A 40,789-nucleotide genomic window follows, 5' to 3' on the forward strand; every position below is an offset into this window, starting at 1 on the left:
GTCGAGGATGGCGAGCGAGGGCCGGAGGAGGGCCATCTGCAGCACCTCGTTTCGCTTTTTCTCGCCGCCGGAGAAGCCGACATTGACGCCGCGCTTCAGCATGTCCTCCGACATCTGCAGCTCCTTCAACCGGGCGCGTGCCAGCTTCAGGAACTGCATCGCATCCAGCTCCGACTCGCCCTTGCCACGGCGGATGGCGTTGAGCGCGGTACGGAGGAAATTGGCATTGCCGACGCCGGGCAGTTCCACGGGATACTGGAAGGCGAGGAAGACGCCCGCCGCCGCCCGCTCCTCCGGCTCCATGCCGAGCAGGTCGACGCCGTTCAGCGTCGCGCTGCCGCCCGTCACCTCATAGCCCTCGCGCCCGGCGAGGACATAGGAGAGGGTCGACTTGCCCGAGCCGTTCGGGCCCATGATGGCGTGCACCTCGCCGGCGGGCACTTCCAGGTCGATCCCCTTGAGGATCGGCTTGCCCTCGACCTCGGCGGTCAGTCCTTCGATACGCAGCATTTAACCAACGCTCCCTTCGAGCGAAATCTGGAGAAGCTTCTGGGCCTCGACGGCGAACTCCATCGGCAGCTCCTTCAGCACCTCACGGCAGAAGCCGTTGACGATGAGGCCGACAGCATCCTCTTCGGACAGGCCACGCTGGCGGCAATAGAACAACTGGTCCTCGGCGATGCGGCTGGTGGTCGCCTCGTGCTCCACCTTGGCCGACATGTTGCGGTTCTCGATGTAGGGCACGGTGTGCGCCCCGCACTGGTCGCCGATCAGCAGGCTGTCGCACTGGGTGAAGTTGCGCGCGCCGGAAGCCGTCGGCGCCACCCGCACGAGGCCGCGATAGGTGTTCTGCCCCTTGCCGGCCGAGATGCCCTTGGAGACGATGGTCGATGTCGTGCGCTTGCCGACATGGATCATCTTCGTCCCTGTATCGGCCTGCTGGTGGTTGTTGGTGATGGCCACCGAGTAGAACTCGCCGACGCTGTCATCGCCAAGCAGCACGCAGGACGGGTACTTCCAGGTGATGGCCGAGCCGGTCTCCACCTGGGTCCAGCTCACCTTGCTGCGCTTGCCGCGGCACTGCGCGCGCTTGGTGACGAAGTTGTAGATACCGCCCCGGCCCTCGGCATCGCCGGGGTACCAGTTCTGCACCGTGCTGTACTTGATCTGCGCGTCGTCGAGCGCGACCAGCTCCACCACCGCGGCGTGCAGCTGGTTCTCGTCCCGCATCGGTGCCGTGCAGCCCTCGAGATAGGAGACGATCGCGCCCTCGTCGGCGATGATCAGCGTCCGCTCGAATTGGCCGGTGCTCTTCGCATTGATGCGGAAATAGGTGGAGAGCTCCATCGGGCAGCGCACGCCCTTGGGGATGTAGACGAAGCTGCCATCCGTGAAGACCGCGCTGTTCAACGCCGCGTAGAAGTTATCGCCCGGCGGCACCACGGTGCCGAGATACTGCTTCACCAGCTCCGGGTGCTCCTGCACCGCCTCGGAGATGGCGCAGAAGATGATGCCGTCCTTCGCCAGCCGCTCCTTGTAGGAGGTGGCGACGGAGACACTATCGAACACCGCATCGACGGCGATCGGCATGCGCCCGCCCTCGGAGGGGCTGTCGCCCGCGCCCTCGACGCCGGCGAGGATCGCCTGCTCCTTCAGCGGGATGCCGAGCTTGGCATAGGTCTTCAGCAACTCGGGATCGACCTCGTCGAGCGACTTCGGGCCGTCCTTCTTCTTCGGCGCCGCATAGTAGTAGGCGTCCTGATAGTCGATCGGCGGGTACTTCACCGCCGGCCAGCGCGGCTCCTGCATCTTCTGCCAGGTGGCGAAGGCCTTCAGCCGCCACTCGAGCAGCCACTCGGGCTCCTTCTTCTCGGCGGAGATGAAGCGGACGGTATCCTCGTTCAGCCCTTTCGGGGCGAAGTCCATCTCGATCTCGGTCTCGAAGCCCCACTTGTAGGTGCCTTCGGTGACGGACTGGACGGTGTCGAGGGTCTCGGCGACTGCGGGCATATCGGGTTCCTACTCGGCGACGAGCTGAGTGAAGGTGGTCGCGGGGGCGCAGCGTGTGGGGCCGGCCAGATCGGCGAGGGTGATGTCGGACAACGCCCGGCGGATAGCGTCGTTGACCGGATCCCAGCGGCCGCGCACGGCGCAGATGCCCTGCGCCTCGCACTGCCCCTGCCCGCCATCGACGCAGGCGGTAAGGGCGATCGGGCCGTCGATGGCGACGATCACCTCGGATAGCGGCACCGCGGCGAGCGGCCGGGCCAGCCGGTACCCGCCACGGGCGCCGCGCAGCCCTTCCACCAACCCGGCCTGGCTCAATATCTTGAGCACCTTGGCGACGGTCGGCTCGGCGATGCCGGTGGCCAGGGCAAGGCCCGGCGCGGTCTGCACCCGGCCTTCCGGCAGGGCGCCGTCGCGCGCGAGCCGGGCCATGACGACCACGGCATAATCGGTTAGTTTCGATAGCCTCAACACGGCGCATCCCTCATGCGACTTAAATAGGACCTAGTGGGTCCTCTTTGAAGCCCCCCTCTCGCCCAAAACCGCCGGCCGTGCCTAGGCTACAGCCCGCCACGGGGGAGCCATCGATGCCGACCATCACCACCGATGACGGGGTTGAGTTGCACTACGAGGAGGCCGGCAGCGGCACGCCGCTGGTCTTCGTCCACGAATTCGCCGGCGATGCGCGGAGCTGGGAGCCACAGATGCGCTTCTTCGCCCGCCGCTACCGCTGCATCGCCTTCAACGCCCGCGGCTACCCGCCCTCCGCCGTACCGCATGACCCGGCCGCCTATTCCCAGGACCGCGCCACGGACGACATCGCCCAGGTCGTGGAGCGGCTCGGCCTCGCCCCGGCCCATGTCGTCGGCCTCTCGATGGGCGCCTTCGCCACCCTGCATCTCGGCCTGCGCTACCCGCATCTCGCCCGCAGCCTGACCGCCGCCGGCGTCGGCTACGGCGCCGCCCCCGGCAAGCGCGACCAGTTCCGCACCGAGGTGGACGCCACCGCCGACCGCATCGCCGGGGAGGGCATGTGGAAGATGGCGCGGACCTATGGCCGCGGGCCGACCCGCCTCGTTTTCGAGGAGAAGGACCCGCGCGGCTACGCCGAGTTCATGTCGCAGCTCGCCGAGCACGATACCGACGGCGCGGTGCTGACCATGCGCGGCGTCCAGCGCGAGCGCCCCAGCCTCTTCGATCTGGAGGCCGAATTCCGGCGAATGAAGCTTCCCACCCTCATCGTCTGCGGCGACGAGGACGACCCGACGCTGGAGCCTGGCCTCTTCCTCAAACGCGCCATATCGACCAGCGCCCTCATGGTGATGCCCCGCTGCGGCCATACCATGAACATCGAGGACCCGGACGCCTTCAACCGCGGCGTGCTCGACTTCATCACCTGGGTCGATGCCGGCCGCTGGTGGGAGCGCAACCCGGCAACGCTGGCCGGCGGGATCATTGCGGGAACGGCGAAGGACTAGTTTTCCCTCGCCGGCCCGGCCTCATGCGCTAGGCTTCCCGGAAAACCCAGGGAGGCTAAGCCATGAACGTCGTCGCCCGCGTCCCGTCCGACCTCTCGCATCTCGACCCGAGCGACCCAGCACTCTATCGGGATGAGACCTGGGGCCCGCTCTTCGCCCGGCTGCGGCGGGAGGAGCCGGTGCATTTCTGCGCCGACAGCCGCTTCGGCCCCTATTGGTCGCTCACCCGCTACAAGGACATCATGGCGGCGGAGGTGGACCATGCCACCTTCTCCTCCGAGGCCGGCGGCATCCAGCTCATCGACCAACCGAAGGACATGGCGCGGCCGAGCTTCATCCGCATGGACCCGCCGAAGCATGACGAGCAGCGGAAGGTCGTCCAGCCCATCGTCGCCCCCGGCAACCTCGCCAATATGGAGGTGCTGATCCGCGAGCGCACCCAGCGCGTGCTGGACGGGCTGCCGCGCAACGAGACCTTCGACTGGGTCGAGCGCGTCTCCATCGAGCTGACGACCATGATGCTGGCGACGCTCTTCGACTTCCCCTTCGAGCAACGCCAGAAGCTGACCTACTGGTCCGATGTGGCGATCTGCGACGTCAACGCTCCCGACCCGCTGGTCCCGACCGAAGAGGCGCGCTTCGCCGAGCTGAAGGTGATGGCGGAGACCATGGCCGCCCTCTTCAACGCCCGGCGCGACGCCCCGCCGCGCTTCGACCTGCTCTCCATGCTGGCCCACGACCCAGCGACGCGCGACATGCCGCTGCGCGAATTCATGGGCAACCTTGCCCTGCTCATCGTGGGCGGCAACGACACGACCCGCAACTCGATGACCGGCGGCTTGCTCGCACTGCACCAGAACCCGGCTGAATACCGGAAGCTCCGCGACGATCCCAGCCTGATCCCCAACATGGTGTCCGAGATCATCCGCTGGGCGACGCCCGTGATTCACATGCGCCGGACCGCGACCCGCGACGTGGAGGTCGGCGGCCGCACCATCCGTGCCGGGGACAAGGTCGCGATGTGGTACGTCTCCGGCAACCGCGACGAGGCGGCGATCGAGCAGCCGGACCGCTTTATTATCGACCGGCCGCGGGCACGCCAACACCTCTCCTTCGGCTTCGGCGTCCATCGCTGCGTCGGCAACCGCCTGGCCGAGTTGCAGCTCCGCATCCTGTGGGAGGAAATCCTGGCCCGTTTCCCGGTGATCGAGGTGCTTGGGCCGCCACGGCGGATCTACTCCAATTTTATCCACGGCATCGCGGCCCTGCCCGTGCGCATTCCCGCCTGACCCCGGCTTCACGGAGCGACCGGACGGGTCTAGGAATAGATAGCCACCTACGGAGAGGGAACGCCAATGGGCATGCTGGATGGTAAGGTCGCCGTCGTCACCGGGTCGGGCGGCGGCGTCGGCCGGGAGATCGCCCTGCACATGGCGCAGGCCGGTGCCAAGGTCATCATCAACGATATCGGCGCCAGCCTGACCGGCGAGGGCCAGTCCGCCACGCCGGCGCAGCAGACCAAGCAAATCATCGAGCAGCGCGGCGGCCAGGCTGAGATCAACACCGACAGCGTCGCCTCCTGGGAGAGCGCTGGCAAGATCGCCCAGTCGGCGCTCGATCATTTCGGACGCATCGACATCGTCGTGAACAATGCCGGCATCCTGCGCGACCAGATCTTTCACCGGATGACGCCCGAGGAGTGGAACGCCGTCATCGACGTCCACCTCAATGGCTCCTTCTACATGTCGCGCCATGCGGCGACGCACTTCCGCAAGCAGGAGAGCGGCGCCTTCGTCCACATCACCTCGACCTCGGGGCTTATCGGCAATTTCGGCCAGGCGAACTACTCGGCGGCGAAGCTCGGCATCGTGGCGCTGTCGAAGTCGATCGCGCTCGACATGAAGCGCTACAACGTGCGCTCCAACTGCCTCGCGCCCTTCGCCTGGAGCCGCATGACCAGCTCCATCCCCGCCGAGACGCCTGAGCAGAAGGCGCGGGTCGAGAAGATCATGCGCATGGGCCCGGAAAAGAATGCCCCGCTCGCCGTCTTCCTCGCCTCTGACGCGGCGAAGGAGGTCAACGGCCAGGTCTTCGCCCCGCGCATGAACGAGCTCTTCCTGTTCAGCCAGAACCGGCCAATCCGCGGCATCCACAGCAGCGAGGGCTGGACGCCGGAGAGCCTGGCCGAGCATGCCCTGCCGGCGCTGAAGAGCTTCTTCGTCCCGCTCGAGCGCTCGGGCGAAGTGTTCAGCTGGGATCCGCTGTAAGCGTCCCTGGATGCACGACACCTTCCGCGGCTCATGTCGCGGAAGGCTACCCTTGGGGATGAGGGAGAGGCCGTGACGCCTGAAAGCCTGATCCGCGGCCGCTACGGCCTCAAGCCCGAGGCGCCGTTGCCCTTCGCCCCGCCGGCGGAAGTAGCGCCCGCGCTCGCCGCCCTGCTCGACCGCCGCGTCACCCGGCGCTACGCCGCCGAGCCGGTGCCGGAGGCACTGCTGCACACCATCCTCGCCGCCGCCCAGTCTGCGCCCAGCAAGTCCGACCTCCAGCAATACTCCATCATCCTGATCCAGAGCCCGGACAAAATCGCCCGCATCGCCGACTGGATCGGCAGTATGGACTGGATCAAGCAAGCCCCCGTCTTCCTGCTCTTTTGCGGCGATATCCGCCGCGGCCGCCGCGTCGCCGCACTGCATGGCCGCCGCTACGCCAACGACAATGTCGATACCTTCCTCAACGCCGCGGCCGATGCGGCGCTCGCCCTCGGCTTCACGGTGATGGCGGCGGAGGCGGCGGGGCTCGGCACCTGCCCCATCTCCTATGTCCGCAACCATGTCGAGAAGATCGGGCCAATGTGTGCCCTGCCCGAGGGCGTCTTCCCCGTCGCTGGCCTGACGCTCGGCTGGCCCCAAGGGCCGCGCAACTGGCTGTCGCCCCGACTGCCGCAGGCGCTGGTCGTCCACCGCGAGACCTATGACGACAGCGGGCTGGAGGCCGCCTTGCCGGCCTATGACGCCGCCCGCCCGCCGGCGAAGCCGCGCTATCCGGAGATTCACGGCCCGAGGCCCGAAGGCTGCGGCTGGAGCGAGAATGCGGCCCGCCAGCTTTCCGTGCCGGAGCGCTTCGGCCTCCGCGCCTGGCTGAAGCTGCAAGGCCTCTCGCTTGACTGAAGCCCCGACCGCCGACAATCCGGGCGGCGCCGAGGAGGCGAAGCGTGCTGCCCGCTCCGTCACCCCTCGCCACGCCGCGAGCCTCATCCTATGGCGCAATGGCGCGGCGGGGCCGGAGGTGCTGATGGGCCTTCGCCACGCATCGCACCGCTTCATGCCGAATGTGCTGGTCTTTCCCGGCGGCCGGGTCGACCGCGCCGATCATCGTGCCCCGGCGCTCGGCGAGCTGCCGCCCTTCACCCGCGCCTGCCTGGAGCGCCAGGCGCCACCGTCGCTGGCGCGGGCCATCGCCATCGCCGCCGCCCGCGAGCTTGAGGAGGAAACCGGCCTCGTCCTCGGCCGGAAGGAAGGGCAGCGCCTGTTGCCCGACCTCGCCACGCTCGACTATCTCTGCCGCGCCGTGACACCGCCCAACCGCTTCCGCCGCTTCAACGCCCGCTTCCTCATCGCGCCCGCCGAGGCCACCCATGGCGCGCTCCGCGGCAGCGGCGAGCTGCAGGAGTTGCGCTTCTTCGGCATTGAGGAAGCCTTCGGGCACAAAATCGCCAGCATCACGAGCAAGGTATTACGGGAGTTCGTCGGCTGGCTCGCCCTCACCCCCACAGAACGCGAAGCGCGGGAGTTGATCTGCTTCCGTGGAATGGATCACAGGTTGCCGGAGCGCTGACGCAGCGTCCTGTCGCAATCGTCAAGGCTGATCTGGATGCGATTGATCGGCCAGGACATGGCCGCTGCCTCTCACGCCCTGCGGCGGAGTGACCTCCTTTTCAATGGCTGTCACCACGATGAACTGCGCCCGCCGCGCGAGGACGCGCACGTCCTCGAACATGGTAGTAAACTGGTAAGCTAGCATGATCAGCGCGATGCCGAAGACAGTCGCATGCCGACGCTCTGCCCGCTCCGTGACGCGGATGGCAGCGTCCGTCAGGCCACGCCACCGGCCCACCAGTATGGTTGCAACTATGCCGATCGCGGCACCCGCCAGCAGGTCGCTCATGTAATGGAGTCCGGTATAGAGCCGCGGGAAGCAGACAATGACGGCCGACCAGGCGAAGGCAGCCACACCGAGACGTCGGTCGGCCCGCCACAACGCGAAGGACAGCGCGAAGGATAGTGCCGCCGTGTCGCTGGGGAAGGAGCTCCAGTCCCGGAGGACATCGGCGGGCCGACCGATCGGCACGACGAAGTCGCTGATGGCATACAGTGGCCGGGGCCTGTTGGGACCGAGATTTTGGATCAGCCGGGACGCGACCAGCCCTGCGAAGCCGCCGAAGATGCCCTGAAGGAACAGGCGCCGTCCCTGCCCCGACCTTTGCGCTCCCAACCAGAGAGCGAAGAACGCCGCCACGATTGGCAGCATTTTGACCGAGTTGTAGAAGCAGATCTGGCCGATGAACTTATCGAGGATAACGGATTGACCGGCATATACATTGACAGACTTCGTCACCAGCAGATCAAATCGTTCCATCATCGGCACAGCACCTGGCGATCATAGTTGTTGCTGCCGCGGAAAATGACATAACGGTTAGATTAAGTTGACACACGTTATTCATATTTTGGTAACTTTGCCGGGACCCAAAGGCTGCTTTGGTGCCCTGACTCGCCGTCAATCGATGAAGCCTGGCCTTGGTGGATGGAGCCTGGGCTAGACCGCCGTCCATTGCTCCCCGTCTCGCGCTGCTCGGCCCTCGCCTTCCAGCTTGAGGAGGTGGCTGAGCAGGCTGCGTCCCGCCGGTCCGACCAGCCGTGCATCGAGCGGCCCGTAGACCGGCGGCACCAGCTCCGCCGGCGTCGCCCGCCGGGCGGTCCGGAGCGCGGCCAGCACCTTCGCCTCCCGTTCCTCCCGATGAGCCTTGAGCGCGGCGAGGAAGGGCTTCGGGTCAGTGAGCGGCGCGCCATGGCCCGGCAGCAGCAGCCGGTCGTCCCGCGCCATCACCCGGTCGAGGCTGCGCATGTAGTCCGCCATGTCGCCATCCGGCGGGCTGACCACGCTGGTGGACCAGCTCATCACATGGTCGGCGCTGAAGAGGATGCCGTTTCCCTCCAACGCGAAGCAGAGGTGGTTGGCGCAATGCCCCGGCGTGTGCAGCGCCCGGAGCCGCCAGCCCTCGCCCTCCAGCACCTCGTCATCGGCCAGCCGCACATCCGGGTGGAAGCCATGGTCGCCTCCCTCCCCGCCCGCCTCGGGCGGCGTCACATGGGGGCCGAAGCCATAGGTCATCGCCCCGGTCTGGGCGACCAGCGGCCGTGCCCCCGGCGAATGGTCGCGATGGGTATGGGTGACGATCACCCGGGTGATCCGCTCCCCCTCCGTCGCCCGCAGGATCGCCGCCAGATGCGCCTCGTCCTCCGGCCCGGGGTCCATCACCGCCACCTCCCCCTCGCCGATCAGGTAGGTATTGGTCCCGCGGAAGGTGAAGGCGCTGGGGTTGTTGCAGACCAGCCGCCGCACCCCCGGCGCGATGCGCTCCACCGCGCCATGGGCCAGCTCGTCCCGGGTCAGGAAGGGAATGCTCATGCTTGTCGCTCCTCCGGGACGGGGGCCGCCCTGCGGCGCACCAGCTCCCGATGGAGGATGTACAAGCCGGCGGCGACGATCAACACGCTCCCCGCCAGCATCGCCGGCCCGGGCAGGTCGCCGAAGGCGAGGAGGCCGAAGAGCATCGACCAGAGCAGCGCCGAGTAGGAGTAGGGCGCGAGCGCGGAGACCTGCGCGCTGGCCCAGGCCTCGGTCAGCAGCCACTGCGCCGCGCCGCCGACCAGCCCCATCAGGATGAGCAGCCCGAGTTCGAGCGGCGTCGGCGTCACCCAGAAAAAGGGCAGCAGGACGAGAGCGAAGCTGCCCATCAGCAGCGACTGCCAGAGAGTGATGGTGGTGGAGCTCTCCGTCGCCGAGAGCTGCCGCACCAGCAGCGTGGTCAGCGCCGAGAACATCCCCTGCGCAACCGCGGTGGCGATGCCCATCACCGGCGCCCCCGCGACACCGCCTAGGGCGCCCTGCCCCGCCGCGATCACCAGCACGCCGCAGAAGCCGATCCCCACCGCGGACCAACGATGGATGCCGACCTTCTCGCCAAGGAAGGGTATCGCCAGCATGGTGACGAAAAGCGGTTGGGTATAGCCGAGCGCCGTCTGCTCCGCGAGCGGTAGGAGGGTCAGCGCGAAGAAGCCGCAAGATTGGGCCGCGATGCCGCTCCCCGCCCGCATCGCATGCCCACCGAAGCGCCGCGTCCGCAGGGAGCCGAGGCCGGCGCCGGAGCGCATCAAGATCACCATCAGCACTGGCAGGGCGAAGACGCTGCGGAAGACCATCAGCTCCACCACCGGGATGCGCCCACCCAGCTCCTTTACCAAAACATTCATGGCCGTGAAGAGCGCATGCGAGGCGAGCATGCAGAGGGCGCCCCGCCGGATATCGTGCCGAAAGGCCATCAGCCGCGCCCCGCAGCGCGTTCGGCCGCCCGCCGCACCCGCTCGCGGTGGACGTTGTAGAGCCCCGCGCCGATCACCACCGCCGCGCCGCCGAGCGTCGTCCAGGCCGGCACCTCGCCCCAGATCAGGAAGCCGAGGCCGATGCCCCAGATCAGCGGCGTATACTCGAAAGGCGCGATGGCCTGGATCGGCGCCAGGGCGAAGCCGCGCGCGAAGAGCATCTGTGCCACCGCATTGGCGATGCCGAAGGCGACCAGTGCCGCTATGCCGAACAGGCTCGGCACAAGAGGCGGCGGCCCGCCCGCCGGCCAGAGGAAGGGAAAAAGAAGCCCCAGCAGCCCCACCGGCACATGCGCCAGCAGCAGCCAGAAGGCGATGGCATGCGGCCCGTCCGTCCGCGTCAGCACCCGGGTCCAGATCCGCGTCAGCGCCATCACCGCCGTCGCCACCAGCAGAATGAGCGATTCGATCCGCCACAGCTCGCCCCCCGGCTGCAGCATGAAGAGCACGCCGCCGAAGCCGACCATGGTGCTGGTCCAGCGCCGCCAGCCGACCTTCTCGCCGAGCAGCGGGATCGCCAGTAGGGTCATCAGCAGCGGCGAGGCGCTGGCCACCGCATAGCTGTCGGCCAGGGAGACACCTGCGGCCCAGCAATAGTACCAAGTGATCGATACGCAGCAGTGCAGCAGGCTCCGCACCGCGAGCAGCCGCCGGTTGACCGGGATGAGCCCCCGCCCGCGTGCCAGAAGGAAGACCAGCAGCGCCCCGATCAGCCCGCGCCAGACCAGCGCCGCCGCCGGCCCGGTCTCCGGCATCACCCATTTCACCGTCGCATCGGCCAGCGAGACCACCCCGTAGCCGAGGCCGACCAGGACGAGGCCGCGCATCGCCTCCTCGCCGGTGGGCGCGGCGCGGAAGCTGGCCGCGAGCGGCAGGGACGCGGCGCGCATCAGCCCGGCCTCCTGGGTCCGGAGGGAAGCGGGCAACAGGCAGGCTCCGACACGGCAACTCCTTGCCGCCCCCGCGCAGGGCTGGGGCGGACGATCAGCGGAAGGACAAGCGGCGCCTTATCCCTCGTGGAATAACCGAAGATGCATGCTTCGCAAGACAGAACGGAATGCCGCCACGGCCGCGCCTTGTTTTCGCCGCGCCGAACCGTCAGAAGCGCGGCGTGGAACCCGCCGAATACGATCTGATGGATGCCGCCGAGCAGGACATGTGGTGGTACCGCGCCCTGCATGCCCATGCCATCGCCGCGCTGCATCCGGTGCCGGTCGGCGCTGGCGGCCTGCTGGATGCCGGCTGTGGTACCGGCGGTTTCCTGGCCCGGCTGCGCGCCGCCCGGCCTGGCCTCAAGGCCACCGGCCTCGAATACTTCGCCCCCGCCGCCGCCCGCGCCCGCGCCAAGGCCCGTGTCCCCGTCGCCATCGGCTCGGTGAACGCCATGCCCTTTGCCTCCGGCCGCTTCGGCGCCGTGGTGAGCCTCGACGTGCTCTGCCACGCCGCGGTGGAGCCCGGGCAGGCCTTGGCCGAAATGACGCGTATCCTGGCCCCCGGCGGCGTCCTCCTGCTGAACCTCCCCGCCTTCGACTGGCTGCGTTCCGCCCATGACCTCCGCGTGCGGAACGTCCGCCGCTTCACCGCCGCGGGGGTGCGGCACCTGCTGACGGCCGCCGGCTTCACCGCCATCCGCACCCGCTACTGGAATGCGCTGCTGCTCCCGGTGATGGTCGCGCAGCGCAAGCTGCTGGCCCGCGCGCCCCACCATGGCTCCGATGTTGCCCCGTTTCCGCCTTGGCTCGACCGTAGCTTGCACGCGGCGACGGTGCTGGAGCGCCAGCTGATGCGGCTCGGCATCCCCTTTCCCGCCGGCGGCTCCATTCTGGCCACCGCCATCCGCGCATGAGGTTTCCCATTATGGGTTTCGAGGACCTGAAACTCTCCCAGGCATTGCCGGAGGCCGCCGGCCATCCGGTCGGCCTCTCGATCGTCGTCCCGGTCTATCGCGGGGCAGCCACGGTCGGCCGCCTGGTCGAAGCCCTCTCCGCCCTCCGTCCGGAGGGCGGGCTCGAGGTGGTGCTGGTGAACGACGGCAGCCCGGACAATTCCGGTGAGGTCTGCCGGGCGCTGGCGGCGACCGCCACCATCCCGCTCACCTATGTCGAGCATGCCCGCAACTTCGGCGAGCACAACGCCGTCATGACCGGCCTCCGCCATGCCCGCGGCGCCTACGTCATCACCATGGACGACGACCTGCAGAACCCGCCGGAGGAGGTGCTGAAGCTCTACGACCACGCCCGCCTCGGCGGCTGGGACGTGGTCTACACCCGCTATGCCGAGAAGAAGCACGAGGGCTGGCGCAACCTTGGCAGCCGCTTCGCCAACGGCGTCGCCGACATGCTGCTCGACAAGCCGAAAGGTCTTTACCTCTCTTCCTTCCGCTGCATGAGCGCGTTGGTGGTGGCCGAGGTCGCCCGCTACCGCGGCCCCTACCCCTATGTGGACGGGCTCATCATGCAGGTGACGCAGCGCATCGACAGCATCGAAGTCATGCACCTGGTCCGCGCCGAGGGCCGTTCCAACTACACGCTGAAGCGCCTGGTTCTGCTCTGGCTGAACCTCGCCACCAACTTTTCCATCCTGCCGCTTCGCCTCGCCATCCTGGCCGGGGTGGCGATGGGCATCCTCGGCCTGCTCGGCGCGATCGCCGTGGTGGTGGAGGCGCTGACCGGGAGCGGCACGCCCTCCGGCTGGGCCTCCTCCATGACGACGACGCTGCTGCTGGCCGGCGTGCAGTTCCTCATCCTAGGCGTGATGGGCGAATACGTCGGCCGCGCCTTCCTCTCGGCCAACGGCAAGCCGCAGGGCGTAGTCCGTGAGGTCCTGCCCCCCCGCCTCCCGGAGGACCGCGCGCAGTGAGCGCCTATTGGGCCGCGCTCGGCCTCGCCATCGCCACCTCCCTTGCCGGCCAGGTCATGCTGAAGGCGGGGGCGGTGGCAGAGGGGCATTTCCTTGCCCAGCTCTTCCGCCTGACGACGATCATCGGCCTCGTCACCTATGGCGGCGCGGCGCTGCTCTACATCGTGGCGCTCCGCCGCATCCCGATGAGCGTCGCCCTGCCCTGCACCGCGGCCAGCTACGTGGCGGTCGCCGTGATCGGCCATCTGATGTTCGGCGAAAGCCTCGGGGCGCAGAAGCTGGCGGCCATCGGACTGATCTGCGGCGGCGTGCTGCTGCTGGCCAGCGCCCCCGGTTGACCGGCCGGCGCGGCGGGGAAACAGTGCGGCCGCCTCGCACCAGGAGCCCCGCATGACCGAACTCTGGCGGCTGACCGCCACCGACCTCGCTGCCCGCATCCGTCGGCGCGAGGCCTCGGCCCGCGAGGCCACCGCTTCGGCCCTGGCCAGGCTCGATGCGGTGAATCCGAGGATCAATGCCGTCATCGCCCATGACCCGGCCGAGGCCCTGGCCGCCGCCGATGCGGTGGATGCGGCGCTGGCCCGCGGCGAGGATCCCGGACCGCTCGCTGGCATCCCGGTCACGGTGAAGGTCAATATCGACCAGGAAGGTTGGCCCACTACCAACGGCCTCCGCCTGCAGGAAACGCTGGTCGCCAAGCAGGACAGCCCCGTCGTCGCAAACCTGAAGCGGGCCGGTGCCGTCATCCTGGGCCGCACCAATACCCCGGCCTTCTCGCTCCGTTGGTTCACCCGCAACTCGCTGCACGGCGCGACGCGCAACCCGCGCGACCCGTCGCTGACCCCGGGCGGCTCCTCCGGCGGCGCCGCGGCGGCCACCGCCGCCGGAATCGGCGCCATTGGCCATGGCACGGATATCGGCGGGTCCATCCGCTACCCAGCCTATGCCTGCGGCATCCATGGCCTGCGCCCGACCATCGGCCGCATCCCCGCCTGGAACGCCTCCGCGGCCGACCGCTTCATCGGCGGCCAGCTGATGGCCGTCTCCGGCCCGCTCGCTCGCAGCATTGCAGACCTCCGCCTCGGCCTCGTGGCGATGAGCGCCCCCGATGCCCGCGACCCCTGGTGGACCCCGGCGCCGCTCGAAGGCCCGGCCTATCCGAAGCGCGCCGCCCTCTGCATCGCCCCCGAAGGCATGCTGGTCGACCCCGCCATCGCCCAGGCGCTGCGCGACGCCGCCGCCCGCCTCGCCGCCGCCGGCTGGCAGGTTGAGGAGGTGGACGCGCTGCCTCCGCTCGGTGAATGCGCCAAGCTCCAGGCGACGCTCTGGCTCGCCGAGATGCGGCGCGGCGGCAATGCGGCCATCGCCCGCGAGGCGGACCCGGATGCACTGGCCGTCTACGGCTTCATGGAGCGGCTAAGCCCCGCCCCTGACCTCGATGCCTTCCAGGATGCATTGCAGCGCCGCCTCACGTTGCTGCGCGAATGGCTGCTCTTCCTTGAGCGCACTCCCGTGGTGCTGATGCCCGTCTCCGGTGCCCTCCCTTTCCCCGACCATGCGGATGTGGAAAGCTTTGAAGGCTTCGAGCGCATCCTCGCCGCCCAACTCCCCCAGGTCGGCCTGCCGCTCCTGAGCCTGCCCGGCCTCGCCGTCAGCACCGGCCTCGCCGGCACGGCGCCGCTCGGCGTCCAGCTCGTCGCCGGCCGCTATCGGGAAGACATCCTGCTCGCCGCAGCCGAAGCTATCGAGGCTGGCGGCACGCCGCCCTCGCCCATCGACCCAACCTGATGCGGCGCCTTTCCCTTCTGGTCCTGCTGGCGACTCTCGCCGGCTGCTCTGGCGGCCAGCGCGCCGCCTGCGGCCCGGCCGAAGCGGTGGTGGAGAACGCCTCCTCCCTCGCGGTCGAGCAGCTCTACCTCGCTCCCGCCGCCGGCGCCGGATGGGGCCCCGACCTGCTCGACCAAACCCCTGGCTTGCCGGCTGCGGGGCGGATGCCCCTGGCGATCGGTGGTCCCGGCCCATGGCGGCTGCGGCTCGTCTGGGTGAATGGCCGGGCGATCGAGCTCGGCGGCATCGATGGCTGCCGCACCCGCCACATCATCTTGCGCGATGATATTCTGACGGCTGGCTAAACCTAGGCTTGCTGGTCGGTGATCTGCCACCGTATCGTCTGATCCTCCCTGGAGGATTTGCTGGCATGCCGGGACGCGCCCTGGCTTTCATTGCCCTCGCCCTCGCTGCCTGCTCTCCGCCGCCGCCTGCCCGGATTGCCACCGAGTCCCCGTCCCAGGGGAGTTGCGAGGGCGAGCTTCATGTCGTCAACGCCTCGTCGCGCACGGTGGACCGCCTCTTCCTTGCCCGGCTCTCGTTGGAAGGATGGGGCAGAGATCGGCTCGGTCAGGAGGTGTTGCGCCCCGGCCGCAGTGCAAATTATCGAGCCACTGCCCCCGGAGCCCAGGATCTCCGAATCGTCTGGGCGGATGGCCGCGCTGCCGAGCTACGCCGTGTCGATCCCTGCGCCACCGGCACCATCCGCATCGAGGACAACCGACTGAAAGCCAGTTAACCCTGGCGGAGCCGCATCAGCCGCTCCTCCGCCTCGGCGGTTTCCATGTCGAGCGCCGCCTCCGCCACATCCCGCCCGAAACCAGCCCGCGCCAGCGCGCCCATTGCCTTCAACCGCGCTTCCCGCTCCATCGGCCCAGGCGCGAAGGGGCCGATCCGTCGCCGCCGGCACTGCGCCAGCGCCGCATCCAACTCCTCATCCGGCAGCACTGAGGCCGCGACCTCCTTCGCTACCCCCTTGCCTGCCAGATGCGCTGCGATCGCCCGCCGTGACCGCCCGGCTTTCGTCAGTCTCCGCGCCCTTGCCGCAGCGAAGGCCGCATCGTCCACCGCGCCGAGCGCCACCATCTGCCGCGCCACCTGTGCCGCGAGCGACCGCGCACGGGCGGCGGGTGAGATGTCCTGTCCTTCCGCCTCCGCCCGCCGCGCCCAGCGATCCACCCTGCGCTCCAGAACTCGCCGGAGCCCCAGTTCGGTCGCGGCGAAGCGGGCAAGATGGGCGAGCGCCGCCTCGCGCAATTGCGCCTCGCCCGGGGGCGGCCCGGCGGGGATGGGCTGGCGCCTCGCTCTCTCCTTCGTCATGCATGGCACTTTGCCACGATCCGGGCGGGGCTGGCGAACATCGGCAGGGCCGGGCATAGGCTTCGGCAAACCGGAACCGGAGAACGCCCATGGCCCGCTACCCGACCAATGGCCTCACCCTCGCCCAAGCCAATGCCATTATTGCCGCCGCTTTGGCCAAGGGGCGCGAACTCAACCTGTTGCCGCTGACCGTCGTCGTCCTCGATGCGGGTGGCCAAGTGAAGGCGTTGCAGCGCGAAGACGGCGCCTCCCTCCTCCGCCCGGAGATCGCCGAGGGCAAGGCGAAGGGCGCGCTCGCCCTCGGCCTTGGCGGGCGGGAGTTGGCACGGCGCGCGCAATCGATGCAGGGCTTCATGAACGCGCTCTCCGACCTGGCCGGCGGCAAGGCCGTACCCGTTCCGGGCGGGGTGCTGGCCTGCGACGCCTCCGGACTCATTCTCGGGTCGGTCGGCATCAGTGGCGATGTCTCGGCTCAGGACGAGGTCTGTGCCGTAGCCGGCATCGAGGCCGCAGGGCTGGTCCCGGATACCGGCGACCCCGCCTGAGGTCATCACAGCCCTGGGTTGTCACCGTCCTGGCTGCGCCACCCACGCAACCACGTCTCTCGCCGAGGCGTTTCCCTGGCCCAACCCGGTCCGCCGGGCCAAGCAACGAAGGTAACGCCGCCCATGCGAACGACCCGTGACTCCCTCCTCGCCATGACCGCTGCCGCCGCGCTGCTCGCCCTGCCGGTTCTGGCGCAGGGCCAAACCCAGGCCCAGCCGCGCGAGGCTGCTGGCGGCCAGCTCGCCCAGACCAGCCCGCGCGACGGCACGCCGGGCAACCCGCCGAGCACTGCCACCCAGCGCGGTGCCGATGCCGCCGCCGGCAGCCGCACCCCGGCCGACGGCACTCCCGGCAACCCGCCGGGCACCGCCGCCGGCCGCGCCGTGGACCGTGCCCTCGGCACAAACACCTCCGGTGCCCATCCGGAGAACAACCGCGCCGCCGCGCCGTCCTCCACAACCGGCGCCAGCACGGGTGCTCTCGCCGTCGACAGCAGCGCACTGCGCAGCGGCCGCCGCGCCAGCAAGGTGATCGGCTCGGCCGTCTACAACGAGAACAACGAGAGCATCGGCGAGATCGACGATATCCTGATCCCGCCTGGCGGTGGTGCCCCGGTGGCTGTGATCTCGGTCGGCGGCTTCCTTGGCATCGGCGCCAAGCTGGTTGCCGTGCCCTATGACCGGCTGAACATGGCCGCCAACAGCAATGGCCGCTGGACGCTGGCCGGCGCAACCAAGGAAAGCCTCGGCAGCCTGCCGACCTTTACCTATGAGGGCCAGCCCGAGCGGCGCGGCTGATCGGCTTGCAGTCGGGGGAAGCCAATTCCCCCGCCATAGCCGCGAATTTCATCCAGGACGATTTGACGCCGCCGCTCGATTGCGGCCAAATCCGCCTCTTATCCCCTGAAGGTCAGCGATCCGCGCGGGCCGGGGGAGAGGCCTGGAGTCGATGACCTCGTGATCCCGTCCCTGATGCCCACCTACAACCGCGCCGACCTCGCTTTCGAGCGGGGCGAGGGCGCTTGGCTGTGGACCGGGGATGGCCGACGATTCCTCGATTTCGGCTCCGGCATCGCCACCGCCTCCATCGGCCATGCGCATCCGCATCTGGTGCAGGCCATCGCCGAGCAGGCGGCGCGGGTGATGCACACCTCGAACCTCTATCGCATCCCGCAGGCCGAGAAGCTGGCGGCGCGGCTGGTCGAGACATCCTTCGCCGACAGCGTCTTCTTCTGCAATTCGGGCGCCGAGGCAAATGAGGGGATGATCAAGGCCGTCCGCAAATACCATGCGGAGCAGGGCCATCCGGAGCGGTTCGTCACCATCTGCTTCGAGGGCGCATTCCACGGACGCACCCTGGCGACCTTGGCCGCCACCGGCAACGAGAAGTACATCGCCGGCTTCGGTCCGCCGGTGCAGGGCTTCAAGCATGTGCCCTTCGGCAACATGAACGCCCTGCGCGACGCCATCGACGGCACCACCGCCGCCATCATGGTCGAGCCGATCCAGGGCGAAGGCGGCGTACGCCCGGCCTCGCTCGACTTCCTCCGCCAGCTCCGCGCCGCGGCCGACGAGTTCGGCCTGCTGCTGGCGCTGGACGAGGTGCAGACCGGCATGGGCCGGTCCGGCAAGCTCTGGGCCCATCAATGGGCCGGGATCGAGCCGGATGTCATGTCCTCGGCCAAGGGCATCGGCGGAGGTTTCCCGCTCGGCGCGATCCTGGCGAAGGAGCGGGTGGCGCAGTACCTGAAGCCCGGCACCCATGGCAGCACCTATGGCGGCAATCCGCTCGCCTGCGCCGCCGGCAATGCCGTGCTCGACGTCATCCTCGCCCCCGGCTTCCTCGATGGCGTGGACCGCGTCGCCCGGCACCTCTGGCGCGGCCTGCAGGAACTCGCCCTTCGTCACCCGGCGGTGGTCGAGGGTGTGCAAGGCGCCGGCCTGCTGGTCGGCCTCAAGCTGCGGCCGGAGGTCAGCAACGGCGAGATGCAGAATGCCGCGGTGGCGGAGGGGCTGCTCACCGTCGCAGCCGGGATGAATGTGCTGCGCCTCGCGCCGCCGCTCATCATCACCGAGGCGGAGGCTGACGAGGCGCTTCGCCTCCTCGACAGGACCTGCCTGCGCTGCACGCCGAGCAAGGTCCGGGACGCCGCGAAATGAGTGCCGCCCTGAAGCCCATGGCCGGCGGGGGGGAACAGCCCCCTCGCCACTTCCTCGAATTGATGGATTTCGAGCCGGCGACGCTCCGCCGCATGCTCGACCTTGCCGCGCAGACCAAGCGTGGCCTCGGCGCCAAGCCCCTCGCCGGCAAGACCGTGGCGCTGATCTTCGAGAAGCCCTCGACCCGTACCCGCGTCAGCTTCGAGGTCGGCATCCGCCAGCTCGGCGGCGATGTCGTCTACCTCAATGCGCGGGACATGCAGTCCTCCCGCGGCGAGGAGTTGAGCGACACGGCGAAGGTCCTCTCCCGCTATGTCGATGCCATCATGATGCGCACGCATGACGTGAACCGCATCCGCGAGATGGCGGCGCATGCGACGGTGCCGGTCATCAACGGGCTGACCGACATCTCGCATCCTTGCCAGCTCATGGCCGACGTGCTGACCTTCGAAGAGCATCGCGGCCCGATCGCCGGCCAAGTCGTCGCATGGGTCGGCGACGGCAACAACGTGGCGCAGAGCTTCATCCAAGCCGCCGCTCGCTTCGGCTTCACCCTGCGGCTGGCGACGCCCTCCGCGCTCCGCCCGCCGCAATGGGTGGTCGACTGGGCCCGCGCCCAGGGCGCCACGGTGGAGCTGACCGACGATCCGGTTGAGGCCGTCCGCGGCGCCCGCTGCGTCGTCACAGATGCCTGGGTTTCGATGAATGACGAAACCGGCGATGACGGCGCCGGCCCCAACCGCCACAACCTTCTTGCCCCTTACCAGGTGACGCCGGAGTTGATGCGCCATGCGGCGCCGGACGCCATCTTCCAGCATTGCCTCCCAGCTCATCGCGGCGAGGAGGTGGCGGCGGAGGTGATCGACGGGCCGCAGAGCGTCGTCTTCGACGAGGCGGAAAACCGGCTGCATGCCCAGAAGGGCGTGCTGCTCTGGGCGCTCGGAGTCGGCTGATTGGCGGCGGCGGGTGGGCGTGGCCCATCCGCGCCCCTATCTAAGGGGGCCGAAGCACCAAGGTCCGCTACGTTGTCCGATCCGACCCAACCCTCCGCCACGCCCGATTTTCTCCAGCACGACCGGCCACCGGTGCCGGACATCATCGTCCCGCGTGGCATCCTGCCTTTCCATCTGGAGGACAAGCCGGTGCGTGGCCGGCTGGTGCGGCTCGGCCCGCTCGCCGATGCGCTGCTGACTCGACACCAGAACCACCCCACCGTCACCCGCCTTGCCGGGGAGGCGCTGGCGCTCACCGCAGGTCTCGCCGCCGCGCTGAAATTCAAGGGTAGCTTTTCCCTTCAAGCCAAGGGCGACGGCCCCGTCTCCATGCTGCTTGCCGATTGCACCGAGGCTGGCGCGCTGCGCGGCTACGCCAAAGCGGATGAGGCGGCGTTGATCAAGCTCCTATCGAAGGACCCGGTTGGCGATGCCGCAGCGCTGCTTGGCCGCGGCTACCTCGCCTTCACCTGCGACCAGGGACCGGACATGGACCGCTACCAGGGCATCGTCGAGATCAAGGGGCTGACCCTGGCAGCGATGACCAGCCACTATTTCGAAAGCTCGGAGCAGCTCCGCGCTCATGTCCGCCTCGCCTGCGACCATACCGAGGCAGGCTGGCGAGCTTCCGCCCTCATCTTGGAGAAGGTCGCGGGCGAAGGGGGGATAGGCCCGGAACTCGATGGCGCGGCGCAGGACGAGGCCTGGCGCACCGCCCTCGCTTTGGTCGGGACGCTGACCGATGCCGAGCTGCTGGATGACGCCCTGCCCTCGCAGACCCTATTGCACCGTCTCTTCCACTTGGAGGGACTGGCGGTGGATCGCCCTCGGCCGCTCTCCTATGGCTGCCGATGCTCGCGCTCGCGCCTCGCCGGGGTACTGTCGCGCTTCGGACAGGACGACCTGGACCACATGGCCCAGGAGGATGGCGCCATCACCATGACCTGCGAGTTCTGCAATCTCGATTTCCGCTTCGACCGTGCGGAAGTCCAAGGTAGCGGCACGGCTGGATGAGCCGTTTCGTCCATTCGGCTGGAGGTTCCGTGATGCCCGACCGGCGTGGCGTGCTGCTGCTCCCCCTGCTCGCCGCCGCCTGCGGGGGCCGGCCGGAGCCGGTGCCGCTGCCGCCGGGTCCGCTCGGCTACAAATACCTTTCGCCGCTGGCGCTGAATGTCGCCGCCATCGACATCGCCGAGGAGGCGCCGCCCCCGGTGCCCGGCGATATCGGCGCCCGGCTCTCACCTTCGGCGCCGGAGGCTGTGCGGATCATGGCACGCGACCGGCTGATCGCGGTCGGAACCACTGGCCAAGCCCGCTTCATAGTCAGCCAGGCGCAGGTGATCCAGCGGGCGGATGCGCTGACCTGCCTGCTCGGCTGTCGGCTGGAGGTCCTCTCCGGCCTCGGCAGCCGTGTCGGCTTCGCCGAGGCGGCCGTCACCCGTTCGGTGAGTGGGCCGGAGGCCAAGCGCCCGAACGCGCCCGAGGCCTTGCTGCGCCGGGCGATGGATGACCTCAACGTGGAGTTCGAATTCCAACTCCGCCGTGCCCTCAAGGACTGGATTGCGGCGGTAGCGCCCAATGCGGATGGTGGAATGGCGGCCCCCTCCCCTGGCCAGGTCGGGGTCGAGGAACTGCCACCTGGCAACACGGCACCGTCGCGCGAAACGCTGCCCTAAGTCCCGGAGGCGAAACTTTCGACCGCTTTGGACGATGGGGTGGCATGAAGAGCCTTGTCCTGCCCCTCGCCGCCCTCTCCCTCACCGCCTGCATGGTCCGCGTGCCGGTGAGCGAGCAGCCGTCGCGGGCCGTTTACTCCCAGGCTCCGGCCTATGCCGCACCGCTGCCGCCGACCGGTTATGCGCCGCAGGCCCCTGTCGACCCCTACTGCGCCGAGGCCGCTGGCGAAGCACAGGACGCCGCCGCCATCGCCTCGACGACGGGCCGGGGCCGCGATGTCGGCCGTGCTGACCGCAGCGAGCGCTACGCCCGGCGCGATTGCCGCTGAGGGTCAACCTTCGGCTGAACCGCGCTGCCCTCTGATCATCGCCAGGAATTCCCGTCGGGTGGAGGCATCGTCGCGGAAGGCGCCGAGCATGCGACTCGTCACCATGGTAACGCCCGGTTTGTGGATGCCGCGCGTCGTCATGCATTGGTGCGCCGCTTCCACCACTACGGCGACGCCCTTCGGCTTCAGCACGTCGTTGATGCAATTGGCCACCTGGGCGGTGAGCTTTTCCTGGATCTGCAGCCGCTTGGCATAGGCCTCCAGCACCCGCGCAAGCTTGCTGATGCCGACGACGCGCCCCGCCGGCAGGTATGCGATATGCGCCCGGCCGATGATCGGGACCATGTGGTGCTCACAATGGCTCTCGATGCGGATGTCGCGCAGCACCACCATCTCGTCATAGCCGTCCGTCTCCTCGAAGGAGCGGGCCAGCAGCTCCACCGGATCAATGGCGTAGCCGGCGAAGAACTCCTCATAGGCGCGGGTAACGCGGGCTGGCGTGTCGATCAGTCCCTCGCGGTCGGGATCATCCCCGGTCCAGCGCAGCAGGGTACGAACGGCGGCCTCGGCCTCCTCCCGGCTCGGCCGGCCTTCCAGCGAGGCCTTGGCGTCGATGAGATGGTTCGGTCTTTGGACGTTCACGATGCAGATCCCCAAGGCTCGCGGGCATTAACCCACGCTTGCGCTCGGAGATAGGGTGAATTTGCGAAGCTGCAATGGTTCTAACCGGCACGATCAGCCTGAAGGTGGGCCGGATGGCGCACCCGCCGGCGGCGGCTGCCGGGGCGGCGGCGGAGGCAGGCTGACGGCAGTCGCCTGCATGTCCCGCAGCAGGCTGGTTGCGCCCCGTCCCAGCGTCACCTTCCGCTGCACCAGGATGCCGGAGACGCCTTCCAGCCAGTAGCGGACGGTGAAACTCTGCTGTGCATTGGCGCCGGTGCCATTCGCTATCCGCTCCAGCACGACTGTATCGAAGCGCCCGGCCGGGGTCCGCAGCGGCTCAAAGCCGACCACCCGCCAGCGCGTCTCGAAGGGGTACTGGATGCCACTGCCTGGGTAGGAGACAGTCGCGGTATAGCTGGCATTCTTCCCCGTTCTGGCCGGGAAGAGGCTTTGCATTCCTGTCCGGTGCCCGCGCCCCTCGCTGTTCGCCTCCTCGACCATGCCCCAGACCAGCCGCGCGGTCCCGCCGCTTGCTGTGCGTGCCGTGCAGACGGCGGGATCAGTCGGGTCGGCTCCGGTGAAGACCAAGCTCCGCCCGTCGTCCCAGGTCACGCGGCTTTCCGCCTCCGGGCAGGCGAAAACCCAGTCCTTCTCGGTTTGCGGTGTCGGCGTCTTGCAGCTGGCCAAGGCCACGGCGATCAACGGCAAGGTTCCGGCTAAACGGAAGCGCATCCGAAAGGTCCTGGTCTCATGGGATCGCGACATCACGCCTTAACCATTCATTCAAACATTCAAGACAGATTTCCATTTATTGAGACTTCGGAGCCAGTAATGGGAAGCTCTCTCACGAAGCGAGTTTTGCCTTGGCCCTCCATCGCCAGGGGCATGCTATGATGCGCCCGGGCTTGGCTGGAAGGTCAAGCACCCAGGAGGATCCCTGGGACGAGATCTGGGCCAGCTATGACGCTGCGCGCCAGCCGGTGCCTTTGCACGCTATGGTCCCGATCCGCACGCGAGAGCGCAATTGCCGTGTCTTCCTAGTGCTGCTGACCACCCTTGTCTTGCTGCTGATGGTTGCCTCGGCCTTTGCCGCTCCCCGGTTGGCGGCGCGTAATCTGGCGGCGGCGCTCCGTGCCGCGGACCGGACGAGCCTCGCCGCCCTGGTTGATTGGCACGCGCTCCTCCGTGCGGCGCCTCCCCTCGGCGCAGAGGAGATCGATTTCGTCGCCAGCCTCAACCGCAGCGTGCAGCAGCATCAGGCAACGCCGGAGGGTCTGACCGCACTGGTCCAGGCCCGGGTCGGCCCTGGCTGGCCTGACCTGGAAATCGAGACCACCGGTCTCGTCACCGCCCGTCTGGTGCTCGCCTCCCCCAGCCAGCCGGGCCGTGGCATTGCGCTGTCCCTCGCCTTGCAACATTACCTCCCGCCACGCTGGCGCGTGGTCGCGGTGGAACCTTTCGGCTGACACGAGCCTACCGCTTGCCCTGGCCGCCTCACCGGGTCTAGCTGCGGCCGTGTTCACCTCCCTTCTCGCGCGCGTCGTCGCGCTTCCCTGGCGGCGGCAACTGGCGGCAGCCTTCGGACTCGGACTGCTCTCCGCCCTGGCCCTGCCGCCGGTGCATGCCGTACCGATCCTGCTCATCGCCATCCCTGGCCTGCTGGCCTTGACCGCTGCGGCGCCAAGCGGCAGGCGCGCCGCCTGGCTCGGCTTCGCCTGGGGATGGGGGCATGGGCTGGCAGGAATATACTGGATCACCCATGCCATCCTCACCGATGTCACGAATTTCTGGTGGCTCGTCCCCTTGGCGGCACCGGCCGTCGCCATTCCCCTTGCACTATTCGTCTTGCCGCCGGTGCTGGTTGCCCGCGCCCTGCCTGCGGGCTGGCCAAGGCTGCTCGGTTTTGCCGGTACCTGGGTACTGGCGGAGCTCGCGAAGGGCTTTCTCCTCACCGGCTTCCCATGGAATCTGATGGGCACGGTCTGGGCCTTCGCCGCCCTGCCGCTCCAGCCGGCGGCGCTCATCGGCGTCCACGGCCTTTCTCTGCTGACCATGCTGCTCGCGGGATTGCCGCTGCTGCCGGGTCCGCGTCCCTGGGCCGGGGCTGCCGTAGTTCTCGCCGCGCTTGCTGGTTTCGGCGCTTGGCGGCTGGCCCAGCCCGCACCGCCTGCCTCCGGGGTGCAACTCCTGCTGGTGCAAGGCAACATCCAGCAGGAGGTAAAGTGGCGCCCCGAGCAACGAATGCGCAATTTTCAACGCTACCTAGAGTTGACCGCCGAGTTCGCACGGCACGCCGCCCCCGGCAGTAAGCTGGTAGCGATCTGGCCAGAAACCGCCAGCCCTTTCCTCCTGGCCCAGGACCCGGAGGCGCAGCGCATGGCTGCGGAGGCCCTTCCGCCCGGCGCGACCCTCCTGGCCGGCACGGTGCGCGGCGAATGGGCGCCTGACGGTCAGCTACAGCGCGTCTTCAACAGCTTGGTCGCCCTCGATTCGGAAGGCCGGGTGCAAGCGGTCTACGACAAGTCCCATCTCGTCCCCTTCGGCGAATACATGCCGCTTGCCGGCCTTCTGCCGATTCGCCTGGTAACGGGAGGGATGGACTTCTCCGCCGGCCCTGGGCCGCAGCGCCTGGATCCGCCTGGCTTGCCGCCCTTTGGCGCACTGATCTGCTACGAAGTGATTTTCCCCAGCGCCGTCACCCCATCGCCGCGTCCGGACTGGCTGGTGAATATCACCAATGATGGCTGGTTCGGCATCTCTGCCGGCCCCTGGCAGCATCTCGCTGCGGCCCGGCTCCGCGCGGTGGAGGAAGGGTTGCCGCTCGCCCGCGCGGCGCAGACTGGAATTTCGGCCCTTTTCGATTCGCATGGCCGGCGCCTCGCCATGATCCCCCTCGGCACCATGGGCACCACCGTGGTCGCGCTTCCTGGCCCCGCTTCGCCGCCACCCTTTGCGCATTTCGGGTTGGCGATTCCCCTCGCCCTCGCGCTTCTCAGCATTACCCTGGCTTGGCTGTTACGGCTTCAGGTTGTATCCGGGCCGCTTACGCCGCGCGGGCCGCGAACCTGATCTTTATTGAGAAATCTTAAAAGTATTGACGCTTTGTGGCCGCACGCGTAGAAGCCCCTTAGGGAGATGGTCCCTGCCGTTGCCGCCCGCGCCTCGGCTGCAGCTTGGGGGCGCTCTCCGCCTGGGGCGGCCCGGAATGGGATAGGTTGAGATGCCGAGCGACGAACCCCTGGACCGTACGGCACGGGAGCCGCGCCCGAGCCCGATCGACGTACATGTTGGCACGCGGGTCCGCCTGCGTCGCACCCTGCTCGGCATGAGCCAGGAGAAACTGGGCGAGGCGCTCGGCCTCACCTTCCAGCAGGTGCAGAAATACGAGCGCGGCGTGAACCGCATCGGCGCCAGCCGCCTCTTCGACCTGGCTCGGGTGCTTGATGTCCCGATCGGCTTCTTCTTCGACGACATGCCCGATGCCGTCGGGGGAACCATGAACGGCATCCGTCGCGCCATGGGCTTCGCCGACAGCCAGGACGCCTTCGAGGACGACACGCTTCATCGCCGGGAAACGCTGGAACTCGTCCGCGCCTATTACCGCATCACCGATCCCTCCGTCCGCAAGCGCGTCTTCGACCTCATCAAGAGCCTGACCCCGGCCGACTAGCCGGGTCTCACCCGTCGCGCAGTTGCGGGTTGTCGAAGACCGGCTGCCTCAGCCGGCGCAACGCATCGTCGAGAGCGCCCGCGAGGTTCCGCTTCTGCTCGTCGCCGAGCAGCCGTCCGATCTCCACTTCGCTCCCTCGCTGCCGCAGCACCAGCAGGCTCACCCGCCCCGGCCGCTCCTCCAGCCGGAGCCGGGCCCAATAGGGGTCGATGGCGATCTCCTCCCTCCGCCCGCGCCCGTCCGTGCGGTGGATCGTCAGCCGGTCCCCCGTTAGGATCAAAACCTCCATCGCCCGCTGACTCCAGCGGCGGTGCATCGCCAGCAGCCCCAGCACCAGGGCTGCTTCGACCCCTGAAAAGCCGAGAACCGGCCAGGCGCCGAGCATCAGGAAGAAACCTCCGGTTGCCGCCGAGAGGCCGAGCAGCGCGATACTCAGCACGCGCATCCCGCGCCGCCCCAGACTTCGCGCTGGCGTCAGGATGGCCTCGAACAGGACCGGCTCGGGAGCGGATTCAGCGGGGACTGGCATAACATCAGAGGACATGGGATGGGCAGTGCATCCTGCCATGGCTGATGCAACGCAACCCATGCCTCGAATGCCTGCGAAAACCACTGGTCAAACCCGTGCGAAGCCGTCCCGGCCTCCGCTCCATGGCACCGCGACCGAGCCCCGGCGTGCCCGCCGCATGTCGGCGGCCCAGGCGGGCGAGTTCCTCCGTGCCCTGGCCATGTACAACCCGAAGCCGGAAACCGAGCTTCTCTATACTACGCCCTTCACTCTGCTCGTGGCCGTCGTCCTATCCGCCCAGACCACCGATGCGGCTGTGAACCGCTGCACCCCAGCCCTCTTCGCCGCCGCCCCCGGCCCGGCCGAGATGGCTGCCCTCGGCGCCGAGGGCATCGGCCCCTTCATCCGCAGCATCGGTCTCTGGCAGGGCAAGGCGAAGAATGTCGCGGCCCTCTCCCGACTGCTGATCGAACGTCACAATGGGGAAGTCCCTGGCGACCGGGCGGCGCTCGAGGCCCTGCCCGGGGTCGGCCGCAAGACGGCGAATGTCGTCCTCAATGTCGCCTTCGGCGAGAACACCATGGCGGTCGATACCCATATCTTCCGCCTCGGCAACCGCACCGGCCTCGCCCCGGGCAAGACGCCACGCGAGGTGGAGGATGGGCTGGTGAAGCGCTGCCCGCCGGAGCTGCTGCGCGATGCACATCACTGGTTGATTCTGCACGGCCGTTACATCTGCAAGGCCCGACTTCCGGAGTGCTGGCACTGCCCGGCCGCAACGCATTGCAATTACGGCGACAAGGTGGCGGCTCCGGGCTGAACCGTTGCGCAGCCGCCGCTCTGTCGGCCGGGAACCTCCGGCCCCTTCGCTGCGTTGCACTGACATAACCGATCCGTAGGCCCGACCGCGCGATACGCGGCTTGCCGGCCAGGTTCGAACCCCGCCGGCGGGTTCCCCGCTGGTGGTCCCACGGCGACTGTAACTGAAGGGACCCTTCATGACCGATGCCCTGCCGGGTAGCGTTACCCCGCGCTTGGCCGCCGTGCGGCCGACTCCGTCCACGCTGCTGCTCTGCCTCTCGCATCTCCGCTGGAACTTCGTTTTCCAGCGGCCGCAGCACCTACTGACGCGAGCTGCTCAGACCTATGACGTGATCTTTCTTGAGGAGCCGCTCTATCAGCCGGGTGCGGCCCCACGCCTTGACCTGCACCGGACGCCCGAGGGCGTCACCGTCGCGGTTCCCCTCCTGCCGGAGGGCATCCCCGCCGCCGCCGCCATCGCCGCTCAGCGCAGCATGCTGAACGACCTACTGGCGCCCGAGGCCGGTCGGCCGATGATCGCCTGGTACTACACGCCGATGGCGCTGGAGTTCTCCGCCCATCTACGTCCCGACATCACCGTCTACGACTGCATGGACGAGCTTTCCGCTTTCCGTGGCGCTCCGCCTCGGATGCTTGAGCTGGAGCAGGCGCTGTTGAATCGCGCCGACCTGGTCTTCACCGGCGGCCGCAGCCTTTACGAGGCGAAGCGCAACCGCCATGCCCGCGTCTCTTGCTTCCCCTCCTCGATCGACACCGCGCATTTCGCCGCCGCGCGGAACGGCGCTGCCGAGCCGGCCGACATGACCGGGCTGGCTCGCCCGCGCATCGGCTTCTTCGGTGTGGTCGACGAGCGGATGAACCCCACCCTGGTCGGCGAACTCGCCGCGCTCCGACCCGACTGGTCCTTCGTCATGATCGGTCCGGTGGTGAAGATCGAACCGGCCGATCTGCCGCGCCTTCCGAACATCCACTGGGTCGGCGGACGCGACTACAAGCAGTTGCCGGCCTATCTCGGCGCCTGGGATGCGGGCTTCATGCCTTTCGCGCAGAACGAGAGCACTCGCTTCATCAGCCCGACCAAGACGCCGGAATTCCTGGCCGCAGGCCTGCCCGTCGTCTCGACGCCGATCACCGATGTGGTGCGCGACTGGGGCCCGAAGCCTGATGGCACCCAGGGCCTCGTCGAGATCGCCGAGGATGCGGAAGGCTTCGCTCGCGCCCTCGACATGATGCTGGCGCGTCCCCGTGCCCCCTGGCTGAAACAGGTGGACCGGCGCCTCGCGCAGATCTCCTGGGACCGCACCTGGTCTGAAATGCGCGGGCAGATGGAGACGGCGCTGCGGGCAGCGACGCGCATGGCGCGGACGCGGGCGGCGGCCAATCTGCTGAAGCAGGCGGCGGCGGGCGACTGAGGCGGGACGAGGGCTCAGCCCCCATCGGGGCCAAGGCTTGGCCCCGGACCTCGCCCTTAAGTCAGGCTGAACAGGCGGCCGAGCCCAGCGGCCGGACGCTTGTCCAGGCTGAGCGCATCCAGGCAGGCCCAGACGCCGATCGAGGCGGAGTCAAGCACGGGCACGCCAAATTCTGCTTCCAGCTCCGGCACCAGCGCGAGCCCCGGCAGATTGGTGCTCCAGATCAGCACCGCCTCCGCGCCTGCTGCTACTTCGCGTGCGAGCGAGGCGATCGCTGCCGGCTCCACCGCGCTCGCCATGGCATTGTCGCGGATGCCGAGGCCACGCAGCGCCGCCACCTCCACCGGCAAGCCAGCCGCATGGGCCACCGCCTCCTCCACCGGCCCCTGGGCCACCATCCCGACCCGCCGTACGCCGAGCCGCTCCAGCACGCGTACCGTCGCCATCACCGTGGTGATGCCGACACAGCTCGCAGCCTCGCCCATTGCGGCCGCCAAGGCCTCGTCATGCGCGAGGCCAAGGGCTGCCCCCCGTGTCCCGTTCCAGCAGACCACACCGACGCCTGCATGCCCCAGCAGTCGCGCCGCCTCGCGGAAGCTGCCGAGATCGTAGCCATCGGCCGGCTGGCCCATCCCCTGCCCCCAATAGGGGATGCGCGCCACGCAGCCATCCACCTCGGGGAAAAGCGGCAGGATGGCGCTCAGCACCCGCTCCACCATCCGGTTCGATGAGGGCAGCACGGTGCCGATGGCGAGGCGGGGCATGCGATGGCTCCTTTCGGCGGGTCCTGCTTCGCGCTTAGCTTCCCCGATGGAAACGCCCGGCACCATCACAGTCCGCGATGCGGTCATGCAACTCCTGCGCGATTGCGGCATGACGACCGTCTTCGGCAATCCCGGCTCCACCGAACTGCCCTTCCTCGACCGTTGGCCGAATGACTTCCGCTACATCCTCGGCCTTCAGGAATCCTCTGTCGTAGCCATGGCTGACGGTTTCGCCCGTGCCACGGGACGCGCCGCCTTCTGCTCCCTGCATTCAGCGGTCGGCGTCGGCCATGCCGCAGGGAGCATCTTCACCGCCTACCGCAACCAAGCCCCGCTGGTGATTACCGCCGGGCAGCAGGCCCGCAGCCTCCTGCCGCTGAACCCCTTTCTCGGCGCCACCGAGGCGGCGCAGTTCCCGAAGCCCTACGTCAAATGGTCAATAGAGCCGGCCCGCGCCGAGGATGTGCCCGCCGCCCTCGCCCATGCCTGGCACGTCGCCATGCAGCCACCCTGCGGCCCGACCTTCGTCTCCATCCCGATGGATGACTGGTCCAGCCCCGCCGAGCCTCTGCCCCTGCGCCGGATCGGGCGCGACACCGGCCCCGACCCCGACCTGTTGAGGGATGCCGCAGCCGCCCTCGCCACCAGCCGCTCACCTGTCCTCGTCATCGGCCCCGAAGTCGATGCCAGCGGTGCCGGCCCTGCCGTCGTCGCCCTTGCCGAGCGCCTCAACGCCCCCGTCCTCGCCAGCCCCTTTTCCAGCCGCGTCAGCTTTCCGGAGACGCATCCACTCTTCGCTGGCTTCCTCGCCGCCGCGCCGAATGCGGTGACCACGGGGCTCGCGTCCTACGACCTGGTGATGGTCCTCGGCGCCCCCGTCTTTACCTTCCATGTCGCCGGCGACTACCGCCTTCCGCCCCTCATTCAGATGACGGCCGATGGGGAGGCCATCGCCGCCGCCCCCTGCGGCACCGGCATCCTCGGCAGCCTCCGCATCGGCGTCCCGGCCCTCACCGCCTTGCTGCCGCCGGTCAGCCGCCCGGCGCCTCCCCCTCGCCCCAGCCTGCCAGCGCCGGCGGCTGCCAGTCCCATCCCCGTCGAGCTCCTTCTTCACAACCTCGCCGCAACCCGCCCGGCCAATTCGATTATCGTCGAGGAGGCACCCTCCCACCGCCCGGCGATCCAGCAGCACCTGCCCATCCCGGACTGGGGCGGCTTCTTCACCATGGCGAGCGGTGGCCTTGGCTATGGGTTGCCTGCCGCGGTCGGCGTCGCACTGGCCCATCCTGCCCGGCGCGTCATCGCCGTGATCGGCGACGGGTCGATGATGTACTCCATCCAGGCGCTCTGGACCGCCGTGCGCGAGGCCCTCCCCCTCACCGTCATCGTGCTGAACAACAGCGGCTACGGCGCCATGCGGTCGTTCAGCCGGGTCCTCGGCGTGGAGAACGCCCCGGGCATCGACCTCCCTGGCCTCGACTTCCCGAGCCTCGCGGCCGGTATGGGCTGCCCCGCCCGCCAGGTTGCCGACCCGGCCGACCTAACCGCGGCGCTGTCCTCGGCTTTCGCCTCGCCCTCCCCCATGCTGATCGATGTCGCCCTCGATCCGGCGATCCACACCCTGTACCGCAAAGGGTGACAACCTCTAGGCTCGTCCCGTGAGCGTCCCAGCCAAGGGGCGCCGAAGGGAGCCTCGTCCATGCACTTCACCCGCCGCGCCGCGCTCGGTGCCACCGCTGGCCTGCTCGCAGCCCCATCCCTCCGCGCCCAGCCCGCCGATGTCATCCGCATCGGCGTGCTGACCGACCTCGCCGGCCCCTATCGCGACGTGACCGGGCCCACCTCCGTCGCCTGCGTCCGCCAGGCAGTCGAGGAATTCACCGCTGCCAACCCGGCGGTCCGCGTCGAGATCATCACCGCCGACCACCAGAACAAGCCGGATGTCGGCATCAACACCGTGCGCCAATGGTTCGACCAGCGCGGCGTCGACATCGTCACCGATGTCGGCAACAGCGCCATCGCCCTTGGCATCAACCCGGTCTGTGTCGAGAAGGACAAGCTCCATCTCAATGCCTCCGCCGGCACCTCGGACCTGACCGGCCGCGCCTGCACGCCCAACAGCATCCATTGGGCCTACGATACCTACTGCCTCTCCAACACCTCCGGCACCGCGCTCACCAAGGCGGGCGGCGACCGCTGGTACTTCGTCACCGCCGACTACGCCTTCGGCCACGCGATCGAGCGCGACACCACCCGCTTCATCGAGGCCGCTGGCGGCAAGATGCTCGGCGCCTCGCGCTACCCCTTTCCACAGACCACGGATTTCTCCGCCTTCCTGCTCCAGGCGAAGGCGTCTGGCGCCAAGGTTCTCGGCCTCGCCATGGCCGGCGACGACCTGATCAACTGCGTGAAGCAGGCGCAGGAATTCGGCCTGACCCGCAGCATGAAGCTCGCCGCCATCATCGGCTCCATCACCGCCGTCGTCGCCTCCGGACTGCAGACGATGCAGGGGATGTATATCGCCGAAACTTTCTGGTGGGACCTCGACGACCGCACCCGTGGCTTCACCCGCCGCGTGCAGCAGAAGCTCCCCGCCGGTGTCTTTCCCAACTACGTCCATGCCGCGAATTACAGCGGCGTCCTGCACTACCTGAAGGCCGTGCAGGTCCTCGGCGTAGCGCGTGCCAAGGCCAGCGGCCGCGAGGTGGTGGCGCAGATGAAGCGCATGCCGACCGATGACGATGCCTTCGGGCAGGGCCTCATTCGCGAGGACGGCCGCAAGCTCCACCCCTCCTACCTGCTCGAGGTGAAGAAGCCCGGCGAGAGCCGCTATCCCGGCGATGTCTACCGCCTCGCCGCCACCATCCCCGGCGACCAGGCATTCCGCCCACTCTCCGAGGGCGCCTGCCCAATGATCCGCAGCTAACCCGGATGGACGAAGCCATAGGCCGGATAGGCCGTGGCACCGTAGCCGTTCACCGGCGGATACCAGACCCGCACAAGGGACCAGTCATTGCCCGGCGACACGTCGAGCACCGGCTGGTCGCGCGCTACCCGCCCCTTGCCCCTCCCCGAGGCCCAATTGGCGTGGTCCACCCGGATTTCCCGTGCCGAGACCACGCGTGCCACCAGCGAGACATGTCCCTGCGGCAGCCGCGAGGTCCGCATGAGGACCAGCACGCTCCCCGCCCGCGGCGCTCGGCCCCGCGCGTAGGCCGCGCCGCCCTCCCACCATTCCCAGGCATCCCCGCGGATCGGCAGCCCGGTCCGCGCTCGCACATAGGGCACGCAACTCCAGTCGCCGGCCCCCTCCGCCACGCTCCGCGGCGCCCGTGCCGAACCACAGGCGGCGAGCCCGAGCAGGGCCAGCAGCATCATCCAACGCATCGCAGCGAATCCACCCTCGGCGCCCCCAACCGCCGGCACCATAACCGAAACCACCGGTGTAGCGACATGGAAAGCATGTCCGATCAAAGGGTTGTAGGGCATTACTGGAACGCCATCATCAACCTCTCGCTCAAACTCGCCGAGTATGCGAAAGACGCCCTGCATGCGGGGGGAAGATCCAGCCGCGCCGGCACGACCGGCCGGAAGGACGGGGCCCGCAATTGCTCAGGAAGGGCCAGGTGATGACCAAATCGAACAGGTGGCTGCGTCGCCGCCCCGGAGCCGCGCCGGTTGCGCTGCTGATGGCCGGCGTGCTCCTCGCCGCCCAGCCCGCCAGCGCCCTGCCGCGCTGCGCCGCCGAGACCGACCAGACCGTCTTCGAGATCGAGGCGCTGAAGACCGAGTTGATGGTGGTCGCTACCACCTGCAAGCAGGAAGACCGCTACAACGCCTTCGTGCAGAAGTACCAGCCGGCCCTGGCGCAAAACGGTCGCGCCTTCGGCCAGTACTTCATCCGCACCCATGGCGGTACCCGCCCCGGCCAGCGGCAGAACGATATCTACATCACCGAGCTGGCCAATGTGCGCTCGAACGTCGCCCGCTCGCTCGGCAGCGACTTTTGCTCCCGCAATGGCGGCCTCTTCGACGAGGTGATGGCGCTGCAGAGCCCGGACGACCTCCCCGGCTACGCCGCCGGCAAGGACCTGCTCTCCTCCGGCGCCACGGCCTGCCAGGGCGCGCCCGCCCCTCGCGCGGCCACCCCGGCCCGCCGCACCGCTGGAACCCATACGCGATGACATTGCGCCTTCCCCTCGCCGGCCCGCTCGCGCTGGCCGCCTTGCTCGCCGCCTGCGCCCAGCCGCAGGAGGCTCGCCAAGCTGCGACGGGCGCCCGCCTCTACGCGAACGACCTCGCCGGCGGCGCCAAGACCTGCACCGTGCCGCAGCCTGCCGTGCTCTCCGCCGGGCAGCAGGTCGACACCGTCATGACCGTCGACAACGATGGCGGCTGGTGCGGCATTACCGTCGCCCAGTCCGGGCCGAAGCCCTTCGCCTATGGCACGGTGGTCGGACGCCCGCAGAACGGCCGGCTCCATATCCATACGGTCGGCGACAACACGCGCGTGGACTACATCCCGAATGCCGCATTTGGCGGGACGGATAATTTCACCGTCAAGCTTGTGCCGGGCAATGCCACGATGCGGGTTGCGGTCACCGTGAACTACACGGCGCCGCCGGCCCCGCCCACGCCACCCGCTCCGCCGCCGCGGCAGAACCGGACTCCGGCGCGCAGGCGCTAGAGGAGAAGGCCCGGGGGAAGACGCTTCTCCCGGGCCCCCTTTGTTTTCTCCGAGTTACGCCGCCCTGCGGGCGGCGGGGACGCGACGCATCGCACCGCCGGGGACGGCGCCGGGCACGGCGGCGGCCATGTCGGCGGCGGTGAGCAAGCGGTCCCATGCGATGCCGGTTTCAACGCCCATCCGGCCGAACATCCAGGCGACATCCTCCATCGCCACGTTACCTGTCGCGCCCGGCGCGAAGGGGCATCCGCCGATGCCGCCCGAGGCCGCATCGAAGACCCGCACCCCTGCCTCATAGGCCGCGACCACATTGGCGACGCCCATCCCATAGGTGTCATGCCCGTGGAAGGCGAAGCGTTTGCCCCAGGCGGCAATGGCGCGTTCGAAGATCCGCTGCACTTGGTCCGGCGCCGCATTCCCGGTGGTGTCGCAGATGGCGATCTCCATCTCCGGGTCGAGCGCCACCACCTGCTCCACTAGGTCGAGCGTCGCCTGCTCCGGCACCACCCCCTCGAAGGGGCAGTGGAAGGCGCAGGAGAGATTGAAGCGGATCGGCGTCCCCTTCGGCGCCTCGCGCACGATGGCCGAGAGGTCGGCCAGGCTCTCCGCCCGGCTGCGGTTCAGGTTCGCCTTGTTGTGGCTCTCCGTCACCGACATGAAGAGGCCGAGCCGGTCGGCGCCTGCCGCCATCGCCGCCTCGAAGCCCTTGCGGTTCGGCACCAGAACGGTGCACTCCAGCCCCTCGAGCTGCTTCGCGAATTTGAGGACGGCACCGGTATCCGCCATCTGCGGGATGGCCTTGGGCGAGACGAAGCTGCCCACCTCCATTCGCCGCAAGCCAGCTTCGTAGCAGGCGCGCACCAGCCCGATCTTGGTCTCCGTCGGCACGAAATCCCCAATGGATTGCAGCCCGTCCCTCGGGGCCACCTCCGACAGCGCGATCCCGGTCATTCCTCGCCCTCCTTCAGCAATTCTTCGAAGACATGCCGGTTGTGCGCCCCCGCGGCCGGGCCCGTCCAGCGCACCATTTCGCGCGGCGCGACGCCGTCGAAGCGGAAAGGCGCCGCCGGATGCAGCACGCGGCCGAGCAGTGGGTCCTCGACCTCCATCACCAGCCCTCGCGCGCGGAAATGCGGGTCCTCCGCGCAATCCCGCATGTCGTAGAGGCGCGAGCAGGGCACTTCGGCCCGCTCCAGCAACGCCTCCGCCTCGGCGGCCGGCAGGGTCCGGGTCCAGTCGGCGATCATGGCGTCCAGCTCGGTGACATGCTCGCAGCGCCGCGCATTGTTGGCGAAGCGCGGATCGCCCACCGCCTCAGGCCGCCCGATCGCCGCCATCAGCCGGCGGAAGATGAGATCCGAATTACCGGCGATGCAAAGCCACTTCCCATCCGCGCAGGGATAGGTGTTGGTCGGCGCCGCCGTCTTAATCGCCGCCCCCTGCGGCTGCCGCACCCAGCCGAACAGCCCGTATTCCGGCAGCATCCCCTCCATCAACGAGAAGACGCTGCCGACCAGGTCGACATCGAGGACGCGCCCACGCGCCGCCGGATTGCCCTTCACCTGCCAGCAGGCCGAGACCAGCCCCATCGCGGCATACATCCCCGCCAGGTCGTCGCTGATCGAGACGCCGCAGCGCGGCGGCGGCATGTCGGTCTGCCCGGGATTGGCGGTGAGATGCCTGAGGCCGCCCATTGCCTCGCCGATCGCCCCGAAGGCCGGCTTGTCACGATAGGGGCCGTCCTGCCCGTAGCCGCTGATCCGCGCGATGACGAGGCGCGGGTTGACCGCATGCAGGTCGGCCGGACCGAGCCCGTAGCGCTCCAGCTGGCCGGGCCGGAAATTCTCGATCAGCCCATCCGCCCGCGCCACCAGCCGCCTGAGCTTCGCCTTGTCCGGCTCGCTCTTCAGGTCGAGCGTGACCGAGAGCTTGTTGCGGCCGTGCACGCTGAACCAGACGGCATTCCCATCGACGGCGGAGCCCCAGCCCCGCACCGGGTCGCCCTCTGGCGGTTCCACCTTGATGACCTCGGCACCGAGATCCGCGAGCAGCCGCGTGGCGAAGGGCGCGGCAATGTAATGCCCCAGCTCGACGATCCTGAGCCCCTCGAGCGGCAGCCCCTGCGGTGGCGACGGCTGTGGCGCTGGCATCTTCTCCTCCCCCATGGCGACGCCTCCCTGCATAGCCCCCGCCCTCGCGCGACGAAAGACGACAGCACCACGACGACTTCTTCGCCCTACCGGCGCAGGCTTCCATTGCAGGCGGTGGGCCTCCCCTCCCGGCGGCGCATGCACCGGGGCGGCGCCCGCAAGGGTTCCGCCTCCCATCCTTTTGGGCCACGATCCCCGCATCACCTAAGGAGAGCAGCGGGATGACAGACAAGGCCGAAACCTTGGCGAAGGCCGCGGGCCTCGACCGCGCCTGGCAGGACCACCGCGCCGATGTGGAGGAGGCGATCGCCCTCGCCGCCCGCTTCCGCAATGCCTTCACCCGCCCGGCAAGCCCTGCCGCCGAGCCGACCCCACCCTACCGCGCCCCGGTGAATCCGTGACGGAGCCGCATGCCCTACCGCTGGCCGAGGCGGCGGCTCTCATCGCCGCCCGCCGCTTGTCGCCGGTCGAGCTTCTGCAATCCTGCCTTGGGCGAATCGCCGCGGTGGAGCCGCGCCTCAATGCTGTCATCCGCCTTCTGGCCGACGAGGCCATGGCCCAGGCCCGGGCGGCCGAGGCCGAGATTGTCCGCGGCGGCCCACGCAGCCCGATGCACGGCATTCCGGTCGGGCTGAAGGACATCATCGACCTCGCCGGTCACCCGACCACCTGCCACTCGAAGCTGCAGGTCGATCGCATCGCCGCGGAGGACGCCCAGGCCACCGCCCGCCTGCGCGGCGCCGGCGCCCTTTTCCCAGCCAAGCTGGCGACGCATGAATTCGCCATCGGCGGCCCGGCCTTCGACCTTCCCTTCCCGCCTGCCCGCAACCCCTGGAACACGGCGCACCATCCAGGCGGCTCCTCCTCAGGCTCCGGTGTAGCGGTCGCCGCGCGGATGCTGCCCGCTGCCCTTGGTACGGATACCGGCGGCTCCGTCCGCCACCCTGCCAGCCATTGCGGCCTGGTGGGGCTGAAGCCGACCTATGGCCTCGTTTCCCGCCGCGGCGTCTTCCCGCTCTCCTTCACCCTCGACCATGTCGGGCCGATGACCCGCACGGTGCGCGACAACGCCCTGCTGCTGAACGCCATCGCAGGGCATGACCCGGCAGACCCAGGCAGCGCTCCGCACCCGACCGAGGATTACACGCGTGACCTCCATCTGGGCCTGAAGGGGCTGCGGATCGGCTTCGTTCGCCATTTCCACGAGTACGACCAGCCGGCGACGCCAGAGATGGCCGCCGCACTGGAGGCCGCCGCCGCACTGCTGGCAGCCGAGGGCGCCCGGGTGACGACGGTAATCCTGCCACCCTTGGCCGAGTTCGCCGGCGTCAACCGCACCATTATGCTCCCCGAAGCGACCGCTATCCACGAGGCTTGGCTGCGCGAGCGTCCCGGCGACTACGCCCATATCACCCGCCGCCGGCTGCTGCCCGGCATGTTCGTCACCGGCGCCGACTACGTGCAGGCGCAGCGGCGGCGGCACGAGCTGGTCGCCGCCGTGGAGGCCTCCTTCGCCGAGGTGGACCTGCTGTTCTGCGCCAGCTCCATGGACCCCGCCTGCCGCATCGACGACGCGGCGGAGGTGGAGCGGACCTATCCCCGCCAGGCCCGGACGCCCTTCAACGTCACCGGCCATCCCGCTATCAGCGTCATGTGCGGCCTGAGCCGTGAGGCGGGCCTTCCGCTCGGCCTGCAACTGGTGGCCCCAAGCTTCCGGGAAGCCCTGCTCTACCGTGCCGCCGCCGGCTATGAGCGTGCTGTCCCTTGGAAGGACATGGCACCGCCGATCTAGCCCTCCGGCGCGATCCGGAACCGGAATCGCCGCACCAGCCGGTCCGCCACGGGGGCCGGCAGCAAGGCCAGCCCCCGCAGCGCCGCCCCAAAGAACCAGGGCATCACCACCCTGCCCTGCGCCCCGAGCAGGGCGCGCTCCACCCGCACCGCCACCTCCTCTACCGGCATCTCGAACGGATGCCCGCCGAGGAAGCGCGCCGACATCGCGCTCTCGAAGAAGCCCGGCGCCACCAGCGTCACCCGGAGGCCCGCCGGTCCATGCGCCGCCCGCAGCGCCTCGCCATAGGCCCAAAGCCCCGCCTTGCTCGCCGAATAGGCCGGACCGTCCGGCAGTCCGATGAACCCCGCGACCGACCCGACCAGCAGCACGGAGCCCCGCCCGCGCGCCAGCATCCAAGGCAGCGCCGGCTCCACCAGGTTGACCGCCCCCATCAGGTTGACCGCGATCTGCGCGCTCGCCGAAGCATGTCCCTCCGGCTTCCCATCCGGCCGGGTACCGCCATTGATCCCGGCATTGGCGATGACAGCGTCGATCGGCGCCGCCGCGTCCCAGGCCGCGAGGCAGTCAGCCATTGCCCGTGCCTCCCGCACATCGAGCACTGCCGTCTCCACCGTCGCACCGCGCGCCCGGCATGCTGCCGCAGTCTCCTCGAGCCCCGCCGCACCGCGGGCGATCAGGCCCAGCCGCCGCCCCGGTCGCGACAGCCGCCGCGCCACCACCGCCCCCAGCCCGCGCGAGGCGCCGGTGATGACGACATGGGCGAAGCTTGCCTCGGCATCCACGGACATCGTACCCACGTGATAAAATGAAACGATATCAAAACATCCAGCAGCTGTTAAGGCACCGTTTACGGACCCGGGTCTATAGGAACCATCGGTTCGCCTCTGGCAGGAAGAATGCTTGTCCTTGGCTCACGTTTTGGTAAACGGATTGGGGGAGCCATCGATCGTGATCCTGTTCAATTCCGCCGCTGACCGTCCGGTCCAGACGCGCATCACCGGGCTCGTGCTGACGGCGATGGGACTCGGCCTCCTGGCTGGATGCAGTGCAGCAACCTCGCCCGGCGCCGGCACCCCCGCCGCGCCCGTCGTCGCTGTGGAGCCGATGACTCCACTCGTCGCCTTCGCCGCAACCGCCCAGCCCGGCGCCGAGACCACCCTCGCCCTGCCCGGCAGCGGCCCTGCACGGGTCCGCGTCCTGCGCACCTACAATGCCGCCAGCGGCCGTGAATGCCGCGAGGTGCTGGTCGGCGCCGGTACAGGCGAACAGGCGCGGCTGGTTTGCGGCGCCGATGGCCAATGGGCCGAGGCCCGGCCATTGCTCCGGGGCGGCGGCCTGCAACGCCCGTGAGCGGTGCCGCCCAGCCTGCGCCAGCCCGGCGCGGCACCCGGATGGGCGATGCTCTCGCCTGCCAGCTGCGCGTCATCGGCGCCCTGCTGCTGCGCGAGCTCGGCACGAGGTTCGGCCGCGACAATCTCGGCTATCTCTGGCTCTTCGTGGAGCCGGCGCTGCTCGGCGGCGCCCTCGGCACGCTGCACTACTTCATCGCCCATGCCATGCCGGGCGGGCTGAACCCCTTCGAGTTCTGGGTGATCGCCTACATCCCCTTCTACCTGCTGCGCGGCATCATCAACCGGGCACCCTTCGGCATCCCGTCCAACCAGTCGCTGCTCTACCACCGCAACGTCACCATCCTCGACATCCTGCTGGCGCGGAACCTGCTCGAGGGCGCCGCGGTGCTCGGTGCGCTTGTGGTCTTCCTCGTCTTCTTCGGCATCGCCTTCGGCCACTGGCCGGCCGATCCCTTCAAAATGCTCTTCGGCATGGTGCTGATGCTGCTGCTCTCGCACGGCGTCTCGCTGATGGTCTCGGCCGGCGCCGTCTATACGGAGCTGTTCGAGCGGCTGATTCACCTCATCACCTATCTCTCCATGCCGCTGCTCGGCGCCTTCTGGATGGTGTTCTGGCTGCCCTATGAGGCGCAGCGCCTCGCCATCTGGATTCCGAGCGTCCACATCTTCGAGCTGATCCGCGACGGGCATTTTGGCGGCGCAGTGCCGACGACCTACGATATCGGCTATGTCTGCGCCTGGATCGCCGGCACCAACCTGCTCGGCATGGCGGCCATCCGCCGCGCCCGGCGCGACCTCGTGCTCTAGTGCACTGACCCAGACGGAGGATTCACAGCGGGCCGCTGCGGTGGAATTCTCCGGCTATGGCCCAGACCGTCAGTGTCATCGTTGGATCGGCCGACCGCACCCGCCTGAGTGCGATCATCGGCGACCGGAACCGCCCGCTCAAGCATACGCAGCGGGCCACCATCATCCTGCTGTCGGCCGAGCGGCTGCCTGTCCTGGAGGTGGCGCGCCGGGCGGGCGTCAGCCGCCCCGCGGTGTGGCGCTGGCAACAGCGCTATGCCGAGCAGGGCGTCGACGGACTGCTGCGCGACAAGACGCGCCCGCC

The 40,789-nt window shown here is 68.9% G+C and carries 48 protein-coding genes (1 of these 48 cut by a window edge); 32 read left to right on the plus strand and 16 right to left on the minus strand.

The window, feature by feature from the left end; genetic code table 11:
• The 3 genes in view from sufC to EP26_RS14200 are tightly spaced (at most 9 nt apart) and all read right to left on the minus strand, a layout consistent with a single transcriptional unit that may run on beyond the window.
• Window positions 1-510, minus strand: partial view of a Fe-S cluster assembly ATPase SufC gene (gene sufC, locus EP26_RS14190; protein WP_043339351.1) — the 5' portion only. It extends 237 nt beyond the left edge of the window; the window shows 510 of its 747 coding nt (coding positions 1-510); its start codon is at window positions 508-510; its stop codon lies off the left edge, out of view.
• Window positions 511-2,010 carry a Fe-S cluster assembly protein SufB gene (gene sufB / locus EP26_RS14195; RefSeq protein WP_043339353.1) on the minus strand — a complete coding sequence of 500 codons (1,500 nt, stop codon included), beginning with the start codon at window positions 2,008-2,010 and terminating at the stop codon, window positions 511-513.
• Window positions 2,011-2,019: 9 nt separating this feature from the next.
• A complete protein-coding gene (locus EP26_RS14200) occupies window positions 2,020-2,481 on the minus strand; it encodes an SUF system Fe-S cluster assembly regulator (RefSeq protein WP_043339355.1) in 462 nt (153 codons plus the stop codon).
• A gap of 113 nt (window positions 2,482-2,594) precedes the next feature.
• Between EP26_RS14200 and EP26_RS14205 the strand changes: the two genes are divergently transcribed.
• The 5 genes from EP26_RS14205 to EP26_RS14225 all read left to right on the plus strand — a co-directional run bounded on the left by EP26_RS14205 (window position 2,595) and on the right by EP26_RS14225 (window position 7,322).
• A complete protein-coding gene (locus EP26_RS14205) occupies window positions 2,595-3,485 on the plus strand; it encodes an alpha/beta fold hydrolase (protein WP_043339357.1) in 891 nt (296 codons plus the stop codon).
• Window positions 3,486-3,547: 62 nt separating this feature from the next.
• Window positions 3,548-4,774: a cytochrome P450 gene (locus EP26_RS14210; protein ID WP_043339358.1), complete on the plus strand. Its 1,227-nt coding sequence runs from the start codon at window positions 3,548-3,550 to the stop codon at window positions 4,772-4,774.
• Window positions 4,775-4,846: 72 nt separating this feature from the next.
• The gene (locus tag EP26_RS14215; RefSeq protein ID WP_211259444.1) at window positions 4,847-5,752 is read left to right on the plus strand and encodes an SDR family NAD(P)-dependent oxidoreductase; all 906 of its coding nucleotides are present in this window, start codon (window positions 4,847-4,849) and stop codon (window positions 5,750-5,752) included.
• Window positions 5,753-5,824: 72 nt separating this feature from the next.
• Window positions 5,825-6,655, plus strand: a complete 831-nt coding sequence (locus tag EP26_RS14220; protein WP_169747401.1) for a nitroreductase family protein — start codon at window positions 5,825-5,827, stop codon at window positions 6,653-6,655.
• On the plus strand, window positions 6,648-7,322 hold the full coding sequence (locus EP26_RS14225) for an NUDIX hydrolase (RefSeq protein WP_157033538.1): 675 nt from the start codon (window positions 6,648-6,650) through the stop codon (window positions 7,320-7,322). The genes EP26_RS14220 and EP26_RS14225 overlap by 8 nt, the downstream gene beginning before the upstream one ends.
• Before the next feature lie 21 nt (window positions 7,323-7,343).
• On the opposite strand, the gene EP26_RS31965 is transcribed toward EP26_RS14225, so the two are convergent.
• The 4 genes from EP26_RS31965 to EP26_RS14245 form a co-directional block, all read right to left on the minus strand.
• Window positions 7,344-8,126: a phosphatase PAP2 family protein gene (locus tag EP26_RS31965; protein WP_052389181.1), complete on the minus strand. Its 783-nt coding sequence runs from the start codon at window positions 8,124-8,126 to the stop codon at window positions 7,344-7,346.
• A gap of 174 nt (window positions 8,127-8,300) precedes the next feature.
• On the minus strand, window positions 8,301-9,173 hold the full coding sequence (locus tag EP26_RS14235) for an MBL fold metallo-hydrolase (protein ID WP_043339360.1): 873 nt from the start codon (window positions 9,171-9,173) through the stop codon (window positions 8,301-8,303).
• Complete coding sequence (locus EP26_RS14240) at window positions 9,170-10,087, minus strand: DMT family transporter (RefSeq protein ID WP_043339361.1); 918 nt, start codon at window positions 10,085-10,087, stop codon at window positions 9,170-9,172. Before EP26_RS14240 ends, EP26_RS14235 begins: the two co-directional genes overlap by 4 nt.
• The gene (locus tag EP26_RS14245; protein WP_245624399.1) at window positions 10,087-11,037 is read right to left on the minus strand and encodes a DMT family transporter; all 951 of its coding nucleotides are present in this window, start codon (window positions 11,035-11,037) and stop codon (window positions 10,087-10,089) included. Before EP26_RS14245 ends, EP26_RS14240 begins: the two co-directional genes overlap by 1 nt.
• A gap of 221 nt (window positions 11,038-11,258) precedes the next feature.
• Here EP26_RS14245 and EP26_RS14250 point away from each other — a divergent pair, with 221 nt between their 5' ends.
• The 6 genes from EP26_RS14250 to EP26_RS34855 all read left to right on the plus strand — a co-directional run bounded on the left by EP26_RS14250 (window position 11,259) and on the right by EP26_RS34855 (window position 15,572).
• Window positions 11,259-11,993, plus strand: a complete 735-nt coding sequence (locus EP26_RS14250; protein ID WP_052389195.1) for a class I SAM-dependent methyltransferase — start codon at window positions 11,259-11,261, stop codon at window positions 11,991-11,993.
• An 11-nt stretch (window positions 11,994-12,004) separates the two neighbouring features.
• Window positions 12,005-13,006 carry a glycosyltransferase family 2 protein gene (locus EP26_RS14255; protein ID WP_052389182.1) on the plus strand — a complete coding sequence of 334 codons (1,002 nt, stop codon included), beginning with the start codon at window positions 12,005-12,007 and terminating at the stop codon, window positions 13,004-13,006.
• On the plus strand, window positions 13,003-13,344 hold the full coding sequence (locus EP26_RS14260) for a DMT family transporter (RefSeq protein ID WP_043339362.1): 342 nt from the start codon (window positions 13,003-13,005) through the stop codon (window positions 13,342-13,344). Before EP26_RS14255 ends, EP26_RS14260 begins: the two co-directional genes overlap by 4 nt.
• Before the next feature lie 52 nt (window positions 13,345-13,396).
• Window positions 13,397-14,794, plus strand: a complete 1,398-nt coding sequence (locus tag EP26_RS14265; protein ID WP_043339363.1) for an amidase family protein — start codon at window positions 13,397-13,399, stop codon at window positions 14,792-14,794.
• Complete coding sequence (locus EP26_RS14270; RefSeq protein WP_043339365.1) at window positions 14,794-15,138, plus strand: hypothetical protein; 345 nt, start codon at window positions 14,794-14,796, stop codon at window positions 15,136-15,138. The genes EP26_RS14265 and EP26_RS14270 overlap by 1 nt, the downstream gene beginning before the upstream one ends.
• 65 nt (window positions 15,139-15,203) lie before the next feature.
• Window positions 15,204-15,572, plus strand: coding sequence for a hypothetical protein (locus EP26_RS34855; RefSeq protein WP_157033539.1), 369 nt, complete (start codon window positions 15,204-15,206; stop codon window positions 15,570-15,572).
• Here EP26_RS34855 and EP26_RS14275 read toward each other — a convergent pair.
• Entirely contained in the window at window positions 15,569-16,153 is a 585-nt protein-coding gene (locus tag EP26_RS14275; RefSeq protein WP_043339368.1) for a RecX family transcriptional regulator, read from the minus strand. The genes EP26_RS34855 and EP26_RS14275 overlap by 4 nt on opposite strands.
• A gap of 89 nt (window positions 16,154-16,242) precedes the next feature.
• On the opposite strand from EP26_RS14275, the gene EP26_RS14280 reads away from it, so the two are divergent.
• The 7 genes from EP26_RS14280 (at window position 16,243) to EP26_RS14310 (ending at window position 21,855) form a co-directional block, all read left to right on the plus strand.
• Window positions 16,243-16,698, plus strand: a complete 456-nt coding sequence (locus EP26_RS14280; RefSeq protein ID WP_043339369.1) for a GlcG/HbpS family heme-binding protein — start codon at window positions 16,243-16,245, stop codon at window positions 16,696-16,698.
• Window positions 16,699-16,821: 123 nt separating this feature from the next.
• Entirely contained in the window at window positions 16,822-17,496 is a 675-nt protein-coding gene (locus EP26_RS31970) for a PRC-barrel domain-containing protein (RefSeq protein WP_052389183.1), read from the plus strand.
• A gap of 159 nt (window positions 17,497-17,655) precedes the next feature.
• On the plus strand, window positions 17,656-18,858 hold the full coding sequence (locus EP26_RS14290; protein ID WP_043339370.1) for an aspartate aminotransferase family protein: 1,203 nt from the start codon (window positions 17,656-17,658) through the stop codon (window positions 18,856-18,858).
• Complete coding sequence (argF, locus tag EP26_RS14295) at window positions 18,855-19,811, plus strand: ornithine carbamoyltransferase (protein ID WP_043339371.1); 957 nt, start codon at window positions 18,855-18,857, stop codon at window positions 19,809-19,811. The genes EP26_RS14290 and argF overlap by 4 nt, the downstream gene beginning before the upstream one ends.
• A 72-nt stretch (window positions 19,812-19,883) precedes the next feature.
• Entirely contained in the window at window positions 19,884-20,864 is a 981-nt protein-coding gene (gene hslO / locus EP26_RS14300; protein WP_043339374.1) for an Hsp33 family molecular chaperone HslO, read from the plus strand.
• A gap of 32 nt (window positions 20,865-20,896) precedes the next feature.
• Window positions 20,897-21,526 (plus strand): hypothetical protein, encoded by a 630-nt coding sequence (locus EP26_RS14305; protein WP_043339376.1) that lies wholly within the window; start codon window positions 20,897-20,899, stop codon window positions 21,524-21,526.
• A gap of 44 nt (window positions 21,527-21,570) precedes the next feature.
• Window positions 21,571-21,855 (plus strand): hypothetical protein, encoded by a 285-nt coding sequence (locus EP26_RS14310; RefSeq protein ID WP_043339377.1) that lies wholly within the window; start codon window positions 21,571-21,573, stop codon window positions 21,853-21,855.
• Between the two features lie 3 nt (window positions 21,856-21,858).
• Here the strand turns inward: EP26_RS14310 and folE are convergent, their stop codons facing one another.
• The gene (gene folE, locus EP26_RS14315) at window positions 21,859-22,497 is read right to left on the minus strand and encodes a GTP cyclohydrolase I FolE (RefSeq protein ID WP_043339437.1); all 639 of its coding nucleotides are present in this window, start codon (window positions 22,495-22,497) and stop codon (window positions 21,859-21,861) included.
• A 93-nt stretch (window positions 22,498-22,590) separates the two neighbouring features.
• A complete protein-coding gene (locus EP26_RS14320) occupies window positions 22,591-23,250 on the minus strand; it encodes a hypothetical protein (RefSeq protein WP_157033540.1) in 660 nt (219 codons plus the stop codon).
• Between the two features lie 173 nt (window positions 23,251-23,423).
• Here EP26_RS14320 and EP26_RS14325 point away from each other — a divergent pair, with 173 nt between their 5' ends.
• The 3 genes from EP26_RS14325 (at window position 23,424) to EP26_RS14335 (ending at window position 26,188) form a co-directional block, all read left to right on the plus strand.
• Window positions 23,424-23,984 (plus strand): hypothetical protein, encoded by a 561-nt coding sequence (locus EP26_RS14325; protein ID WP_157033541.1) that lies wholly within the window; start codon window positions 23,424-23,426, stop codon window positions 23,982-23,984.
• Window positions 23,985-24,033: 49 nt separating this feature from the next.
• Window positions 24,034-25,587, plus strand: a complete 1,554-nt coding sequence (gene lnt / locus EP26_RS14330) for an apolipoprotein N-acyltransferase (RefSeq protein ID WP_043339380.1) — start codon at window positions 24,034-24,036, stop codon at window positions 25,585-25,587.
• Window positions 25,588-25,738: 151 nt separating this feature from the next.
• Entirely contained in the window at window positions 25,739-26,188 is a 450-nt protein-coding gene (locus EP26_RS14335; protein WP_043339382.1) for a helix-turn-helix domain-containing protein, read from the plus strand.
• Between the two features lie 7 nt (window positions 26,189-26,195).
• On the opposite strand, the gene EP26_RS14340 is transcribed toward EP26_RS14335, so the two are convergent.
• Window positions 26,196-26,777, minus strand: a complete 582-nt coding sequence (locus tag EP26_RS14340; RefSeq protein WP_084112545.1) for a DUF2244 domain-containing protein — start codon at window positions 26,775-26,777, stop codon at window positions 26,196-26,198.
• Window positions 26,778-26,874: 97 nt separating this feature from the next.
• Between EP26_RS14340 and nth the strand changes: the two genes are divergently transcribed.
• Window positions 26,875-27,516 carry an endonuclease III gene (nth, locus tag EP26_RS14345; RefSeq protein ID WP_043339385.1) on the plus strand — a complete coding sequence of 214 codons (642 nt, stop codon included), beginning with the start codon at window positions 26,875-26,877 and terminating at the stop codon, window positions 27,514-27,516.
• A gap of 178 nt (window positions 27,517-27,694) precedes the next feature.
• Window positions 27,695-28,930 (plus strand): glycosyltransferase, encoded by a 1,236-nt coding sequence (locus EP26_RS14350; RefSeq protein WP_052389185.1) that lies wholly within the window; start codon window positions 27,695-27,697, stop codon window positions 28,928-28,930.
• A gap of 56 nt (window positions 28,931-28,986) precedes the next feature.
• Here the strand turns inward: EP26_RS14350 and EP26_RS14355 are convergent, their stop codons facing one another.
• Window positions 28,987-29,694, minus strand: a complete 708-nt coding sequence (locus EP26_RS14355; RefSeq protein WP_043339386.1) for an aspartate racemase/maleate isomerase family protein — start codon at window positions 29,692-29,694, stop codon at window positions 28,987-28,989.
• A gap of 46 nt (window positions 29,695-29,740) precedes the next feature.
• Here EP26_RS14355 and mdlC point away from each other — a divergent pair, with 46 nt between their 5' ends.
• Window positions 29,741-31,333 (plus strand): benzoylformate decarboxylase, encoded by a 1,593-nt coding sequence (gene mdlC / locus EP26_RS14360; RefSeq protein WP_043339387.1) that lies wholly within the window; start codon window positions 29,741-29,743, stop codon window positions 31,331-31,333.
• A gap of 60 nt (window positions 31,334-31,393) precedes the next feature.
• Window positions 31,394-32,620: an ABC transporter substrate-binding protein gene (locus EP26_RS14365; protein ID WP_043339389.1), complete on the plus strand. Its 1,227-nt coding sequence runs from the start codon at window positions 31,394-31,396 to the stop codon at window positions 32,618-32,620.
• Here the strand turns inward: EP26_RS14365 and EP26_RS14370 are convergent.
• Window positions 32,617-33,081 carry a CHAP domain-containing protein gene (locus tag EP26_RS14370; protein ID WP_043339440.1) on the minus strand — a complete coding sequence of 155 codons (465 nt, stop codon included), beginning with the start codon at window positions 33,079-33,081 and terminating at the stop codon, window positions 32,617-32,619. The two genes, EP26_RS14365 and EP26_RS14370, sit on opposite strands and share 4 nt — an antisense overlap.
• A gap of 242 nt (window positions 33,082-33,323) precedes the next feature.
• Between EP26_RS14370 and EP26_RS14375 the strand changes: the two genes are divergently transcribed.
• Both EP26_RS14375 and EP26_RS14380 read left to right on the plus strand, forming a co-directional pair.
• Window positions 33,324-33,878, plus strand: a complete 555-nt coding sequence (locus EP26_RS14375; protein ID WP_052389186.1) for a hypothetical protein — start codon at window positions 33,324-33,326, stop codon at window positions 33,876-33,878.
• Window positions 33,875-34,381, plus strand: coding sequence for a hypothetical protein (locus EP26_RS14380; protein ID WP_043339390.1), 507 nt, complete (start codon window positions 33,875-33,877; stop codon window positions 34,379-34,381). Before EP26_RS14375 ends, EP26_RS14380 begins: the two co-directional genes overlap by 4 nt.
• A 54-nt stretch (window positions 34,382-34,435) precedes the next feature.
• Here EP26_RS14380 and EP26_RS14385 read toward each other — a convergent pair whose 3' ends face one another.
• Both EP26_RS14385 and EP26_RS14390 read right to left on the minus strand, forming a co-directional pair.
• Window positions 34,436-35,332: a hydroxymethylglutaryl-CoA lyase gene (locus EP26_RS14385; RefSeq protein WP_043339391.1), complete on the minus strand. Its 897-nt coding sequence runs from the start codon at window positions 35,330-35,332 to the stop codon at window positions 34,436-34,438.
• Window positions 35,329-36,531 (minus strand): CaiB/BaiF CoA transferase family protein, encoded by a 1,203-nt coding sequence (locus EP26_RS14390; RefSeq protein WP_043339443.1) that lies wholly within the window; start codon window positions 36,529-36,531, stop codon window positions 35,329-35,331. The genes EP26_RS14385 and EP26_RS14390 overlap by 4 nt, the downstream gene beginning before the upstream one ends.
• Window positions 36,532-36,752: 221 nt before the next feature.
• Between EP26_RS14390 and EP26_RS36230 the strand changes: the two genes are divergently transcribed.
• Window positions 36,753-36,932 carry a hypothetical protein gene (locus EP26_RS36230; protein ID WP_043339393.1) on the plus strand — a complete coding sequence of 60 codons (180 nt, stop codon included), beginning with the start codon at window positions 36,753-36,755 and terminating at the stop codon, window positions 36,930-36,932.
• On the plus strand, window positions 36,929-38,323 hold the full coding sequence (locus EP26_RS14400; protein WP_043339395.1) for an amidase: 1,395 nt from the start codon (window positions 36,929-36,931) through the stop codon (window positions 38,321-38,323). Before EP26_RS36230 ends, EP26_RS14400 begins: the two co-directional genes overlap by 4 nt.
• Here the strand turns inward: EP26_RS14400 and EP26_RS14405 are convergent.
• Complete coding sequence (locus tag EP26_RS14405) at window positions 38,320-39,114, minus strand: SDR family NAD(P)-dependent oxidoreductase (protein ID WP_043339396.1); 795 nt, start codon at window positions 39,112-39,114, stop codon at window positions 38,320-38,322. The two genes, EP26_RS14400 and EP26_RS14405, sit on opposite strands and share 4 nt — an antisense overlap.
• A gap of 160 nt (window positions 39,115-39,274) precedes the next feature.
• On the opposite strand from EP26_RS14405, the gene EP26_RS14410 reads away from it, so the two are divergent.
• The 3 genes from EP26_RS14410 to EP26_RS14420 form a co-directional block, all read left to right on the plus strand.
• Entirely contained in the window at window positions 39,275-39,676 is a 402-nt protein-coding gene (locus EP26_RS14410; RefSeq protein WP_043339397.1) for a DVU3141 family protein, read from the plus strand.
• A gap of 41 nt (window positions 39,677-39,717) precedes the next feature.
• Window positions 39,718-40,485, plus strand: a complete 768-nt coding sequence (locus EP26_RS14415; RefSeq protein ID WP_043339399.1) for an ABC transporter permease — start codon at window positions 39,718-39,720, stop codon at window positions 40,483-40,485.
• A 56-nt stretch (window positions 40,486-40,541) separates the two neighbouring features.
• Window positions 40,542-40,789 (plus strand): helix-turn-helix domain-containing protein (locus EP26_RS14420; RefSeq protein WP_043339401.1); only part of this gene is annotated, 248 nt, incomplete at its 3' end.

The sequence above is a fragment of the Belnapia moabensis DSM 16746 genome (genome assembly GCF_000745835.1).
Classification (GTDB): domain Bacteria; phylum Pseudomonadota; class Alphaproteobacteria; order Acetobacterales; family Acetobacteraceae; genus Belnapia; species Belnapia moabensis.

Excerpts from the sequence above, each read along its gene's own strand:
- sufB (WP_043339353.1), bottom strand. The coding sequence starts at position 2,010 with ATGCCCGCAGTCGCCGAGACCCTCGACACCGTCCAGTCCGTCACCGAA.
- EP26_RS14205 (WP_043339357.1), top strand. The coding sequence starts at position 2,595 with ATGCCGACCATCACCACCGATGACGGGGTTGAGTTGCACTACGAGGAG.
- EP26_RS14210 (WP_043339358.1), top strand. The coding sequence starts at position 3,548 with ATGAACGTCGTCGCCCGCGTCCCGTCCGACCTCTCGCATCTCGACCCG.
- EP26_RS14215 (WP_211259444.1), top strand. The coding sequence starts at position 4,847 with ATGCTGGATGGTAAGGTCGCCGTCGTCACCGGGTCGGGCGGCGGCGTC.
- EP26_RS31965 (WP_052389181.1), bottom strand. The coding sequence starts at position 8,126 with ATGATGGAACGATTTGATCTGCTGGTGACGAAGTCTGTCAATGTATAT.
- EP26_RS14235 (WP_043339360.1), bottom strand. The coding sequence starts at position 9,173 with ATGAGCATTCCCTTCCTGACCCGGGACGAGCTGGCCCATGGCGCGGTG.
- EP26_RS14240 (WP_043339361.1), bottom strand. The coding sequence starts at position 10,087 with ATGGCCTTTCGGCACGATATCCGGCGGGGCGCCCTCTGCATGCTCGCC.
- EP26_RS14245 (WP_245624399.1), bottom strand. The coding sequence starts at position 11,037 with ATGCGCGCCGCGTCCCTGCCGCTCGCGGCCAGCTTCCGCGCCGCGCCC.
- EP26_RS14255 (WP_052389182.1), top strand. The coding sequence starts at position 12,005 with ATGGGTTTCGAGGACCTGAAACTCTCCCAGGCATTGCCGGAGGCCGCC.
- EP26_RS14265 (WP_043339363.1), top strand. The coding sequence starts at position 13,397 with ATGACCGAACTCTGGCGGCTGACCGCCACCGACCTCGCTGCCCGCATC.
- EP26_RS14270 (WP_043339365.1), top strand. The coding sequence starts at position 14,794 with ATGCGGCGCCTTTCCCTTCTGGTCCTGCTGGCGACTCTCGCCGGCTGC.
- EP26_RS34855 (WP_157033539.1), top strand. The coding sequence starts at position 15,204 with ATGCCGGGACGCGCCCTGGCTTTCATTGCCCTCGCCCTCGCTGCCTGC.
- EP26_RS14275 (WP_043339368.1), bottom strand. The coding sequence starts at position 16,153 with ATGACGAAGGAGAGAGCGAGGCGCCAGCCCATCCCCGCCGGGCCGCCC.
- EP26_RS14280 (WP_043339369.1), top strand. The coding sequence starts at position 16,243 with ATGGCCCGCTACCCGACCAATGGCCTCACCCTCGCCCAAGCCAATGCC.
- EP26_RS31970 (WP_052389183.1), top strand. The coding sequence starts at position 16,822 with ATGCGAACGACCCGTGACTCCCTCCTCGCCATGACCGCTGCCGCCGCG.
- argF (WP_043339371.1), top strand. The coding sequence starts at position 18,855 with ATGAGTGCCGCCCTGAAGCCCATGGCCGGCGGGGGGGAACAGCCCCCT.
- EP26_RS14305 (WP_043339376.1), top strand. The coding sequence starts at position 20,897 with ATGCCCGACCGGCGTGGCGTGCTGCTGCTCCCCCTGCTCGCCGCCGCC.
- EP26_RS14310 (WP_043339377.1), top strand. The coding sequence starts at position 21,571 with ATGAAGAGCCTTGTCCTGCCCCTCGCCGCCCTCTCCCTCACCGCCTGC.
- EP26_RS14320 (WP_157033540.1), bottom strand. The coding sequence starts at position 23,250 with ATGCGCTTCCGTTTAGCCGGAACCTTGCCGTTGATCGCCGTGGCCTTG.
- EP26_RS14335 (WP_043339382.1), top strand. The coding sequence starts at position 25,739 with ATGCCGAGCGACGAACCCCTGGACCGTACGGCACGGGAGCCGCGCCCG.
- EP26_RS14340 (WP_084112545.1), bottom strand. The coding sequence starts at position 26,777 with ATGGGTTGCGTTGCATCAGCCATGGCAGGATGCACTGCCCATCCCATG.
- nth (WP_043339385.1), top strand. The coding sequence starts at position 26,875 with ATGTCGGCGGCCCAGGCGGGCGAGTTCCTCCGTGCCCTGGCCATGTAC.
- EP26_RS14350 (WP_052389185.1), top strand. The coding sequence starts at position 27,695 with ATGACCGATGCCCTGCCGGGTAGCGTTACCCCGCGCTTGGCCGCCGTG.
- EP26_RS14355 (WP_043339386.1), bottom strand. The coding sequence starts at position 29,694 with ATGCCCCGCCTCGCCATCGGCACCGTGCTGCCCTCATCGAACCGGATG.
- mdlC (WP_043339387.1), top strand. The coding sequence starts at position 29,741 with ATGGAAACGCCCGGCACCATCACAGTCCGCGATGCGGTCATGCAACTC.
- EP26_RS14365 (WP_043339389.1), top strand. The coding sequence starts at position 31,394 with ATGCACTTCACCCGCCGCGCCGCGCTCGGTGCCACCGCTGGCCTGCTC.
- EP26_RS14370 (WP_043339440.1), bottom strand. The coding sequence starts at position 33,081 with ATGCGTTGGATGATGCTGCTGGCCCTGCTCGGGCTCGCCGCCTGTGGT.
- EP26_RS14375 (WP_052389186.1), top strand. The coding sequence starts at position 33,324 with ATGACCAAATCGAACAGGTGGCTGCGTCGCCGCCCCGGAGCCGCGCCG.
- EP26_RS14380 (WP_043339390.1), top strand. The coding sequence starts at position 33,875 with ATGACATTGCGCCTTCCCCTCGCCGGCCCGCTCGCGCTGGCCGCCTTG.
- EP26_RS14385 (WP_043339391.1), bottom strand. The coding sequence starts at position 35,332 with ATGACCGGGATCGCGCTGTCGGAGGTGGCCCCGAGGGACGGGCTGCAA.
- EP26_RS14390 (WP_043339443.1), bottom strand. The coding sequence starts at position 36,531 with ATGCCAGCGCCACAGCCGTCGCCACCGCAGGGGCTGCCGCTCGAGGGG.
- EP26_RS36230 (WP_043339393.1), top strand. The coding sequence starts at position 36,753 with ATGACAGACAAGGCCGAAACCTTGGCGAAGGCCGCGGGCCTCGACCGC.
- EP26_RS14405 (WP_043339396.1), bottom strand. The coding sequence starts at position 39,114 with ATGTCCGTGGATGCCGAGGCAAGCTTCGCCCATGTCGTCATCACCGGC.
- EP26_RS14415 (WP_043339399.1), top strand. The coding sequence starts at position 39,718 with ATGGGCGATGCTCTCGCCTGCCAGCTGCGCGTCATCGGCGCCCTGCTG.